The 57,671-nt window shown below is 41.3% G+C and carries 53 protein-coding genes (1 of these 53 running past the window's edge); 21 read left to right on the plus strand and 32 right to left on the minus strand.

Annotated features, from left to right (window positions below):
* A protein-coding gene (locus tag ABIC84_RS05355) for an efflux RND transporter periplasmic adaptor subunit (protein WP_091163814.1) crosses the window boundary here: on the minus strand, nt 1-150 show its 5' end (the start). The gene continues 1,107 nt to the left of window position 1, outside the view; 150 of the gene's 1,257 nt are visible here — the first part of the coding sequence; it begins with the start codon at nt 148-150; its stop codon lies off the left edge, out of view.
* A gap of 505 nt (nt 151-655) precedes the next feature.
* Between ABIC84_RS05355 and ABIC84_RS05360 the strand changes: the two genes are divergently transcribed.
* The 3 genes from ABIC84_RS05360 (at nt 656) to ABIC84_RS05370 (ending at nt 3,993) form a co-directional block, all read left to right on the plus strand.
* Entirely contained in the window at nt 656-2,014 is a 1,359-nt protein-coding gene (locus tag ABIC84_RS05360) for a sigma-54-dependent transcriptional regulator (protein ID WP_426588474.1), read from the plus strand.
* Nucleotides 2,004-3,350 (plus strand): sensor histidine kinase, encoded by a 1,347-nt coding sequence (locus tag ABIC84_RS05365; protein WP_090525332.1) that lies wholly within the window; start codon nt 2,004-2,006, stop codon nt 3,348-3,350. Before ABIC84_RS05360 ends, ABIC84_RS05365 begins: the two co-directional genes overlap by 11 nt.
* Nucleotides 3,351-3,462: 112 nt before the next feature.
* Nucleotides 3,463-3,993, plus strand: a complete 531-nt coding sequence (locus ABIC84_RS05370; protein ID WP_429262893.1) for an NADPH-dependent FMN reductase — start codon at nt 3,463-3,465, stop codon at nt 3,991-3,993.
* Nucleotides 3,994-4,115: 122 nt separating this feature from the next.
* Here the strand turns inward: ABIC84_RS05370 and ABIC84_RS05375 are convergent, their stop codons facing one another.
* A complete protein-coding gene (locus ABIC84_RS05375) occupies nt 4,116-4,775 on the minus strand; it encodes a YceH family protein (protein ID WP_429262894.1) in 660 nt (219 codons plus the stop codon).
* Between the two features lie 110 nt (nt 4,776-4,885).
* Between ABIC84_RS05375 and ABIC84_RS05380 the strand changes: the two genes are divergently transcribed.
* Nucleotides 4,886-5,695, plus strand: coding sequence for an MBL fold metallo-hydrolase (locus ABIC84_RS05380; RefSeq protein ID WP_429262895.1), 810 nt, complete (start codon nt 4,886-4,888; stop codon nt 5,693-5,695).
* Here the strand turns inward: ABIC84_RS05380 and ABIC84_RS05385 are convergent, their stop codons facing one another.
* Together ABIC84_RS05385 and ABIC84_RS05390 are read right to left on the minus strand one after the other, a co-directional pair.
* On the minus strand, nt 5,696-6,478 hold the full coding sequence (locus ABIC84_RS05385; protein ID WP_429262896.1) for a zinc-dependent peptidase: 783 nt from the start codon (nt 6,476-6,478) through the stop codon (nt 5,696-5,698).
* Between the two features lie 18 nt (nt 6,479-6,496).
* Nucleotides 6,497-7,204, minus strand: coding sequence for a DUF92 domain-containing protein (locus ABIC84_RS05390; protein ID WP_429262897.1), 708 nt, complete (start codon nt 7,202-7,204; stop codon nt 6,497-6,499).
* 60 nt (nt 7,205-7,264) lie between these two features.
* Here ABIC84_RS05390 and ABIC84_RS05395 point away from each other — a divergent pair, with 60 nt between their 5' ends.
* From ABIC84_RS05395 to ABIC84_RS05410, 4 genes are all read left to right on the plus strand, one after another.
* Entirely contained in the window at nt 7,265-7,954 is a 690-nt protein-coding gene (locus ABIC84_RS05395; protein WP_429262898.1) for a class I SAM-dependent methyltransferase, read from the plus strand.
* A 76-nt stretch (nt 7,955-8,030) separates the two neighbouring features.
* Nucleotides 8,031-8,885, plus strand: coding sequence for a pirin family protein (locus ABIC84_RS05400; protein ID WP_429262899.1), 855 nt, complete (start codon nt 8,031-8,033; stop codon nt 8,883-8,885).
* 92 nt (nt 8,886-8,977) lie between these two features.
* Entirely contained in the window at nt 8,978-9,952 is a 975-nt protein-coding gene (locus tag ABIC84_RS05405) for a YeiH family protein (protein ID WP_429262900.1), read from the plus strand.
* 266 nt (nt 9,953-10,218) lie between these two features.
* Nucleotides 10,219-13,140 carry a triple tyrosine motif-containing protein gene (locus tag ABIC84_RS05410; RefSeq protein ID WP_429262901.1) on the plus strand — a complete coding sequence of 974 codons (2,922 nt, stop codon included), beginning with the start codon at nt 10,219-10,221 and terminating at the stop codon, nt 13,138-13,140.
* Between the two features lie 117 nt (nt 13,141-13,257).
* Here the strand turns inward: ABIC84_RS05410 and ABIC84_RS05415 are convergent, their stop codons facing one another.
* The 5 genes from ABIC84_RS05415 to ABIC84_RS05435 form a co-directional block, all read right to left on the minus strand.
* A complete protein-coding gene (locus ABIC84_RS05415) occupies nt 13,258-14,016 on the minus strand; it encodes a ThuA domain-containing protein (RefSeq protein ID WP_429262902.1) in 759 nt (252 codons plus the stop codon).
* 24 nt (nt 14,017-14,040) lie between these two features.
* Nucleotides 14,041-15,174, minus strand: coding sequence for a redoxin family protein (locus tag ABIC84_RS05420; RefSeq protein WP_429262903.1), 1,134 nt, complete (start codon nt 15,172-15,174; stop codon nt 14,041-14,043).
* Between the two features lie 18 nt (nt 15,175-15,192).
* Nucleotides 15,193-17,037, minus strand: a complete 1,845-nt coding sequence (locus tag ABIC84_RS05425; RefSeq protein WP_429262904.1) for a glycoside hydrolase family 9 protein — start codon at nt 17,035-17,037, stop codon at nt 15,193-15,195.
* Nucleotides 17,038-17,788: 751 nt separating this feature from the next.
* The gene (locus tag ABIC84_RS05430; RefSeq protein ID WP_429262905.1) at nt 17,789-19,048 is read right to left on the minus strand and encodes a DUF5009 domain-containing protein; all 1,260 of its coding nucleotides are present in this window, start codon (nt 19,046-19,048) and stop codon (nt 17,789-17,791) included.
* Nucleotides 19,049-20,143: 1,095 nt separating this feature from the next.
* A complete protein-coding gene (locus ABIC84_RS05435; protein WP_429262906.1) occupies nt 20,144-21,637 on the minus strand; it encodes a PLP-dependent aminotransferase family protein in 1,494 nt (497 codons plus the stop codon).
* Nucleotides 21,638-21,720: 83 nt separating this feature from the next.
* Here ABIC84_RS05435 and ABIC84_RS05440 point away from each other — a divergent pair, with 83 nt between their 5' ends.
* The 5 genes from ABIC84_RS05440 to ABIC84_RS05460 all read left to right on the plus strand — a co-directional run bounded on the left by ABIC84_RS05440 (nt 21,721) and on the right by ABIC84_RS05460 (nt 26,814).
* Nucleotides 21,721-22,206: a TQO small subunit DoxD gene (locus tag ABIC84_RS05440; RefSeq protein ID WP_429262907.1), complete on the plus strand. Its 486-nt coding sequence runs from the start codon at nt 21,721-21,723 to the stop codon at nt 22,204-22,206.
* A 33-nt stretch (nt 22,207-22,239) separates the two neighbouring features.
* The gene (locus ABIC84_RS05445) at nt 22,240-23,283 is read left to right on the plus strand and encodes an EamA family transporter (protein WP_429262908.1); all 1,044 of its coding nucleotides are present in this window, start codon (nt 22,240-22,242) and stop codon (nt 23,281-23,283) included.
* Nucleotides 23,284-23,314: 31 nt separating this feature from the next.
* Nucleotides 23,315-24,118, plus strand: coding sequence for a hypothetical protein (locus ABIC84_RS05450; RefSeq protein ID WP_429262909.1), 804 nt, complete (start codon nt 23,315-23,317; stop codon nt 24,116-24,118).
* A gap of 211 nt (nt 24,119-24,329) precedes the next feature.
* A complete protein-coding gene (locus ABIC84_RS05455; protein WP_429262910.1) occupies nt 24,330-25,946 on the plus strand; it encodes a carboxylesterase/lipase family protein in 1,617 nt (538 codons plus the stop codon).
* 4 nt (nt 25,947-25,950) lie between these two features.
* Complete coding sequence (locus ABIC84_RS05460; RefSeq protein WP_429262911.1) at nt 25,951-26,814, plus strand: alpha/beta hydrolase; 864 nt, start codon at nt 25,951-25,953, stop codon at nt 26,812-26,814.
* Between the two features lie 64 nt (nt 26,815-26,878).
* On the opposite strand, the gene ABIC84_RS05465 is transcribed toward ABIC84_RS05460, so the two are convergent.
* From ABIC84_RS05465 to ABIC84_RS05490, 6 genes are all read right to left on the minus strand, one after another.
* Nucleotides 26,879-27,646, minus strand: coding sequence for a hypothetical protein (locus tag ABIC84_RS05465; RefSeq protein WP_429262912.1), 768 nt, complete (start codon nt 27,644-27,646; stop codon nt 26,879-26,881).
* Nucleotides 27,647-28,154: 508 nt separating this feature from the next.
* Nucleotides 28,155-29,531 carry an OmpA family protein gene (locus tag ABIC84_RS05470; RefSeq protein WP_188831848.1) on the minus strand — a complete coding sequence of 459 codons (1,377 nt, stop codon included), beginning with the start codon at nt 29,529-29,531 and terminating at the stop codon, nt 28,155-28,157.
* A gap of 310 nt (nt 29,532-29,841) precedes the next feature.
* Complete coding sequence (locus ABIC84_RS05475) at nt 29,842-30,681, minus strand: maleylpyruvate isomerase N-terminal domain-containing protein (protein WP_426588518.1); 840 nt, start codon at nt 30,679-30,681, stop codon at nt 29,842-29,844.
* Nucleotides 30,682-30,710: 29 nt separating this feature from the next.
* Nucleotides 30,711-31,139 (minus strand): OsmC family protein, encoded by a 429-nt coding sequence (locus ABIC84_RS05480; RefSeq protein WP_426588520.1) that lies wholly within the window; start codon nt 31,137-31,139, stop codon nt 30,711-30,713.
* 80 nt (nt 31,140-31,219) lie between these two features.
* Complete coding sequence (locus tag ABIC84_RS05485) at nt 31,220-31,636, minus strand: DUF3052 domain-containing protein (RefSeq protein WP_426588522.1); 417 nt, start codon at nt 31,634-31,636, stop codon at nt 31,220-31,222.
* A complete protein-coding gene (locus ABIC84_RS05490) occupies nt 31,636-32,070 on the minus strand; it encodes a DinB family protein (protein WP_429262913.1) in 435 nt (144 codons plus the stop codon). Before ABIC84_RS05490 ends, ABIC84_RS05485 begins: the two co-directional genes overlap by 1 nt.
* An 84-nt stretch (nt 32,071-32,154) precedes the next feature.
* Here ABIC84_RS05490 and ABIC84_RS05495 point away from each other — a divergent pair, with 84 nt between their 5' ends.
* The 3 genes from ABIC84_RS05495 (at nt 32,155) to ABIC84_RS05505 (ending at nt 34,430) form a co-directional block, all read left to right on the plus strand.
* Nucleotides 32,155-33,402, plus strand: a complete 1,248-nt coding sequence (locus tag ABIC84_RS05495; RefSeq protein WP_429262914.1) for a nucleoside recognition domain-containing protein — start codon at nt 32,155-32,157, stop codon at nt 33,400-33,402.
* A 117-nt stretch (nt 33,403-33,519) separates the two neighbouring features.
* Nucleotides 33,520-33,891, plus strand: a complete 372-nt coding sequence (locus tag ABIC84_RS05500) for a hypothetical protein (protein ID WP_429262915.1) — start codon at nt 33,520-33,522, stop codon at nt 33,889-33,891.
* A 125-nt stretch (nt 33,892-34,016) separates the two neighbouring features.
* On the plus strand, nt 34,017-34,430 hold the full coding sequence (locus ABIC84_RS05505; RefSeq protein WP_429262916.1) for an OsmC family protein: 414 nt from the start codon (nt 34,017-34,019) through the stop codon (nt 34,428-34,430).
* A 220-nt stretch (nt 34,431-34,650) separates the two neighbouring features.
* Here ABIC84_RS05505 and ABIC84_RS05510 read toward each other — a convergent pair whose 3' ends face one another.
* Entirely contained in the window at nt 34,651-35,268 is a 618-nt protein-coding gene (locus ABIC84_RS05510) for a TetR/AcrR family transcriptional regulator (RefSeq protein ID WP_429262917.1), read from the minus strand.
* A gap of 176 nt (nt 35,269-35,444) precedes the next feature.
* Here ABIC84_RS05510 and ABIC84_RS05515 point away from each other — a divergent pair, with 176 nt between their 5' ends.
* On the plus strand, nt 35,445-36,572 hold the full coding sequence (locus ABIC84_RS05515) for a mechanosensitive ion channel family protein (RefSeq protein ID WP_426588533.1): 1,128 nt from the start codon (nt 35,445-35,447) through the stop codon (nt 36,570-36,572).
* Here the strand turns inward: ABIC84_RS05515 and ABIC84_RS05520 are convergent.
* The 5 genes from ABIC84_RS05520 to ABIC84_RS05540 all read right to left on the minus strand — a co-directional run bounded on the left by ABIC84_RS05520 (nt 36,551) and on the right by ABIC84_RS05540 (nt 43,811).
* Nucleotides 36,551-37,054 carry a DUF4126 family protein gene (locus tag ABIC84_RS05520; protein ID WP_429262918.1) on the minus strand — a complete coding sequence of 168 codons (504 nt, stop codon included), beginning with the start codon at nt 37,052-37,054 and terminating at the stop codon, nt 36,551-36,553. The genes ABIC84_RS05515 and ABIC84_RS05520 overlap by 22 nt on opposite strands.
* A 127-nt stretch (nt 37,055-37,181) precedes the next feature.
* A complete protein-coding gene (locus ABIC84_RS05525; protein WP_429262919.1) occupies nt 37,182-40,604 on the minus strand; it encodes an efflux RND transporter permease subunit in 3,423 nt (1,140 codons plus the stop codon).
* A 25-nt stretch (nt 40,605-40,629) separates the two neighbouring features.
* Nucleotides 40,630-41,733: an efflux RND transporter periplasmic adaptor subunit gene (locus ABIC84_RS05530; RefSeq protein WP_429262920.1), complete on the minus strand. Its 1,104-nt coding sequence runs from the start codon at nt 41,731-41,733 to the stop codon at nt 40,630-40,632.
* A 33-nt stretch (nt 41,734-41,766) separates the two neighbouring features.
* On the minus strand, nt 41,767-43,116 hold the full coding sequence (locus ABIC84_RS05535) for a TolC family protein (RefSeq protein ID WP_426588540.1): 1,350 nt from the start codon (nt 43,114-43,116) through the stop codon (nt 41,767-41,769).
* A gap of 83 nt (nt 43,117-43,199) precedes the next feature.
* Nucleotides 43,200-43,811, minus strand: coding sequence for a TetR/AcrR family transcriptional regulator (locus ABIC84_RS05540; RefSeq protein ID WP_426588542.1), 612 nt, complete (start codon nt 43,809-43,811; stop codon nt 43,200-43,202).
* 211 nt (nt 43,812-44,022) lie between these two features.
* On the opposite strand from ABIC84_RS05540, the gene purB reads away from it, so the two are divergent.
* Both purB and ABIC84_RS05550 read left to right on the plus strand, forming a co-directional pair.
* Entirely contained in the window at nt 44,023-45,366 is a 1,344-nt protein-coding gene (gene purB / locus ABIC84_RS05545) for an adenylosuccinate lyase (RefSeq protein WP_429263052.1), read from the plus strand.
* Between the two features lie 207 nt (nt 45,367-45,573).
* Nucleotides 45,574-46,125, plus strand: coding sequence for a NifU family protein (locus ABIC84_RS05550; RefSeq protein WP_426588546.1), 552 nt, complete (start codon nt 45,574-45,576; stop codon nt 46,123-46,125).
* 148 nt (nt 46,126-46,273) lie between these two features.
* Here the strand turns inward: ABIC84_RS05550 and ABIC84_RS05555 are convergent, their stop codons facing one another.
* The 5 genes from ABIC84_RS05555 to mtaB all read right to left on the minus strand — a co-directional run bounded on the left by ABIC84_RS05555 (nt 46,274) and on the right by mtaB (nt 50,766).
* Nucleotides 46,274-46,897, minus strand: coding sequence for a hypothetical protein (locus ABIC84_RS05555; RefSeq protein ID WP_426588548.1), 624 nt, complete (start codon nt 46,895-46,897; stop codon nt 46,274-46,276).
* 113 nt (nt 46,898-47,010) lie between these two features.
* Complete coding sequence (locus ABIC84_RS05560) at nt 47,011-47,802, minus strand: inositol monophosphatase family protein (RefSeq protein ID WP_426588550.1); 792 nt, start codon at nt 47,800-47,802, stop codon at nt 47,011-47,013.
* The gene (locus tag ABIC84_RS05565; protein WP_426588552.1) at nt 47,768-48,256 is read right to left on the minus strand and encodes a GtrA family protein; all 489 of its coding nucleotides are present in this window, start codon (nt 48,254-48,256) and stop codon (nt 47,768-47,770) included. The genes ABIC84_RS05560 and ABIC84_RS05565 overlap by 35 nt, the downstream gene beginning before the upstream one ends.
* Entirely contained in the window at nt 48,249-49,418 is a 1,170-nt protein-coding gene (locus ABIC84_RS05570) for a prolipoprotein diacylglyceryl transferase (protein ID WP_429262921.1), read from the minus strand. Before ABIC84_RS05570 ends, ABIC84_RS05565 begins: the two co-directional genes overlap by 8 nt.
* A 28-nt stretch (nt 49,419-49,446) precedes the next feature.
* On the minus strand, nt 49,447-50,766 hold the full coding sequence (mtaB, locus tag ABIC84_RS05575) for a tRNA (N(6)-L-threonylcarbamoyladenosine(37)-C(2))-methylthiotransferase MtaB (protein WP_429262922.1): 1,320 nt from the start codon (nt 50,764-50,766) through the stop codon (nt 49,447-49,449).
* 491 nt (nt 50,767-51,257) lie between these two features.
* Here mtaB and ABIC84_RS05580 point away from each other — a divergent pair, with 491 nt between their 5' ends.
* Complete coding sequence (locus ABIC84_RS05580; RefSeq protein WP_429262923.1) at nt 51,258-51,866, plus strand: hypothetical protein; 609 nt, start codon at nt 51,258-51,260, stop codon at nt 51,864-51,866.
* A gap of 237 nt (nt 51,867-52,103) precedes the next feature.
* Here the strand turns inward: ABIC84_RS05580 and ABIC84_RS05585 are convergent, their stop codons facing one another.
* The 6 genes from ABIC84_RS05585 to ABIC84_RS05610 form a co-directional block, all read right to left on the minus strand.
* The gene (locus ABIC84_RS05585) at nt 52,104-52,832 is read right to left on the minus strand and encodes a (Fe-S)-binding protein (protein ID WP_090525250.1); all 729 of its coding nucleotides are present in this window, start codon (nt 52,830-52,832) and stop codon (nt 52,104-52,106) included.
* A gap of 13 nt (nt 52,833-52,845) precedes the next feature.
* The gene (locus ABIC84_RS05590; protein ID WP_373613950.1) at nt 52,846-54,168 is read right to left on the minus strand and encodes an MFS transporter; all 1,323 of its coding nucleotides are present in this window, start codon (nt 54,166-54,168) and stop codon (nt 52,846-52,848) included.
* Nucleotides 54,169-54,228: 60 nt separating this feature from the next.
* Complete coding sequence (locus ABIC84_RS05595; RefSeq protein WP_373613951.1) at nt 54,229-54,561, minus strand: YnfA family protein; 333 nt, start codon at nt 54,559-54,561, stop codon at nt 54,229-54,231.
* 118 nt (nt 54,562-54,679) lie between these two features.
* Nucleotides 54,680-55,204, minus strand: coding sequence for a DinB family protein (locus tag ABIC84_RS05600; RefSeq protein WP_429262924.1), 525 nt, complete (start codon nt 55,202-55,204; stop codon nt 54,680-54,682).
* Nucleotides 55,205-55,290: 86 nt separating this feature from the next.
* Nucleotides 55,291-55,635, minus strand: coding sequence for a hypothetical protein (locus ABIC84_RS05605; protein ID WP_090525244.1), 345 nt, complete (start codon nt 55,633-55,635; stop codon nt 55,291-55,293).
* A gap of 47 nt (nt 55,636-55,682) precedes the next feature.
* Complete coding sequence (locus ABIC84_RS05610) at nt 55,683-57,011, minus strand: MFS transporter (RefSeq protein WP_429262925.1); 1,329 nt, start codon at nt 57,009-57,011, stop codon at nt 55,683-55,685.
* Between the two features lie 94 nt (nt 57,012-57,105).
* Here ABIC84_RS05610 and ABIC84_RS05615 point away from each other — a divergent pair, with 94 nt between their 5' ends.
* Entirely contained in the window at nt 57,106-57,600 is a 495-nt protein-coding gene (locus ABIC84_RS05615) for a hypothetical protein (protein WP_429262926.1), read from the plus strand.
* The last annotated feature ends 71 nt before the right edge of the window (nt 57,601-57,671 follow it).

Genomic DNA, 57,671 nt, shown 5'->3' on the forward strand with positions numbered 1-57,671 from the left:
TATAGTTAAGCGTTCAGTATCAACATCAAGCTTGCTTTTACCCGATGTAAGATAAATACTGCCGCCTATTAGTAAAATAATGCCTGTAATACCTGCAATGGTAAGTATCTTTTTGCTGTTCCAGGTCTTTTTCTCAATTTTTCTGTCCACTGTATTTCTATAATATTTTGAATGTTATAACAAAAAGATATGCCACAAATTAAGATACTGTTTTTCAATAACTTAAACACAAAACACCATATTTGAGCGTACGCTTATGTTACATCAGGTGTACGGTATTGATACAGTGTTTTTTCACGTATTAATGGCCTGTTATATGCAAATACAGGTTAGCACTTCATTGTGAAGCATTTATGTGATCTATTGCATAAAATGCGGGCATTTAGCACAAAAATTGTAACATGTGGTATCATTAGCGAGTCTTTATTTTATTGTTCATAGTTAAATGGTTTTAGCGTATAGTTCATGGCGACAATGCTAAAAGTTTATTTAGGTAGCTTCGATAAAGAGATACAATTTAATTTAAATTTATAACTTTTATTAAATTGACATCCTCAATAAAATAAGATGCTATTTTTATTTTGAACTTGAATAATCATGTGTCATCATTTTAAAGACCATGAACAATTATCTATGAACTATTAACTAAAAATAAATGATACTTAAAAAAGCCAACGTTTTAATTGTTGATGACGATCCGGACGTACTTACCGCGGTTAAACTCTTGCTAAAACCCGAAGCCCGTGAAGTCATCACCGAAAAGAACCCCGAAAACCTGAACTGGCTGCTGCAACGTAACGAGGTTGATCTGATTTTGCTTGACATGAACTTCAACAGCGCTATTAACACGGGCAATGAGGGGCTTTACTGGCTGCGCAAGGTAAAAGAATGGAAGCCTGATGTTTGTATTATTATGATAACGGCTTATGGTGATATTGATCTTGCAGTCCGTTCGCTTAAGGAAGGGGCAAATGACTTTGTGGTAAAGCCATGGCACAACGAAAAGCTCATAAACACGATAAAAGATCTTTTGGATAAAAAAGAAGGTGGAACAAAAACCACCAAAACCCCGGTAAAAAGTACTGCCGGCGATACTTCTATCCTTGGTGAATCGGACGTGATGCAAGATATTTTTTATAAGGTGAATAAGATAGCCCCTACCGATGCCAATATCCTGATCCTTGGAGAGAACGGTACTGGTAAAGATCTTATGGCAAAGGCCATCCACGAACGCTCGCTCCGCGCTGATAAACCTTTTATTAAAGTAGATGTCGGCGCATTAACAGATACTCTGTTTGAAAGTGAGCTCTTCGGCCACAAAAAAGGGGCCTTTACCGATGCCCGAGAGGACCGCATAGGGCGTTTTGAAGAGGCCCAGGGCGGTACTTTATTTTTGGATGAGATAGGCAACATCAGTCTGCAGCAGCAAGCCAAGCTGCTTACCATTTTACAAAACCGCCAGGTAACCCGTTTGGGCACTAACAAACCAGTTGATGTGGATATCAGGCTCATCTGCGCTACAAACGTACCTTTGAGTGAACTGGCCAACGAAAACAAGTTCCGCAAGGATTTAATTTATCGTATCAATACTGTCGAGATCAATATGCCACCACTGCGCCGCCGTAATGAGGATATTGTAATATTGGCCCGCCATTTCGCGAAATTGTACTCAAGTAAATATCTTAAGCCATCAATGGACTTTGATACGGCAGCTATTAACAAGCTTAAATCATACAATTTTCCGGGAAATGTGCGTGAATTACAATATACTATTGAACGCGCAGTGATCATGGCTGATGATAACACCTTAAGGCCCGACGACCTGATCTTTTCAATACTGGAAACATCGACAGAAAGCGTGATTGATGCCGACAATATTCCGTTAAGCGCCCTTGAAAAGAACGCTATATTACGGGTTATTGAAAAGCACAATGGTAACATTACCCGCGCCGCCAAAGAACTTGGCCTCACCCGCACCGCCTTATACCGAAGACTAAGCAAATATGATATTTAACCGTTATGAGTGGCGGCTTTTGCTGCGTGTATTTTTATTGCTGATTGTACTTACCGTCACAGCTTTTGTTATAGTAAGCCTTAATCAGCTGTTGTATCTCGTGATCTTGTTGCCATTGGTTGCTTACTCGGTGGTGGATATGATCCGTTTTCAGAAAAAGGCACAGGACGAAGTAAATCAATTTGTAGAGTCGATCCATTACCGTGATTTTTCCCGCCATTTTGATGTACGCAAGGCACCCAATGAGCTTAAGCCCCTGCGTAAAGGCTTTAACGATATCAATACCACATTTAAACTGATAAGCCGCGAACGCGAAACACAATATCACTACCTGCAAAAGATCCTTGAACTGGTTGATACCGGCATTTTATCTTACGAAGAGGAAACCGGCGAAACCGGCTGGATTAATGAAGCTTTTAAAACCATTATAGGCGTACCTTATCTTAAGACTGTACACTCACTTGAAAAGCGTGAGCCATCATTGTATGCCGAACTGATTAAACTTAAGCCGGGCGATAGTAAGATCATCACGGTAACCCGTAACCAACAACAGGTTAAAATACTGGTGAACGCCAGCCTGATGCGCAGCGATGATAAACTATACAAACTCATTGCTTTTCAAAACGTAAACGAAGCTTTGGATGAAACGGAGTCGAAAGCGTGGTCGAAATTGCTTAATGTAATGACGCATGAGATCATGAACTCCGTAGCTCCTATTTCTTCCCTCGCGGATACGCTCAAGAACCGCCTGCAAAGCCCTGATATTGCCGAAAGCCTACCTCATAGTGATTTGGAAGACATTGAGCTTGGTATCGATACCATCAAGCGCCGCAGCGAAGGCCTGCTTAAGTTTACCGAAAGCTACCGCAGCCTCAATAAGATCACCAAACTTGATCTGAACAAGATCATGGTGCGTAATATCTTTGAAAACCTCAACAGCTTGATGACGCCTACACTGGAGAAAAAGAAGATAGAACTGGAGATCATTCTACGTGATCCGACACTTGCCATTGAAGCCGATATTAACCTCATTGAACAGGTCATGATCAATTTGCTGGTTAACGCTATTGAAGCTGTAAAAGACCGCGAAACACCGCGCATCACGCTTACAGCGGAGATTCAGGGTGGAAAAACCTTTGTAAAAGTTATAGACAATGGATTAGGCATGCCACCCGAACTACTGGATAAGATTTTCATTCCTTTCTTCAGTACCCGAAAAACCGGCAGTGGTATTGGCTTAAGCCTTTGTAAACAGATCATGTTATTGCACAAAGGCAATATCCAGGTACAATCAACTGAAGGCAAAGGATCGGCATTTATATTATCTTTCGTATAGATCGCTCCCCGGCTCTCCTAAGGGGGGAGTTTTTGATTTGCATCTTTAAGACTTTTGAAAAACTTACGAAGTTTTGGAAACTTCGTAAGTTTGGTTAGATAATATCTTTCCCATGACTTACAAAAGCAACATTCTTGCTATTTCCGGCAGCTTAAGATCGGGCTCGTCCAATCATAATATTTTGAAATTTTTAGGTGGATTAACTCCGGCTGATGTCCGTTATTCAGTTTACAAAAGATTGGCAGATATCCCGCCATTTGATCCGGGATTGAATCATGAACACCCACCAGAAGCAGTTGCAGAATTGCGAGAATTAATTAAAAATGCATCAAGCATTATCATTTGTACACCTGAGTATGCATTTGGAGTTCCCGGTCAGCTTAAAAACATGTTGGATTGGATGGTTTCGAGCGGTTCGTTGGTTGATAAACCAGTAGCTTTAGTTACCGCGTCATCAGTTGGCAGTCATGCGCATGAGGCATTGCTCCTGACACTTGGTGCGCTTTCGGCAAAAGTAACAGAAGGAGCAACTTTGCTTATTCCTTTTATCAGGAGTAAAATAGATGCTAATGGAAATATTACAGATGAGCAAACGGAGAGGGCTTTGCGGGATGTAATGGAAGTATTTTTAAAAGAACTATAGCCATGAAAAAACTGCACCGCATGCTGAATTTATTTCAGCACCCCACAGGACAGGTATACGCCCAGATTAGCAGACGGCTTAGCAAATGAGGGGTTGAAACAAGTTCAACATGACCATAATTTTTACTCCACTCCCAATTCCCTCATCAACCTGCCCACGGTTTCTTTCAATTCGGCAATTTCCTGTTCGGCTTTGGTTAAACGAGTCTCCATTGCTGATGAAGATGGGCGACCACTTGGCTCATCTGCAAAATCATCATCATTAATTTCGGGCGTTCCGCCTAATAGATGCGCGTATCTAACTTCCTTTTGGCCGGGGCGTTTGGGTAGCTGTACAATGTAAGGCGTCTCGCCGCCAGCAAGTTTATCCAGGATCTCCTGCACATCTTCTATCGAATCAAATTCGTACATGCGACCGCTGTTGGTATTCAATTCACCTGGCGTTTGAGGCCCACGAAGGATCAAAAGGCAAATCAGCGCTACTTCCGAAGGTATTACCGGGAAAACTATGGCGAAATTGTGTTTGTATTTAATATTACGAATAGAACCACCGGTAGCGGTAGAGATCAAACCGCGCCTTTTCAAGGAATTTAGAGCATTGATAACCCTATCATCATCATAATTAACAACAGGTTTGCGCGATGTTTTCTGGTTACAGGCGGCCACCAATCCGTTAAGAGTCATAGGATAATAATCGGGTGTGGTTTTGGCTTTTTCCATTAAAGTACCAAGCACACGTAATTCTTCGGCATCAAGTACGGGTAAAGTTTGCGGTGAATCCATGGCTAAATATAAGCAGGTTTTTATAGCGTCAAAAAAAATTGCTAATTTTCTGATTGCTAAAATCATTAGGATTAAAATAATAACATCAAAATGGTTTACTTTGCATTTCAATGTCTTTATTCATTACATCATTAAATTCGGGAAGTAATGGCAATTGCTATTACGTGGGGAACGATCAGGAGGCTATATTGGTTGATGTGGGCATTTCATGCCGCGAGACTGAAAAACGCATGACCCGGCTGGGCTTATCCATGCAAAAGGTAAAAGCCATTTTTGTATCGCATGAACATTCTGACCATATTCGTGGCATACCGGTATTGGCTAAAAAATATCAGCTACCGGTGTATATTACCCCCGGCACACTGATGCACCTTAGCGGTGTTGATCATTTTAAAGTCCATCATCTTAGCGCATTTCAAACAGTTATTATTGGTGACCTCGAAGTAACATCCTTCCCCAAAATACATGATGCATCTGAGCCGCATAGCTTTATTGTAAGCTGCCGCGATGTTAAGGTAGGCGTGTTTACTGACCTGGGAATAGTGTGCGACCAACTCATCCGCTACTTTAGCCAGTGCCATGCTGCTTTTCTGGAAGCCAATTATGATGATGATATGCTGGATAAAGGCGGTTACCCTTATTATTTAAAACAACGCATCCGCGGGGGAAAAGGGCATTTATCAAACAAACAAGCTTTGGGTTTATTCACTACGCACCGCCCGCCGCACATGACCCACTTGCTGCTTTCGCATCTTTCCAAAAACAACAACGATCCCAAGCTGGTAGAGGATTTGTTTACCAATTGTGCCAATGGGATCAATATTATTGTGGCGTCAAGACATGAAGAAACTCCGGTTTACTATATCAGCAGTACGGTTGTTCAACATGAGCCGTTAGGGCAGCTTGGCCTTAGCTTTTGATCAGGTAACATCATTATCAGCCAGGTCCTGCAAGAAGATGGTGCTTAACATATCATAAAGTTCGGGATGTTTATGTTTCAACTCGTTCGGCTTTTGAAAAAAGTACTCGGCTACAACAGCTAAAAACTCAGCTTCATTGGTTATAGCGTAGGGATTAATATCGGAACGGCCAGCTTCAATTTTATGAATCTCCTGGTGTATCATTTTGAGCCAGGGCATTACATATTCGTGAGCGAGAAGGTTTTCCGGCACACCATCCGTGGCGCCGTCCGATTTATCGAGCAGGTGCACAAACTCATGAATAGCAGTGTTCTCCTTCCCTGCCGACTTGCTGAAGCCTTTTGTTAACGCCGCTCTTGATAGGATCATTTGCCCGTTCATATATCCTGAGCCTACCATTCCTAAAATACTCCTGTTTTCGCCTTCAAACTGAAACTCGCTATCAAATGTATCCGGGTAAAGGATCACATTGGTGAGGTTACGGTATTTCCAGTCGGTGAAGCCAAATATCGGGATTACAGCACTTGCGGCAATCATGATCCTATCCTTATCGTTCACAGTTGTGCCAACGCCCTCTATAGTAATATCTGCCAAAAAGCCCTCCACTTTTTGTTCAAATAACAGTTTTCGATCAGCATCGAGATGCTCATAATAAGGGATATACTGTTCTAAAATCGCTTTGTAATTCAATGTGTTAGCAGGCGTTTCATTTACCACTTTTGTTTTATTAAGGAAAACAAATACCACCAATGCAACAGCTATCAATATAAGGACAGGAACCATTTTTATTTACAGATTAAATTATAAAACAAAGTACAACAACAGCATAAACAAAGCGGCTATCAGGGTATTTAAAAAATTAACGGTATTGTTGTTGATTGCCCCCTTTCTCTCCAATACAGCACCTAAAACAGAATCAGTTAGATTACCAAGTGTACCCGCAACAATAATCCAGATGAGATTTGTTGTCCAACCCATTCCTATGGCATAAACAACAGCAATGATAACCGAGCCAATTACTCCAATTAAAGTACCCTCTAAGCTGATTACCCCATCAAACCCGCGTAAATCCGGCTTTAGGGTTATAATATTGAAGAAACGTTTTCCGTAAACCGTCCCTAACTCCGATGACAATGTATCGGCTGTTGCCGAAGCGAAGATGGCGGCAATCATCAATTGTAAAACTTGAGTGTGGGCCGGAAAAACGAAGATCAAAATTCCGCATAAGGCAGCAGTACCTGCATTGGCCAAAACCTGCCCGGTTGTCCTTCCGCCCTTTTCAGCCGCATTTAAATCCTGCTTAACTTTGCTTTGCAATGAGGTAGCCGCCGAGCCTAAGATAAAAAAGGTGGTCATCATGGCTAAACCTGTAAAGCCGGCACCGGCAAATACCAGGATGGCAACAGCGGCACCGGTTAATGCTGCTATAATAGTTAGCTTACGGGCCGATATACTGTATGTTACACCAGCTACTAAAATAAGTGCCAGCAAACCATAACTTAACCACATAGTCGATCAAAGGGATTAATGTGGCGCTAAATTAAACTTTCAATTCATACTTTTGGGCACATGAAAGATATACTGGGACAGGCCATACATGATTATTATCATAAATCAGCTAACCATAAACTTTGGATCAATAATCAATATGGCCCTAAAGAGGAAATGCCCATTGATGTTTACTTCAGGGATGAGGATGACATGCCGGATATTGAATGGCTGGCTATGAACGAATGCCGCGGAACAGTATTAGACATCGGTGCCGGTGCGGGCAGCCATGCATTGGTATTGCAGGAACGCGGTTTTGATTGCGTTGCGCTGGATATATCACCATTGGCATGTGAAGTAATGAAAGAGCGCGGCGTAAACAATGTGGTCAAAGGTGACATTTTTGCTTACGATGAGCAAAAATACGATACCCTGCTCCTGCTCATGAATGGGATCGGCCTCACTGGCACACTTGGAAACCTGAAAGTATTTTTACAGCATATTAAACTGCTGCTTAATCCTGGCGGGCAGATCCTGTTTGACTCATCGGATATTGCTTATTTATACGAAGATGGCGTGCCCGAGAAAGGCTATTACGGAGAACTGCTTTACCAATATCAATACAACCATCAAAAAACCGACTGGTTTCATTGGCTGTATATTGACGAGAAAACACTTGAGCCTATTGTTAATGAAGCAGGCTTTGATATGGAGGTGTTACTGGAGGACGAGTTTAAACAGTATTTGGTACGGTTAACACTGAGCAAGTAAAATCACAGTAATTTTCTTATTGACCGGCTTTATTCTGTACTGAATAAGCTATTTTTATTCTGATAACATCATCCCAATGAAAAAAGCCATTACACATATCCTTGCCGGTCGTGAAAAGAAAATTACCGCCGAAGAAACCGTGCGTCAACCATTGCCCCATAAAGATTTTAGGTTTGCAAACCCGTTCATTGTATTGCATCACATGGGGCCGGAGATAATAACGCCCGGTCAAACCTTGCGGATCCATCCACATCCGCATCGAGGCTTTAGCCCTTATACTATTATGCTGCAGGGCGAAGGTTACCATAAAGACAATGCGGGTAATGATGAGATCATCAAAGCCGGCGATGTACAATGGATGTTTGCAGGCAAAGGTATTATGCACAGCGAGGGCCCCACTGCCGAATTACTGCAGAAAGGTGGCGTTCAGGAACTTATTCAACTTTGGATCAATGCGCCCAAAACTAAAAAGTGGAATGAGCCTTTTTACCAGTCGGCCAGTGCCAACCAGTTACCCAAAGTACTCATTGGCGAAGGCCTCGGTTTTAACCTTGCCAGCGGAAATTATGAAGGCAAAACCGGCCCTATCAAAAACTTCACCCCGGTTATTTCAATTGTTGGCAAAATTGCAGCAGGTAAAGAGGCAAACTTTAAAGCAATACCTGGCTATTGGACATTACTTTATATTATAAAAGGTAGCGTTGAGGTAAATAGTGAAACCATCAGCCAATACAATCTCGTTGTGTTTGAAAAAGATAATGACGAGATCTCAGTAAAGTCACCCGAAGATTCGCAGGTATTATTCCTCTCTGCCGAGCCTATTGATGAACCGATATCAGCTAAAGATAATTTTGTAATGAATACGCCCGCAGAAATTGAGCAAGCACTTGCCGATTACCGAAACGGCGTGTTCGGTACCTTGAACTATTAAATCTACATAACTTTTGGTTATCACAGATTGCTCTTTATGATAAGAACCCGGCGGTAATTTCATACACCTTTGCATCATCAAAACAAAGGAAAATGAATACCCCACATCAATTAAACAACACAGGCGGTCTGCTATTGAATATCAATGAAAATGCCCGCAAAATTATATTCGCAGTTTGTATTATATTATGCCTGATGCCTTTTATGAGCCCGGCAGTAGCATTGTTTTTGGGTTTGGTAGTAGCGCAATGTTCCGGTCATCCCTATCTGCACCTTAATCACAGGGCAACCCATATTTTATTACAGGTGTCAGTAGTAGGCTTAGGTTTCGGCATGAATGTACACAGCGCATTGCAAGCCGGCAAAGAAGGGATTCTTTTTACCATCGCTTCCATAACCGGAACTTTACTCTTTGGTACACTAATGGGCAGATGGCTAAACATCGAAAAAAAGACATCATTTTTAATTTCATCAGGAACCGCTATTTGCGGCGGGAGTGCCATCGCAGCCATTTCGCCCGTTATTAAAGCCGAAGAAAAGCAGATTTCTGTAGCATTAGGTTGCGTATTCATCCTCAACTCAATAGCCTTGTTTGTTTTCCCGCTGATAGGTCATTATCTTAATTTATCACAAACGCAGTTTGGTTTATGGTGCGCGATTGCCATACATGATACAAGCTCAGTAGTGGGTGCAGCAAGTAAATACGGAGCTCACGCGCTTGAAGTAGCCACTACTGTTAAACTGGCCCGGGCTCTGTGGATCATCCCGGTGGCATTTCTATCTACCTTTCTGTTCAGGAACCGATCGAAAAAAGTAAGCATTCCTTATTTTATTGGCTTGTTCATATTGGCTATGATAGCTAATACTTATGTGCCCGTTATAAAGTTGGTAAGCCCGTTTATAGTCAACATAGCAAAAGCTGGTTTAACGCTTACCTTATTTTTAATAGGTGCAGGCCTTTCACGCAGGGTATTAGCATCGGTTGGGTTGAAGCCGCTTCTGCAGGGAGTAGCGCTTTGGATTGCAATATCAGGGGCAGCATTGTATGCAATTATGCATTTAGCTTAGGTCATGCTATTCAATGCCGCTGCAGATATTTGACAGCTACACAATGGAGCATTGCTATTTTGGTTTTATAAATAGTCTCTGCCCCTACAATACCACTACGCAATCTATTGCAGGTTTACCACATATGCGTTTTTTTCGCTTAGCAATATTAGCGAACTACATACTATATGTAAAATGTTGATTAATTTACGGCTCTTAATTAGGCCCACATTTGCCGGGTAATACTAATTATCAATGGGTTTTAAACCCTTGCCAGGAAATCGTTAATGAAAAAAAACATTCTATTTATTATTGTTCTGCGCATATTGATATGCACATCTTCGGCTCAAACTACCATTGGGACACCCGCTATTAAAAACTACACACATAATGAATATAATGCAGGGAGCGAGATTTGGAATATTAAACAAGATAAGAATGGGATCCTTTATTTTGCCAATGACGAAGGCCTGCTGACATTCGACGGGAGTTATTGGAAAACATATCCGCTTCCTAACAAAAGTGCCATAAAATCTGTAGCTATTGATGCCTGGGGGCGTATTTATGTTGGCGGACAGGATGAAGTAGGTTACTTTTTTCCGAACAATTCAGGCATCCTCAAATTCCATTCTCTTAAACAACTCTTGCCCAAAAAAGCAAGGCAGTTCGCCGATATCTGGGATATTGTTATCCATAATAATGAGGTACTCTTCAGGACCATAGAGTGTATATTTCAGCTGAAGAACAATACCATGCACACCTTTGATGCACCCGGGGGCTGGATGCTGCTAAGCGAGGCCGGCGGTAAATTGTTTGCTTATGATAAAGCCATTGGACTGGTTGTTTTTAAAGATTCCCGCTGGCAAGCCTCCGTTCAACAACCCACAACAGCGCTGAGTGTCACCGGCATTACTGAGTTTAATAAAGACACCTTATTGGTAAGCACCCGCAAAAATGGCCTCTTTATCATGACTGGCTCGTCACTGATTAAAAAAAACACGGCTCTTGATGGAATCCTGCTTACTGATCTTATAAACTTCATTCAAAAAATTGGCATCGACAGATACGCCATCGGTACATCAGCAAAAGGGCTGATTATTATTGATGGTAAAGGCAAGCTGATAGACCAGTTTTCCAACAATCAGGGGTTACAAAACAATAATGTGCATGGCATATTGTTAGACAGAGATCGTAATTTATGGCTCGGACTGGAAAACGGGCTCGATTTTATCAATTATAACACTTCCGTTAAAAACATTTATCCCAATCGCGAAAACCTGGTAAAAAGCAATGCGGTAAGTATCTTCAACAATAAACTGTTCATCGGAACATCAAACGGCTTATATGCTGTACCGATAGGTGCGCAGCAAAAAGATATCAGCGCGACCACAGGTACTTTTACAGAAGTGCCAAGCACTAAAGGACAGGTTTTAAGTCTTACGCAAATTAACGGGCATTTATTGGCTGGCCATCAGGATGGTGTTTTACAGGTAGATGATGACCAGGCTAAACTGATAACCCCGGGTCCGGGGGCGTGGATGATGAAAGCTTTCCCTGCTTCGCAGGATGTGATAGCGGGGACCTACACCGGCTTTCAACTCTTAAAATACAATGGTGCCGGATTTAGCTTTGAAGGAAAAATAAATGGTATTTATGAATCGTTAGGGAACCTCGCGGTAGATAAGAGCAACTTTGTGTGGGCAACACATCCTTACAGGGGTATTTTTAAAGTACAACTATCCGCCGACAGGAAAAAGATAGTTGGGTATACGCAATATACCGAAAAAAGCGGCTTACCATCGGCGCTGAATAATCATGTATATTTTATTAAAAACAAAGTAATAGCTGCCACCGAAAAAGGTGCTTATGAATATAATGTCACCGAGGGTGACTTTGCCCGGTCCGTTTTTTACAAACCTATATTTGGCAAAGCAAAAATCGAGTTCCTTACTGAAGATGGCCAAGGCAATATCTGGTTTATCAGCAACCAGCGGGTTGGCGTAATTGATTTTGGCAAAAGATCATCTAACGTATCTTATAAGGTGATCTATTTCCCTGAACTGGCCGGGCAAACGGTAAAGGGGGCAGAGTATATTTATCCGCACGACATGGAGAACATCTTTATCGGCTCAAACAATGGCGTATTCCATTTAAATTACCGACAGTATGTATCTTCCAACAACAAACTCAAGGTATTGCTTACTACAGTAAAAGCTATAGCTGAAAAAGACAGCCTTATTTTTGGAGGATATTTTGTTAAAAACAACCGGATCGAATCAGCACAAAACACGCAACTTATTGCCTCGCTGTCCAACCACTGGAATTCCTTTCATTTTGAATATACCTCCACCCTGTTCGCACAAAAAAGCAATCAGGAGTTTAGCTATAAATTGATAGGTTTTGATAAAGATTGGTCGCAATGGTCGGTTAAAACAGAGAAGGATTACACCAACCTTCCTTATGGCCAATACACATTTTCGGTAAAGGCCCGTAATAATTTGGGCACAGCATCTGCTCCCGTCAGTTATAGTTTTATTGTTGAGCCGGCATGGTATCAAACTATTTGGGCCTACCTGGCTTATTTCCTGATCATTGCCTGCACTGTGTATATCGGCATAAAGGCGCAGCAAAAACGTTTCAAACTGTATCAGCAACGCCACGCAGATGAACAAAAAAGGCTAAGCTACCTCCATAGTCTTGAACTTGACAGAAATGATAAAGAGATCATTGCCTTAAAAAACGAAAAGCTTGAAACCGAACTAAATTACAAGAACAAAGAACTGGCCACGCTAACAATGCAAATGGTTAACCGCAGTAAACTATTGCTCAATATCAAGGACGAACTAATGGTATTAATCAAAAAACTTAACATTCCTGATGCATCGTACCAATTCAGGAGCGTATTTAAATTATTGAGCGATACCGGGAAAAGTGACGATGACTGGGACAACTTTTCCATGTATTTTGACCAGGTGCATAATAACTTTTTAACCACAATGAAAGCCAAATTTCCCGGTTTAAGCTCAACCGATTTGAAGCTCTGTGCTTACCTACGGTTAAACCTTTCATCAAAGGAGATAGCGCAGTTACTTAATATTTCGCTGAAAGGCGTGGAGATCAGCCGTTATCGGGTGCGCAAAAAGCTGCAATTAGCTACCGAAACCAATCTATATGATTTTTTGATGGAGGTCACTAAACAATCCGGATAAAACTGCTTCCCGATTTTACTACTTCTCAGTTGCTGCCAAACGTCAAACAAAGCGTTGCCCCTCAAAGGCATCTCTTGTTTTAAAAATGCTTTTATTCAATCCCGGCTACCTTCATATTTATCTTCCAGCGGCCCAGAATATAGCATTACTGAAAAGCCTTGTATAATCCTTACTATCAAAAAGCACTGGCGAGTGTCCCATAAAGATGTAAACGTTCCGGGCTTTTTTTCCGGGGTTAATCCATACTACAGGATGGTCACCCATAGTAATGCCGTCTTTAGGTTCATAGGTTGATTCATCTACCGAGGCCAGCACATGTACATTAGGCCTTGGATCTTTGTCATAAATGTACCACTCTTCCTTCTGAATCAGGAAGGATGGTGAAACGCCTTGCATTACCGGATGGCTTTGATCTTCGATATTGACAGTACCTTTGGCAAATGTAGCTATGTAGTTTTTGTAGCGGATGCCCCCCATAAAATTCCAGAACCAGTTCCACATCGGGTAACCATCAAACTTGCCCAGCAGAGTTGCGTGGTGAAAACCTATCCAGCCTCCTTTACCCTCATCAATATATTTTTCAAACGCTTTTACGGCTTTTTCTTTCCAGGCATACGGTGGGTAGTCCAACTGGATAAATAATTGATAATTAGACAATAAAGCATCATTAATTCTATCAGTACTTTGAATATAATCGACAGAAAAATTACTGTCAGCAGCCAGCTTATCCAGCCATACTTTTGCCACTTTTGAATACTCAATATGATGGCCCCCGTTTTCATACAGGGCTATTACTTTAAAACGCGGGGCCTTTTGTGCCCAAGCGCTGATAATGGTTAACAGGCAAAAATTGAAGATCAGGGCTATTTTTTTCATATCGATGATTTTTGGGTTGATGATTTATTTGTAGATCCTGCCCATCATCGGGTTATTCCAGATCACTTTCTTAACTTCCTCCAGGTCAATGGCGCCCTGGTGGCTGTATACGACCTTCCCATCCGGGTCAATCAGCATGGTATAAGGTAAAGCTCCATTCCATTTAGGATCTACTGCCTCTATCATTTTATATTTGTCATCGCCTGTATAAATGTAGTTGATACCTGATGACTGCTTGCGTTGTAAAAACTTCAAAGCTTTATCTTTATTAGCCGGGTCATCAGCGCTGATGCTTACAAATTCAAGGCCCCTGTCGCGGTAAAGCCTGTTTAGGGTAACCAGATCGTCAAACTCCGCAACGCAAGGGCCGCACCAGGTAGCCCAAAGGTTGATAAGCCTTAACCTGTCCGAATGATTTTTTACCACTGTTGCAATTACGCTGGCGTTAATGGTATCAAGTTTTACCGGCTCCTTTGCCCATTGAATTTGCGCCTTATCTATCCAATCCTTTTTTTCGGCCCATTTAACCGAGCAGCTAAAAGTTTTGGTAACGGGTACTGCTATTTCTTTGCCTCCAAGTACCGCATCAATAGCATTACGAGCATCCAATGATTTGGGTGTTTTGGCAGGGTTTTCCATATCATCTATCCGGCCATTGTAACGCAGCTTCCTGTCTTTATCAAAAACAAAAATATGAGGGGTAGCAACCGGGCCATATTTATTGGAAGCTGATTCGGTTTCGCCATCATACAGGTATGGGAAGTTAAAGCCTTTATCTTTCGCACGTATTTTCATCTCTTCAAATGAATCGCCTAAATCACTGTAGCCCAATTCATCATAGCGCAGTGAGGCGGGGTTATTGGGATTGATTGCTACCACAGCAACTCCCTTTGATGCATAGTCGCTGGTCAGTTTGATCACCCTGCTTTCATAAGCCTGCGAGGTAGGGCAATGGTTGCAGATAAAAACCACAACTAACACTTTAGCATTTCTGAATGATTGCAAAGTGTAAGTTTTGCCATCAATACCGGGCAGACTAAAATCAGGCGCCGATGCTCCTATGGCCAGTGTTCTATGTTCATCAAAGGCAAAAGAAAACATCGGCAAAACCCATAGCAGCCCGAAGATGAAACACAAACTGATCTTAAACTCCTTCATGATAGATATGGTTTACAATTAATCACTCGTTGATACTGCCAGCAGGTACCAGGCTGTATGTGGAAGCCATTGCTCGGCCCAGCGCCAGTCAGAATCTTTACCTGACACTACATAAGGGATATTAAAATCAATATCATCCTCATTATCAAACCCTGAAGTAATGCCATTTACAATACCGCCCGGTGCGTTGGTATATTCAAACGTACCAAAAAAGCCATACGCCGGATTGTTATGTCCTGTACCCTGCAGCATACTGGCATCAAAGGGGTTCAGGCCCAGGATCCAGTTCAACTGATCTATCGCAAAGCCGGAGAGCTGGTCATGAAAAATCTTATCATCTTTAAACAGGCTGGCAGCCATTCGTGCAGCAGTGGCTACTGAACCTAATCTCGCGTTTTCGCCCTGCCACCAGGGTGAAGCATCACTGCCATGCGGGAAAAAGAAAGCGCTGTGCCGGTTGCCCAATGTATCCTGCACCAGTTCGCGGCTGTAACCAAAGGGATTGTTTACTTCGTGGGTAATAGCCAATTCAAATTCCATTGACTTTCTTACTGCTGTTTTGATCTTTGCCTGCAAATCTTTGGACGTATAAGGATAGTAATACAGCAGGCTTACTACAGGCAAGCCGCCATCTGATGGATGAAAAAAAGGCCTGTCCTTATCATCGGCGCGCCAAAAATTTTGGTACTTTTTCCACAAGCTTAGGCGGTTAAGCAAGTTGTTAGCACGCATTTCGGCAGCAGCTTTATATATATCCTTGTGAGTTGCTTTGTATAATTCGGTAGCGGCACTCAGGGCACAGTAGTCATCAAGGATATTCTCTTTTTTATCATAGTCCATTTGCGGGTTTTCCTTTTCCAGAAAAGCAAAGGCATTTTCGGCAGCTTTCAGGTAATCCGCATTACTAAACTCACCCGATGTTTGATAAGCCGAAGCCATAGCCAGCGCCGCAATAGCAATCCCTCCACCCGATCGGTAACTGGTCTGGTAAGTACGCCAGTTTTTGCCTGAGGTGGTTTTGGTAAATGACTGGTCTTTGGTTTGTTTAATCCGGTAATTGCCTTCGTTTGCCTGGATCACTCTATCCTTAGGCAATTTCCCGGGGCCGGGCGATGATACAGAGCGATAAAATGAGCCATTTTTAGCCTGCATCCGCACTAAATAATCAGCTCCATACATGGCTTCATCCAAAATCCTGCGGTTAAACTGGCGAAAATCAGTTCCCGGGCGAGCGTTTAGCAGCTCATATGTTTTAAACAGGCTAAACGCTGTTAAACAGATCTGCTGCGGGTTAAAATAATTGGAAAATGATAAATGCGACAAATGCTTGCCATAATCGCCGGTGGCGTCATACCAGCCGCCGTGCGCGTCAACAGTATCCATTGTGCCGGGTAATACCAGATGATGATCGGCCTTATCCAGTAGGCCCGAACTGCGCTGCCCTTTAAAGTAATATATTACATCGGATATAGTAGCTTTTTCAAGCACATTTTTGCCAATGATAAAAGGGTATGATGAAATTATTCCTTTAGGTGAAGTGAATTGAATTTTATAAGTCCCCGGCACAGTAAAACTGCTGAAATCAAGCGTCCAAAACTCAAAATTTTTCCATTTGTCAACCGGGCCGCTGTAAGAGACATTTCCGGTAAATACGATTTTACCCTTATCTGCATCAACGAGGTTAAATGATGTAAATGTAAGACGGTTGTCGGCAACTATAACGGCATGTTTTGCCTTGTTATCTTCATAACCAACGTGATTGGTTACCACTTTGATATTTTGTGCCTGTACAAAAAACGGCAGACCGAACCAAAACAAGGCAGTGGCCTTAAACAGGATATTGATGTGTTTTTTCCGACTCATATAAAGTTAAGGAATTGCCCTGCGGTTTAAGCATGATGGTTTTGCAATGCAGGTCAAAGCTAAAAGATTAATTTTCGGCCAGATATTTTTGTGCCACTACATTAGCTCTACCGTGATTAAACACCTCAATTTGTTACAAACTTACCTTCGCCGATTACCCGTCAAATGCTAAGTGAGGTGTACAAGGTCGTTTTTAATATTCTGTGCTTAGAAACTACGACTTGGGGCTAATGACCACGTAGCACTTTATCGATAACACGATAGTAGTGGTTTTGTAGTGGCTTTAAAATAGCAATTGAGTAAGGTTTGCCTGATAATTGCAGAATATAAAATTTCATCTCTTATATAAATCCAACATGAAATATAGTCTACCGGACTGCCGTAAAATTAAAATTGTTAAACAGGCTATTCCCGGCCGTGTAAGTACGGACATCCCTACATCATTAGTATAGCTGCAGCGTAATTGCGAGGTTTCGCCTGACGCCAATGCAGGTGCATTGACTGCTGATTATGCCAAAGAACGCAATTATAATTAGTAGCTTTTATTATAATCAACCTAAACCTAAAAGAGGCCGCTTGATAAACCAGGGGGCCTCTTTTGAAGATGCTTTTAAGGTTCTTTTAATCCAAGTGCCTGATAGCCGTATCAAGTAAGTATTCATTTTATCACCAACATCTACTGACATATTCACCAACCGGGGTTACAATAATGATGAAATTGTTGTCATGAGATTTTAGGTGTGTATAATAATTAAATTTTTAAGCGTAATCTTTTCTTTTCAAGTAATCCAACAAATAAAACGATGATCACAGCCGTCAGAAAAGAGCGCGATAGCCCTGGAAACCCGTTATTGATAACATCGGGATAGTTAATTTGGAACAGCTCCAGTGTAAACACCTGGAAATACGGGATCAGGTAGCAGGTTAGTGTGCTGGTACCTGCCGGTTTGATCCAGTTAAAGGCATTTATTTTTCCTTTAACATCAACCATATATATCAGCATCAAAAAAGCTAACGTGGTAATTCCCGAACAAATGAATACCCAGGCGGGTGTTGAACGAATCTTGGAAATACCCTCGGTATAAGGCCTTAAAGCAAAACCTGCTATCAGGAATAAAATACCGACGACAGTCAGTGTGACCCAGATGCGTTGTGTTTTACCCTGTTCAACCAATTTGGCATAAATACCTGATATCACCACACCTCCCATGGTTAAAGTCATGGTCGATGCATCGTTGATTATCCAAAACGGTTTTAAAAAGATAATAGCATTGCCGAGAAAACTGCCCGTAACATCTTTTCCTGCGATGGTTACCATTGTTTCGTCGTGCAACACCTTTATCTTTAATAGTGAGTGCGCCAAAATATTAATGGCGGCAAGCATTATCCATGCTACGATAATGCTGTTCAATTTGCCTTTAACCGCGAAAAATATCAAAGCACAAACCAAATATGCCCATCCTATCAAACCCAATATCCCCCACCATGAAGGCTCCATACCCCGTACCTCGCCATCTTCGCCACCTTTATAAATCACCGCCATGCCTATCAGCATAGCAATTCCCAATGTCTGCAAGGCATATCTTTTAGCCTTTGCCGTAGATTCCGGATAGTCAAGCCAGATCAGGAAGAATGCCATAGTAATAACCAGTGCCCATGCAGCCTTCGGAACTAATGCCGCCGATGAATTATATTCTTCAAGGTTTACATGGTAAAAACCCATAATGAGCAGCGCCGCACTGCGCACCAGGATATAAAATAAGACCTGTCTGGCACTATGAATCTTTTTGATCCTGTTATTAATAGCAAATGGTAACGACAAGCCCACAATGAACAAAAACGCCGGAAAAATAGTATCAGCAAAACCCATCCTGTCTTCAAAACCTTTGGCGTGGTCTATCCATTCGGGAATATGCTGTACACCGCCCGCATCGTTAACAAATATCATCAGGAGCATAGTAATCGCACGCAATACATCTATTGATAAAAGGCGTTTGGGTAATTGCTGCATATTTTATATGAGGGTTTTCATTTAATTTTTACGGAAAATAGTGAATTATGGCTTGCGATAGATAAAATATTATCGCCGTACATGCCAATGCCAACCTCGTTTATAAGGCACTGGTATAAATCCAATGGATCATTTATGCACAAAACTATCCGATAGCATGATCTGATGCTTTTATTACGGCACTACATCACTACTACTATAGGTAATATTGTACATAAATAAAAATAGCAGCGAAGTGAGAAAGGAGGAGGTTTCGGAAGCGACGGAAAAAACCGGAAGGATTGGTTAGCAATGAGTACGACCGGTCACAAATGGTATAAAAACGAAAATGGGCAACCAAAGGCCGCCCATTCATTAACTGGTTTTAATGTCCAATTATTTTGCAGTTTTTCTTGCAGGGATTAATGGAACGATAATAACAGCTAAGAAAAGGGCAACTTCTAATACGGTTAACATAACTTTAATTTTTTTAATGTTTTAATTACTGAACTAACAATGTTTTGAGGAAATACAACCGTTCCTACAGGCATGCTGTGGCAGGGATGCAAGAACAATTGTATCATTCCTGCCACCAGTTAGGCTAAAAACATGCCATTAAAAAATACGCCCTATAAATCAATACTTTAAGCCTAAAAACGTCATTTTCAAAATTGATTTTTTCTTTGAAACGACCTTCAAAAACTGGCGTTTATTAAATTTAACCCAGAGTTTTGCGCTTAACGAAAAAGAAAGAGCTTAAATCGGGGCAAAAAAAGCCGAAAAATTGTTTTTTGCCGAATTATTTAAAAAAAAGCGAGGAAACAAGCACAAATTTATTTTTGGAGAAAAATATTTCGCTCATTAATTTCTTAGCCTGCTTTGCGGCTATAAAAACTCATCGCCAAACTTTTTTTTGTAAAAAAACTATTCCCTGATTTTTACATATTAGAGGTCTTAGCTTTTTTAAAAAAATTAACCGACAATTTGTCACCGGCATGACAAATGCAAATTTTGGCAGAAAATCTCTAACTTAAAAGCATGACAGTAACTGTCAAAGTATGACATCATATTAACAAATTCATCCTATTATGGCGTTTAATCCCCTATGCCAAACTTTTAAACTTTTGGAAGACATTTAAGAATAGCCTTTTTCCAGATATTTACTGCTTCATGCATTTCTTTTTCGTTTAATGAGGCAAAACCTATCCGTACAAAGCTGTGTTTAAATGTTTTATCATAATAATAATCATGTCCTGCACCTATAGACAGCCCCAGTTCATTAGCTTTTTCTGAAACAACGGCAGTGTCCAGATCATGGAGGTATTTAACCCATATGGCAAAACCGCCACATGGTATTTTAAAGGATATATAATCGCCCAATTGCTCCTGCAGTAATTTGCAAAGAATATCACGCCGTTCGTGATACAGCTTATTGGCTTTTTTCAGGTGCCTGCTAATGTCACCGTTCTTTAATAAACTTGCCATAGCTTCTTCTAACAGATGCTCCCCCTGGCGGTCAATCAGCCTGCGTAAGCGGGTGGCTTGTAATAAAAAATTAGCCGGCGCAACCATAAAGCCAATGCGAATGCCCGGCGCGATGGTTTTGCAAAATGAACCCACATATATTACATTGCCATAATAATCGGCACTGGCCAGCGGTAAAATAGGGCCGCTTGTATAATGAAAGTCAAAGTCGTAATCATCTTCAATAATGGCAAACTGGTATTTTGCTGCCAGTTCGAGTAAACGCATACGCCTCTCCGAACTCAGCGTTACTGTAGTAGGCTGATGATGATGCGGCACCACGTACAGCATACGTACCTTTTGTGCTTTACAAATAGTCTCAACGGCATTAATATCAATACCATGTTCATCTACAGGGACAAATTCCAACCTGGAGCCGGCTTGCTCAAACACCTCATTTGCCCCACTGTAGCCTGGATTACCTACAATTACAATATTATTTTTATTAATCAGTACCTGCGCGCACAGGTAAAGTGCCATTTGAACGCCTTTGGTTATTAAAATATCATTAGGTGTTACATGCAAGCCACGGGTTTCACCCAAAAAACGGGCAAGTTCGTTCCTTAAATTTTCGGAACCCTGCTCCAGCCCGTACATCAGGTATTTATGCGTAAAATGATAACCTGCCATCCGTCTGTATTCGCGCACCATCAGGTCGACAGGCGCAATGCGGGTATCGGGAAACCCTTCGGTAAACGTAATATTGCCATCAGGCATATCCACAAACATGCGCTGAGGGTTGATCCTGTTGTCATCAACGTTGAACGAGGTTTTATTTGGCAAGCTATGTTTCAGAACAGCTTTTTCAATAGGCCGGGGTGCAACATCGGGCAGGTTTTTAGCTACGTAAATCCCCTTACGCGCTATAACATCAACCCAGCTTTGCGCATAAAGTTCGTCATAAGCAGCTACTACTGTTTTACGATGTACGTTTAACGATACTGCCAACACACGACTGGCAGGAAGTGCAGAGCCTGGTTTTAAGGTCCCCTGCCTGATATAATTGATAATACCGTTGCTAATTTGCAAATACACGGGCACCTGGCTGCTTTTATCTACACTTAATAAACTTTCAATAAGCATCATTCTGGACTATCTTTAATATATTTCCTGGACTACAAGTATAGTCCAAAAGCATGGTATTTTTGATCATAAAAAAAATAAAACTTATGCAACTCAATCAAAAAATATCATCCATATACCTGAGGTTAGCCATTGGAGTAAGCTACCTGTGGGAAGTAGCCGACCGCCTCGGCTTATTTGGCCCAAACGGTCACGCACACGTTGGCTGGGGCGACTGGAAACATTTTATTGCCTATGCCAAACAGGTAATGAGTTTCCTACCCGATGGCATCATAAATCCGCTGGCAACTATTGCAACCATTGGCGAAGGGGGTTTTGGCTTATTACTCATCCTTGGCTTATTCACCCGCATGGCAGCTATCGGGAGCGGTATCCTTAGTTTATGTTTTGCTATCGCGATGGCAATTTCCTTCGGCATCGAATCGCCTTTGGGTTATTCAGTTTTTACTTTGAGCGCCGCAAGCTTTCTGCTGGCCGGGATGTCCCAATATTCATGGAGCTTCGATAAATGGCTCGCCTCACGTATTGTGAACAAAAAGCTTACGGCTTACCAATCATTGCAAACCAATTAAAATCAGCAAACATCTTTAACCTATAAAATAATCATGGCAACTACAGCAAATACAAAAGCATCCCCCCTTTTAGTGATCATAGCCTTTGCTACCGTTTATATAGTATGGGGTTCAACTTATTTCTTTATACAAATGGCTATTCTGGGCTTCCCTCCTATGCTGATGGGTGCATTGCGTTTTTTCAGCGCGGGTATTTTATTACTTGGCTGGTGCTATATTAAGGGCGACAACATATTTGTTAAGCGCGATATCATCACCTCTGGTATCTGCGGGCTGCTTACCTTATTCGTAGCTACAGGTATAGTGATCTGGGTCGAGCGCAATATCCCCAGTGCCATGGTTGCCATTATGGTTTCTGTGAACCCGATATGGTTCATCATATTAGATAAAGCTAACTGGCGGGTAAACCTCAAAAATAAATCGACCATATTCGGCCTCATCATCGGCTTTGCAGGAATCCTGCTCCTTTTTGGCGAAGCTTTCCTAAAATCGGTTACCGGTACTATGGGGCATGCTAAATTAACAGGATTACTATTGCTGCTGGCAGGCCCTGTCGCATGGTCGGCAGGATCATTATACTCAAAAAAGCGGGGTGGTACAGCTCCGGCGAGGGTAAATACATCCTGGCAAATGATCATTGCCGGTTTGGCTTTTGTACCGGCTGCCATTATTCACCAGGAGTTTAACGGATTTGACCTCGCTACCGTTCCGGCTCAGTCGTGGATGGCCATCGTTTACCTTATCATATTCGGATCAATTGGGGCATTCAGCGCTTATGTATGGCTGCTGCAGGTAAGGCCTGCAACGCAGGTGAGCACTCATTCGTATGTAAATCCGGTTATCGCCGTATTACTTGGGGTTTGCTTTGCACATGAAAGTATTTCGTTAATGCAGCTTTTGGGGTTAATTGTGATCTTGCTCAGCGTATTGCTTGTAAATCTTTCAAAGTATGGGAAGCTTAAGTTAAAAAAGCCTGTGACCGAAACAATTGAACATGCGGGTAACTGCAACCATCTCAACCCGGCTTCCGATTTGAGACAGATCAAAGCATTGGCAAAAATTGCTTACCGAATCTAAAACCATCTCCCTAAATAAACTTTATAAAACTATGAACAAAACCATCATATGCAGCACATGCGGCACCCTGTTTTTAGCCGATCCCGCCGTGCCGGAGTTTTGCCCGATCTGTACAGATGATCGACAATACATTCCGGAGAGTGGACAGCAATGGAATACGGCAGCCGAACTTAAGAACCGCACCATCAAAATAACACAGTTAAGTGAACATCTGTATGCACTCAAAATACAACCAGAGTTTGCAATTGCCCAAAGGGCCCTACTCCTTATCTCTCCGGGAGGTAACATTTTGTGGGATTGTATTCCGTACCTGGATGATGCTACAATTGAATTTATCCGGGCTAAAGGCGGATTAAAAGCTATCGCGTTTTCACATCCGCATTATTATAGTAATATGAATGACTGGGCCGCCGAATTTGGCTGCCCAATCTATATCCACCAAAATGACGCCGAATGGGTACCTTTTAATTCTCCGTATATCTACTTATGGGGTGGTAACACCACACAACTTTGGGACGGCATAAGCGTAGTACATATCGGCGGTCATTTTGCGGGCAGCTGTGTGTTGCACATTGCAGGCTTTACACCCAACGGAACTATGCTTTGTGGTGATACCTTTAATATAGCCAGAAGCAAACGGCATATGGCTATTATGTACAGCTATCCTAATATTATATTACTCGCCAAGGAAGAATTTGTCAAAGCATATCAAAAAGCATCCATGCTTAATTTTGATACTGTGTATGGAGCATTTGAAAACCAGGATATCGAGGGCAACGCGATGGAAATATTTGAAACTTCGATGCAGCGATATAAGGATAGCTATGGATTATAATTATATTAAATTAACTACGTTTTCAGCTGAAATTTTTTTAAAGTAAAAAGTATGATATAGTTGTATTTGGTTAATTCATTGTGTTATATTTACACAATAGCTATTGCCATTGGATAAACATCCTCTCCAATTAATCGGTAATTAACTATCTTTCAATTCCGGAAGCCAGTTTCGGATCGCGAAGTGTAAACCAATTTAACCAAATACAATTATGAAAAAAAACAGTACCCTCATGCTGCTTTTACTCATTTGCTTTTTACCTGTAACGGCGTTTTGCCAAAGCAGCAACGAACCAGTTGTTGCCGGGAACGATGTGGCTGTAACATCAACCGAAAGCGGAAAAGTAAAAGGCTATCTTCACAATGGCATTTTTACATTTAAAGGTATCCCCTACGCCAAAGCCGACCGCTTTATGGCGCCCGAAAAACCTGCGCCATGGGCAGATGTACGCAGTTCAAAAACTTACGGTCCCGTTTGTCCTACCGATCCAACCACAACTGTTAACGACGAATTTGAATTTGCCTTTCAGCATGATTTGGGTTATTCAAATGAACACTGCCAGTCGCTCAATGTATGGACACAGAAACTGAACGATGGCAAAAAGCGCCCGGTAATGGTTTGGCTGCATGGTGGCGGCTTTACTGCCGGTTCATCAATTGAACTTCCATCATATGACGGTGAAAACCTGGCTAAAAAGGGAGATGTGGTACTGGTATCGTTAAATCACCGGTTAAACATTTTGGGCTTTCTTGATCTTTCAGCCTATGGGGATAAATATAAGGGGTCTGCAAACGCGGGCCTGCTCGATTTGAAATTGGCCCTGGAATGGGTAAAACAAAATATAACCCAGTTTGGCGGCGATCCGGATAATGTGACCATCTTCGGTCAATCAGGCGGAGGCGGTAAGGTTACTTCTTTAATGAATGCTCCGTCAGTAAAAGGTCTGTTTAAAAATGCCATTGTTGAAAGTGGCAGCTATATTACCAGCTTCAACGAAAAGCCTGTTACCCAAAAGATTGCGGCTGCACTACTGGAAGAACTTCACCTGCAGCCTTCACAGGTTGATTCTCTTCAAAAACTACCTTATGATGTACTGAACGAAGCGGGTAAAAAAGCCATGCGCAAGGTTTCGGCCGAGTTGAAAAAAGAGGGCAAAACCATGAACGGCTGGGGACCCGCTTTAGACGGCGATTTTCTTCCTTACCAACCATCGGATCCGGCAGCTAAAGAGCTATCGAAAAATGTTCCGCTGCTGGTAGGTACAACCAAAAACGAGTTCGCTCCATTTATCCCCGGCCCTAAAAGCCAAACTATGGATGAATTAAAAGCCAGTTTTCAAAAAAAGTATGGCGATAAAACCGACGCTTATATCGCTGCTGCTCAAAAAGCGTATCCGACTATCTCAAAACCATCAGAATATACTGACATCGAATTTAACTTCCGCTCATTAGCCATTAAACAAGCCAATGAAAAGGCTGTTAGTGGCGCGGCCCCGGTGTATATGTACCTGTTTACCTGGCAATCGCCCGTAAATGGAGGCATGTATAAAGCCATGCACTGTATGGATATAGCTTTCCAGTTTAACAACATTGCACGCTGCCAGGAAATGACCGGCGGTGGTAAGGAAGCATATGCCCTTGCTGATAAAATAAGCAGCGCATGGATAAATTTTGCCAAAACAGGTAACCCTAATACATCGTCGTTACCTAAATGGCCTGCATACACTGCCGAAAATGGTGCAACTATGATACTGGATAACCAATGCATAGTTAAAAACCACCCTGACGATGAATTATTAAAAATAGTAGCCGCTGCACCAAAACCATAAGTAAATGAGAAGAGTAGCTTTAATATTTGCCCTGCTGTTTAGCAGCATATGGGTTTTTGCAGCCAAAGTCGATACGGTGCAGATCCCAAGCGCGGCAATGAACAAAACTTATAAAGCGGCTATTGCATTTCCGAAGGCATATGCAAAAAGCAAAGCCAATTTTCCGGTGTTGTACCTGCTGCATGGAGGTTATGGCCATTTTGACGACTGGCTGCAAAAAACGCCTGATAAATCACTGGTAAAAGATCTTGCTGATCAATACAACATCATTATTGTAATGCCCGAAGGTGAAATCTTTAGTTATTATGTTGATAGCCCGATTGATCCTAACAGCAAGTTTGAAACTTATATTATTAAGGAAGTGATTCCTTTTATCGATAGCAAATACCGCACTGTTAATGATAAAAAAGGCAGGCTTATCACCGGTTTATCCATGGGAGGATTCGGTTCGCTGTATCTTTCAGCCAGGCATCCGGAACTTTTTGCAGCAGCAGGGAGTATGAGCGGAGCGCTCGACCCAAACATGACCACCTGGAAACTCCCTCCCGAGAGGTTTGAGATGCTTACCAAAATGCTTGATAAAATTTGGGGGCCTATGACACCGGATACTTACCTGCAATATTCTGTTGTGAACATGGCAGATCAGATCAGGAAAAACGGGCTGCCATTGGTTATTAATATAGGAGTTGATGACTTTTTGCTTGAGCCCAACCGTGAATTACACCGCAGATTAGTTTATAACCATACTCCACATGATTATTCCGAACAACCAGGAGGCCACACCTGGGAGTTTTGGCAAAACGCATTGCCCGAGCATTTGTTGTTTTTCAGTAAAGTACTGAAAACAAATGGTATTTATGTTTTATAAAAGGCAATTGAATATATAAAGGGAAGATCGATCACAGTATCTTCCCTTTATATTTACACTGTTTTCAGCATGGAAAGATAAGCGCCGGTAGGTGGGCATGTTCTTCATTCTCCATATTCTCCCAATCCCACAACCCGTTTAATTGTGAGCTGCGGTTACTCAATACAAAGAAATCAACCCCCATTATATTGGCCAACACATCAACGGTTTTCATGATATCCCGCTCCTTGATATTCACCAGGTTCAGCCTTGAACCGGCGAACATTTGATTGAACACAGCATCAGCATAATCATTATACATATGCGGTAATCCCGATTCAGTTATATTAAAAAGCGAGGCCTTTACACCCATAGCTTCACTCATTTTACTTAAAAAATTTACAATATCCTTTTTGGCATAACGAAGATCGGCAAGGTATCCCATATTGGTAATATTGAATGAGGCACCTTCCGGAACAGCCAGTAAGGGGCAGCACGAATGATTTAAAACAGGCACAAGCTGTTCATTAATTTCTTTCGCTGTTCCGCTAACCCCTTTGATAATTAAACCTATATCATATTTAGCTATAATTGCGTGGAGCGACATCCCCAAAGTATCCAGATAGTTAAGGAAAACTATCTTTTCGGTGCCTTTATTTTGATCTTTAAAACTAAAATCCTCATCATCAAATATATCCTGTGTGGTAGTATCTGATTGCTGAACACTCATCGGCTCGGGTACAGTGTTCATAACAATTACTTTGGTTTTTAATTTATCACCTAAATTACCGGCGTAAGTAAGTGCATAATTGCTTTCTTTTTTGAGATTGTGAACTACCAGGATTGCTTTCATAGCCAATTTATATAATAATGAGATGTATGATTTGAACAAGTGATAACAAGAGCTGTTTCTTAATTTGTAATTAAAAAAGTCATAAAAAAGTCAGTTTGATATGCTCATGAGTGCTGGCAGTGTATAAACTTTAACCTTTAGCTGAAAAGCGGATATTATTCACCACCTGTTGCAATAAACGGTTATGTTAGGTAATCTTTAAAATGGCTTTGTTTTAATTTACACTGATATTAAATAACGTTGCTTATTGATGTCACGGATGAATAAAAACAGATCAATTTGCAATAAAAATGACCGCTCATGCTAAACACTTGATCACTGTTAACGATCCCCTGGTATCACAACCGTTACACGCTCCTGCTACAAGAAATTAGACGGGATGATGGTATTGGCGAATCGATTAAAATCCTGCCTATTCAAACAATCCCTGGTTTGGTTGCTAAATATGAAAGCAAAAAAGCCACTCAATTGAGCAGCTTTTTACTTATTTAAGGTTTAACAACCTTTGTTAATACAAGGTAAATTCAACCCTACGGTTAGCCTGACGGCCTGCAGCTGTTTTGTTTGTAGCTATTGGCTGTGTTTGACCATAGCCGGTTGCTTCAATACGCGATGGATTTGCACCTTTGCTTGCGAGGTATGATTTAACCGATTCAGCACGATCTTTTGATAAACGCATGTTTAAATCAGCCGAACCTGTATTGTCAGTATGGCCAGCAAGTTTCAGGCTAAAGTTTTTATCAACTAATAACTGTGCTACCCTATCCAAACTTGGATATGAATGCGCACGAATGGTAGCTTTACCCAAATCAAACTCAAGGTTTTTGATAGCGTCTTTAACCACTTTCTTATCTTCTTCAGTAACATACACTACCGGTTTAGCCAAAGGACAACCTGAGCCATCAACTTTTTGGCCGGCTGGTGTGTTAGGGCATTTATCGTTTACGTCCACAACACCGTCTCCGTCGCTGTCGGTAGTTAACTTGGCAAGATTGGCATTGGTTGTTGCAAGATCGCTGGCCAGCTGCGCGTTTTTAGCTTTTTCAGCGTCAATCTGTTGCTGTAGTTCGGCGCGTGTACGCTGGTTTTCCCATTGGTACTCTGTACGCATTGACGATACGGGATTATGAGTTGCCATCTGATGTTTTTTCTTATTACCAAGGGCAAACTCTAAACCAATATGTGCGTATGAAAACCTGTCATCACCTGCACCATATTTGTATCCGTCAAGGTTATCGGCCTGTACAAAGTTAACCTGGTAACCTAAATCAAGGTTTATACCTGGTGCAAGGTCAAATTTCAAACCTAAGCCAACCGGGATAAACAATTCGTTGATATGGCCATTATCGGTTTTCTTAAAGTTTTCCTGTTGACCGCCAACAGGGGTAATCCTCGGCGTATAGTTCAAATTACCAACACCCGCGGTTAAATAAGGCTGAATAAATGGCTTTTCATGGCGCCAGTTGATATTAGCCAGCGTAATGTTAGCACTTAAAGCTGCCGACCAGTTTAATTTAGTAGAGTATGAATCATAGGGAGAAGTACCTGCTGCGTTAGGCTGACTGTTTGATGAAGTTAATTTACCGCGAAGGAAGTCGGCCTGTAAGCCTAAAGATGGCAATATTTGTTTTTTAATGTATCCGCCGTAACCAAACTGTTCAGTTGGGCTGGTAAAATCCTGCCTGTTATTGCGTCCAAATATGGTAAAAGGGGTTAACAAACCACCATGTACACCTATTGACCAGGTACGCAGTTCACCACCGCCCGAAAAGGGCCTCACGTAATCTTTTGCTGTAGCTGAGGTATCTGTTGACTGAGCGAATAATTTACTGCCAATCATAACTCCTGTAAGAAGCAATGAGGCTTTTTTTAAATTTGTTTTCATATCTATATATTTAATTATACGTTTAACATTCAAGTAAAACGTACACCGGGTAATCCAACATTGATGCCATCAATATTTATTAAACCAGAAAGCCCATGGCCAAAAGGCAGGCTAATCAAACAAAAAAAGCATATGAAATTTGAGATAAAATGCTGATTAACTAAGTCAAGTGCTTATGTTTTTATAACGCGATTAAGGTTGCTTTAAACAGGCAATCACAACCAAATTCTTAACTTTTTGTATAAATTGGTTAATGAGTTAAAAAGAATACAGTTTTGTACAGTTAAAGAGTAATTAAACAAAATGGTTGTTAAGCCATCACAGCAACCATATTAAACAAGTTTTCGCCCAGGTTAATATTACCGCTAATATTGGATGCCTCCAATGCCGTTTGCGGATCGATGCCTTTGGTGAAAACCTTCCAGGCAATATCAGGCGATAAAGTTACTATAGTATCCGGCACAGATCCGGCATTTTTGGTGAGTGTCCAGCCATCAGCCATTTTAAGCAGATACCAGTTACCTCCGGCTTCGCCAGTTACAGTAATTCGAATTAGCATACCAGTGTTTGCGCTGACCGTACGATATGCATGCGGCAGTCCGCACATAAAGGTATCGATGCAGGGATAAAACAATTCGGCAGTTAGAATACCTTGTTTGCCTACTGCTTCACGGATCTGTTGTTGGTGATGAAATTTTTCGGTGTATTCACGGGCTATATGAAACCAGTTAACAGATTTATCTTCACCTGCCCAGGCTACTGAAAATGGTGCAGACGCAAACAAATCAGCAGCAGCCATCATTTGGTTGTATTGTTTGCCTGTAGTTTCTAAAAGATCGGTAAGCAACTGCGGGCTTACACGCCTCATAGCTTTTACCCAGGTAGCGTTTAATCCATTCAAAAAATCAACTAAATCACTATAGTTATTAATGAGATTTGAAGGAGGATCGCCTGCGAATTGATGAGACGAAGAAATGACGCGTATGTTACTATCAAGCAAATGAGCGGCAATATCTTTTACTGTCCAAAGTTTTGCTAATGTAGGCCTGTTCCAGTCGTCGGTTGATAAGGATCTAAGCAGTTCTATTAGCTTTTTATCCAAAAGGGGGAACAGGTGAACTATTTTAATAGGTATTTCCTGTTCCGCCATTTTATATTTTTAATGCGTAATAAAATATATTATTCAGCAGGGTGAACAATTACTTTCCACTTAATTTCGGCACCGGCTTTTGCAAGTGTTGCAGCAACCGAGCAATATTTATTGATAGAAAGTTCGGCCGCGCGTACGGCTTTATCTTCTTCAACATTACCGTAGATATGAAATTCGATATCCACATCTTCCCACAATGAAGGTTCTTTACCTGCTTCACGTTCGCCGTTAACCACCATTTTATAATCGGTTATTTCCTGGCGCTGTTTTTTCAGGATACTGATCACGTCAATCGCCGAGCAGCCGGCAAGGCCCATTAAAAGCATCTGCATTGGGCGGATGCCAAAATCCTGGCCGCCACTTTCCGGACTGCTGTCCATTTTTACGGTGTGCCCGTTGGCGTCAACAGCTTCAAAGCCAAAATCGCCATGTACACGTTTTAATTCAATCTGAGCCATATTATCAGGTATTATTGCGCTAAGTTATACAATTAAGCGCTTATGCTAAAACTCGCTACCGTTGTTTAACCAAAAATGACCTATGCTGTATATTTTCGGTCCTTAACAGGTATAACCAATTTTAACCCCGACCAAATTTCATCAACCGCGCAAACCTTGATATCAACTAAACCAATCTGCAAAGCGAAGTTCCTGATCAGATCCTCCGTAATATCAGTAACTACTTTTGAAGCTTTTTTGGGCCATGATATCCAGATCATGCCATCCTGTTTTATTTGATTCATCAGTTCGGGCAGCTTAGCCCGGTATTCATCAACACGTTTACTAAATAAATGAATTATATCATTCTCAAACGAACCTTCATCTGCAAAATAAACATCAGGAGGCATGTCTGTAAACAGATCAAGGTAATAGGCGGGTGCATTTATCAGCATAAGCTTTGCCCCAGCCTTTATACCCAGCTTTTTTTCCAATGGAGTGCCCGAATAACCTGCCATTACAGTATATCTTTGAGGTGATGCAACATATGGTCAACATAATCGGCCGCAAGCCATTCAACGGTTTGTAGGTTAGGTTCCTGTTTGCTGTTGTCACAACGTGCGCTTAACCTGCCGGGCGGGTAATTTGTTAATACCCGTACAATTTGCAGGTTTAATAATGCCCAAAGATCTATTAATTCGTTAATATCAGCATCTTGATAACGTGCAGCGGCAACCCACTCTACCTGCTCATAGGTAAGCCTGAAGTTTTCTTCATAGGTGCAGCGCACAAAACGCTGCAGGTTAATTTGAGCGCTGTCTTTCAAATGACCGATCACCTCTTTTTTTGACCATTTAGCCGGAGATGCTTTGTAAGCCCAGTCAATATTCCGGCCTTTAAGTTGTTTTACGTTATTTATAATTCCGTTGAGTTTATTAACTGTATCGTTCATTTATTTATTTTATGGGTAGGATAAAAATATCAGCATTTCATATTAAACTACAAAAGCGCTAACTTCAAAGCCTTAAACATTACTATGGCGCTTAACTATATCTGGATAGCTTTTTTTGTAATTGCATTTGTAGTTTCACTCATAAAATTAGTTTTTTTTGGCGATACGGAAGCTTTCAAATTATTGGTTGAAGGATTATTTAATTCGTCCAAGTCGTCGGTAATGGATATTGCTCTCCCGCTGATAGGTTCAATGGCATTTTGGCTCGGCATTTTAAATATTGGTGAAAAAGCAGGTGCTATTAACTTTTTATCGCGGATAGTAAGACCATTTTTTAGCCGGTTATTCCCGGATGTACCTAAAGATCATCCGGCTACGGGCCAAATGATGATGAACTTTTCGGCTAACTTAATGGGGCTTGATAATGCCGCTACCCCGCTCGGTTTAAAAGCTATGGGCAGCCTGCAGGAACTTAATCCTGATAAAGAAACTGCCTCAAATGCCCAGATCATGTTCCTGGTACTGCACACATCGGGCCTGCAATTATTGCCGGTTACCATTATCGCGCAAAGGGCAATACTCAACTCGAAAGATCCCGCCGAAGTGTTTTTACCCTGCATCATTGCCACCTATGTAGCCACAGTAGTTGGCCTCATTGCGGTAGCTATCAAACAGAAGATCAACCTTTTTGACAGGGTTATTATTGCCTGGCTCGGCGGTGTAACTGCTTTTATCACGTTGGTGGTATGGTATTTTACCACCCAGCTAACCAAAGAGCAGATCAGTACGGTATCATCTGTTATCAGTAATGTGATGCTGTTTACTATACCGGTAATATTTATTGTGGGCGGCCTTATAAAAAAGGTAAACGTATTTGAAGTTTTTGTAGAGGGCGCTAAAGGCGGCTTTGAAACCTCAGTAAAGATAATTCCCTATCTGGTAGCTATGCTGGTTGGGATCAGCGTGTTCAGGAATTGCGGCGCGTTAGATTATATGAATGAAGGCTTACGCTGGGTTTGTGTTCAGTTTAATTTAGATACACGCTTTGTAGATGCTATGCCCGTGGCTTACTTAAAACCACTTAGCGGTTCGGGCTCAAAAGGTATGATGATAACGGTAATGCAAAATTTTGGTGTCGATAAATTTGCGGGGCGGCTTGCCGGGATCTTTAACGGTTCGGCCGATACTACTTTTTACATCGTTGCTTTATACTTTGGTTCGGTGGGTATTAAAAAATCGCGTTATGCTATTCCGGCAGGACTTATTGCCGATTTGGCCGGCGTTATTGCGGCTATTTTTATTGCTTATTTGTTCTTCGGCCATCAGCCATAATTACCGCTTAACAAAGGGGTGTTTATTCATCAAATTAATTGCTAATTTTATCGCACCCTTTATAAACTAATGACTCAAACTTATCTTAAAGAAAAGCAGCTAAAAAAAAAGCGCGCTATGAAAGGCGTATACGCCATTATCATCGCTGGTGTAGTATTTATTTTTATTATGGTAAAGTTTGCCATATCTGGCGGGGTTACGGAGGTGCTTTCATTTAGCAAAATGCCTAATGCCGATGATGCTTATAAAATTGCGAAGGAATTTGTAATCCCAACCATACGTTCGGGAAATATCTCTTTTCCTGATGACAGATATCAATTTGGCAAAAAGGCCGACTCAGTTTTTATTATCAAATCGTATGTTCTTTCAACAGAGAGCCAGGGTGAAACAAACCGTACCAATTTTGAAGTGATCCTGAAATATAACGGCGGCCCCAAATTTCTGAAAAAGAACTGGAACCTGGTTGATATTAACGAAACATCCGAATAAAGAAAGGTAAGTCGATAGTATAGAGTCGGAAGTCGCCAATCTGTTTTTTTGCTTTTCTATACTTAGAACTCATGCCTTAGGACTAAGCTTAATTTATTAATAACGATACTCTATTTAAACGCCTTATGGAAGAAACCGGAAATGAGTTGATAGAAACAGCTACTGCGCTTATAGGGCGCTCCCAATATCAAACAGTAGTTAACAGCGGTGGGCATGGCCTTATAACCGATGAACCCCTTGAAGCCGAAGGCAGTAATACAGGCATGAACCCGTTTAGCTTGTTACTGGCGAGCCTTGCAAGCTGCACTGTGATCACCCTACGTATGTACATCAACCGCAAAACGTGGCCTATAGAAGAAATTAAAGCCGATGTTGAAATGTTTAAGACTTTAACTGGTACACGTATTGAAACTAAAATAAGCTTTAGAGGCGAAGTAAATAGTGAACAAAGAGATCGGTTATTAAAAATAGCAAATGCATGCCCGGTACATAAAATATTGACCGGCAATATAGCTGTCAGTACAAATATCAACGCATAAAAAAGCCCGCACAGCAAAAGCTATGCAGGCTAAATCACTCTAAAACAATCACCTCTTAAAAAAGAAGTATTTTATAAATAACCCAAACGGACAGGTAATTACCTGGCTATTAAATTATTTGTAAGTACAAATGTACCTATAAATGATAGCCGCAGTGCTCAACAGATGGTTCATTTGACGGCTAACTGACAGTACAGCCTATTTATACTTTCAAATGACTTTAAGCCGTCAACCCTTTGATAAAAATATCAAGCAGGAGCAGTTTCTTGGTATGGATCTCTTCAAGATGCTCTTTACGGGGGAAGTTAGTTTTCTTTTGAGATATGGCACCAACCCTGATGCCATGTAAAGCGTCTATCAACACATCAACAACTTCTTCAGGGTTTTCCACAGGCTTTATAACGCCTTTTTCAACCTCTGTTTTAATAGCATTGCTTAACAGGCCCAGTTCGGCGCTGTGTACCTCGCCAACTATCTGCCAGATGGCCTCGGGAAGATTTTGCTCATTGAGCCTGAAAAAATCAAAAAAATTGTAATTATTAACAATAAACTCGTGATGGGTATTTACCTGGAAAGTAAAAGCATCTTTTAAATTGGCAAAACTATTTAGCCTGTTTTCGAGCGTTTTAAGATAATCGGTGGCGAGTTTACGCATTACAGCGATATACAGCTGGCTTTTGTCGGGAAAATAGTAATACAACAGGGCTTTCGACATGGAAAGATCACCTGCTATTTCATTCATCGTAGTTTTAGAATAACCGTAATGTAAAAAGCGCTGGTGCGAGGCCTCTAAAATTTTCTCCCTTTTAATATCCTGCTGGTCATTCGCTGCTGCCATGTGAAAAATTTTGCTTAAAAACAGGTAAACAAACAAGTCAATACAATCGATTTCCTGACTTTTTTAACAAAACTATCAAAAATTCATTAAATAAATGTAGCAACACCCGCCCACAGGTCATTTGCTAAAACAATTTTACATTCCAACTATTTTATACGGGAAAGAAGCATGTGATTATGGATATAGAAACCAGACTGCCGCCCGATTTGCTTGAGTTTTCACAACAGATCCCCTCTGTTGCCTGGAATCTAATCATTATCGTTTCGGCGATACTCATAGGCCTTTTTACCAAATTTATCATAACCAGGTTATTTAAAGTGTATGCCCGGCGAAAGGATACTGATTATTCTATCCTGCGATCAATAATCGTAAACCTTGGACCGGCAGTGGCTTATTTTATACCCTTATTCATACTCAACCTGTTTTCGCCGCTGATGAGGATGAACAAACTCTATTATCAGCCCTTCGATAAAACTATCGAGATTTTGCTTACCATATCATTTGCAGGCTTGCTTGTACGTTCTGTACGGATCCTGGAAGATTATATTTATCACGCTTATGATCTTAATAAAGTAGATAACCTTAAAGAACGTAAGGTGCGGACACAGATCCAGTTTATTCGTAAGATCATTGTAGTAACCATCATCTTTTTAACTATAGCCATTATCCTGCTTAGTTTTGAAAGTATGCGCAAGATAGGTACGGGTTTGCTTACCGGCGTTGGCATTGGTGGTATCATAGTTGGTTTTGCCGCGCAAACCTCATTGGGTAATTTACTCGCAGGCTTCCAGATCGCTTTTACACAGCCAATCCGTATTGATGATGTTTTGGTTGTGGAGGGCGAATGGGGGCGCGTGGAAGAGATCACCCTCACTTACGTGGTTTTAAAGATCTGGGACGAGCGGAGGTTGATACTGCCCATTAATTATTTTATTCAAAAGCCCTTCCAAAATTGGACACGTACGTCGGCAGATATCCTGGGTACCGTGTTTTTGTACATGGACCACACAGTCCCGGTTGATGCTATACGCGAAGAATTTGAACGCCTGATAGTTAAATCAAACTTATGGGATAAACGGGTTAAAGTAGTACAGGTAACTGATGTTAAAGAACATACTATCGAGATCAGGGTACTAATGAGTTCCCGAACCTCATCAGATGCATTTGACCTCCGCTGCTATATCCGCGAAAACCTGGTAACCTTTATTCAAAAGAATTATCCCGACAGCCTGCCCCGCTCGCGTAACGAGATCAGTAACCTGGGAGAACTTGAAAAATATGTTCAGCCTGCAACCGGGGCATAAATCAGCTTGCTTAAGCCAAAACCCGATCCTATTACCAAAGCATCTTCAATCGCGCCAATTAATGGGTCGGCAATATGATTTGCCTTAACTGTGTTTTTTCGCAGGAAGTAGCTTCCGTAGGTGGCTGCTATTGCTACTGCCCCTCCTATCAGTGCTCCGGTTAATGCTTCACCGCCAACAGCTTTATAAATACTTGCACCGGCCAAAGCACCTGATAGCCCCCTTGCCGCTAACCCGGTGGGTTCTATACGGTTTGGAGTTGAAGGTAATTTATCCGCAATAACTTCAGTAACCGATAAGATCTTTAAAACAGCAGCCACGGTTGTTGATTGCATGAACCTTAGCGGTGATTTTTCAAGTTGCTTTGATGGATGATGACTTAATACATGCGTTGTTACAACAGGGGCAGATAAGGTACGCATACCGGCTAATGTACCAAGGCCTATTACCGGCCAAAGCGGTTTTGATATTTCAAGTTTCATGGCTGTGATAAACGTTTGCATAAAGAACCATAAATACATTATTATGTTTTATTTAAAAAACTGTCATAAAACAAAACAGCCGCAATCTTTCGACCGCGGCTGTTTGTGTTACTAATGGCTCTTTATTTTAAACTGTTTCTGTTTCCAATACCTCCACATGTTTAGTTTCAACCGATTTTTTACCGAACAGCCTTGCTTTAAGATTATAGCGGATGAGGTATAAACAAGGTACAAGGATCAACGTAATGATGGTAGCGAAACCTAAACCAAAGATCATTGTCCAGGCTAATGGGCCCCAGAAAGCAACGTTATCACCACCAAAATGGATATGCGGTGCAAAATGGGTAAACAAGCCCACGAAATCAATATTAAAACCAACGGCCAAAGGTATCAAACCCAAAATAGCTGCAGTTGCAGTTAACAATACAGGCGTCATACGGGTATGGCCGGCTTCAACCACCGCATCGTGGATGCTTACCCCCTGCTCCAACAGCATATCGGTAAACTCAACCAATAAGATCCCGTTACGAACAACCACACCTGCCAGCGCAATGATACCGATACCTGTCATTACGATAGACATGGTCATGCCAAATACGCTAACCCCCAGCAATACACCAATAATACTAAAGAAGATCTCGCTGATAATAATAAGCGTTTTACCAATTGAGTTAAACTGGATCATTAAAATAACAAGAATAAGCCCAAATGATACACCAAGGGCGGAAAGCAGGAAATTCATGGCTTCCATTTGGTCTTCCTGGCCACCACCCTGGCGTATGATAACGTTATCCGGCTTTTTGAAGTTATTAATAGCTTTTAAAATATTGGCGTTAACATCATTAGGGTTGTTAGGCTTAATAACATTTGAGCCAAGTGTTAAAACCCTGCGTTGCTGTTTACGCCTGATATTGCTGTACGTAGTTGTATAACGTACGTCAGTGAAAGCTGATATTGGCACCTGGCGTATTGTTCCATTCATTGCCATATCGCGATAGGTTATTTTTAAGTTTTTGATCTCATCAATACTGCCTCGCTGATCTTCGAGCGCTCTTACTTTTATTTGATAATCATCCTCTTTAGTATTTCTAAAATCAGCTGCTTTTTTTCCAAAAATAGCGGTTGCCAAATTATCAGTAATCTGCCCGGACGATATTCCTTCCCTGTTGGCACGCTCACGGTCAACATCAAATACTATTTCAGGCTTATCACTTTGCACGTCGGCAATAAGATTTTCGATACCAGCAATATTCTGTTTTGCTAAATAATTTTTCAGTCGCGTGCCTGTCGCTACCAAAGTATCTAAATTATCACCAACAATTTCAATACTTATATCCTTTTGTACAGGCGGGCCACTATTTTCTTGGGTTACTGATATTTTAGCGCCAGGGACACCTTGTACAGCTTCACGTATACGTTTGAGTATTGCTTTAGTATCTTTTCCGTTTCGCTTACCAAACTCAACAAAAGCAACTGTTATTTTGCCTTTATTCTGGTAGTCACTTTGGTCTTCATCTGTTGGATCATTTACTCCCTTTGTAACATTTGAAATAACTGACGACACAATATCCTTATCAGGCTCAACAACTGTTGCAACCTTTTTTTCTATCTGCCTGGTTACTTCGTTAGTATAAGCTTGATCAGTACCGATAGGCAAAGTAATATAGACGTATGCAAAGTTAGGGTCGCCGGAAGGAAAAAACTCCGGAGTCTTTCCTCGTACTGCCATCAGGAAAATAGCAAAACCAAATAAGCCAATGGTTCCTACCAAAACGGTTACAGGTCTGCGAACAGCGCGTTCAAGCCATTTGGCATACCAATTTTGAAATTTGGGCCAGGCGTTTTTCTGAAATCTGTCAATAATCCGCAGCAGGAAGAAATGATTGATCAGATATAATACCATGATCAGCACCATCAGGTTGCCAAAACCAATATTGATCAAGTAACCGATTACCGCAGCGATGGCCAAAAATATCATAGCCCTTTTTGTAGGCCTGTCAAACTTAGGGTTATCATGCTCACCATCATGATGAGGTTTCATAAAATCAACCGCAAATACAGGGTTAAAGATATAGGCTACCACCAACGAGGCCAACAAAGTAATGATCAGTGTTATAGGCAAGAAAAACATGAAATGGCCAATCAAACTATTCCAGAATGCCAATGGTATAAATGGAGCCAAAGTGGTCATGGTCCCTGAAAACACTGGCAAGAAAACCTCGCCTGCAGCCATTTTTGCGGCCTCCTTAATCGGAACCTTTCCGTTAGCAAAAATACGGTGTGTATTTTCTATCACCACAATAGCATCATCTACCACGATACCCAGCGCCAGCAAAAACGAGAACAACACGATCATATTGAGCGTAAAGCCAATAGCAGGCATCACCAAAAAGGCTATGAAGCATGACAATGGAACCGAGAGCGCAACGAAAATAGCATTGGTTGTGCCCATGAAAAACATCAGGATAACGGTAACCAGCAAAAAACCAATAACAATCGTGTTGATTAAGTCGTTTAACGTTGTGCGGGTTTTGTCAGATTGATCCCCGGTTACTGTAATATCTAATCCTTTGGGAAATACTGTCTTCTGCTTAAGTTTGATCAGGTCGTTGATTTTGTCTGAGGCTTCTATCAAGTTTTCACCCGCCCTTTTACTTACATTAAGAGTAATTACATTTTTAAAATTAGGGTTGGCATTAGTTTTCAAACGAGCATAGCTTTCCTGCTCGAGAAATGAATCCTTCACTTCCGCAATATCCCTAAGATATATTGGCTGTCCTTTAGGGTTCCTGATTACCATTGCTTTTACTTCATCAGCATTTTTAAAATCCTGCTTGATATCAATGGTACGTCGTACTCCATCTGTTTTCACTGTGCCCGTAGAGGCTAATATATTTTCGTTTCCTACAGCTGTAGTAATATCATTAAAGGTAAGCTGCGCCGCAGCCATTTTATTGATATCGACATTTATTTGAATTTCTGGAGTCAATGCGCCCACCTCGTCTACTTTAGAGATTTCTTTAAATCCTTCTATTTCATCTTTTAACGCGTCTGCATATTCTTTAAGCTTTTTGAGGTCGTAATTACCCGATATATTTATATAAAGGATAGGGATATCAGCCACATTAATATCTGAAATGGTTGATTCCTTAAGATTTGGATCCCCCTGCGGAAGGTCCTGCTTCGCTTTATCAACAGCTTCCTTAACATCTGTTTTCGCATCTTTTATATCAATATCAGCATTGAACTCCGCAGTAATTACCGAAGCGTTTTGAATTGAATTAGATGTTACCTTTTTTAAACCTTTTAATGATTTCAGGCGTTTTTCGATTTGCCTGGTTACCAAATTTTCAATATTCTGCGGTGATTGCCCCAGAAACTGTGTTGTGACAAACACTTTTGATTGCGCTATATCCGGAAAGTTTTCCTTAGGCAGGCGATTATAACTTATCAGGCCAAGTGCAGTGATCAGGAACATGAGCACATAAATGGCTGTTTTGTTATCAATGGCCCAGCTTGAAGGGCCAAATTCTTTTTTTACATCTTTCATAATGAACAGATCAATTGGTTAATAACTAATTGGCCGACTGAACAACTTTGATCTTATCGCCGTCCTCTATTTCAGTTGCACCTTCAACAACCAGCTGGTCGCCGGCTTTTAAGCCTGATAATATCTCTGTTTGGCCACCATAGGTAACACCCGATTTTACATTTACCTGCTTGGCAATACCATTCTGATTTACAAAAACATGGTCGCCACTCTCTGATTTCTGTATAGCTTTAACCGGTACTGCTATGGTATTTGTTTTTGAATAATCAGCAATTTTTAAAATTGCAGTCATATTAGGGCGAAGTGTGCTGCGCTGAGGTAATTTGACCTCCACGCCAAAGCTGCGCGATGTTGGATCGATAGCTTTAGCTGCAAAAGTTACCTTGGTAACTAATGAATCCTTAGCATCCGGAATCAATATTTTAACATTGTTACCTGTGTTTACACTGCTTGCGTATGATTCAGGAACATCGGCCTTAACTTTTAACACATCGGCATTTACAATACGGATCCCCGTTTGGCCGGGTGTGGCAGCCTGCCCCAGTTTCAGATCCATTTGATCTACCGTACCAGAAATTGGCGATATAATGCGGTATAAGCCCGATTGTCTTTTTAAGGAAGCCAAAGCTTTCCGATTACTTTGTAATGCGGTTTGAGCTTGCAGATATTGCACTTCGGTACCAATTTTCTGATCCCAAAGGTTCTTTTGACGATCAAACAACTGTTGACTCAAGCTAACCTGTGCTTCAGCTTGTGCTATATTTTGTTGCATAACACTATTATCCAATTGTGCTAACACCTGCCCTTTACTTACATGCTGGCCGGGCTTTACATAAATAGCTGTAATAATTGCTTGTGCCTGCGGATAAGCCGTAACATTATCCTGCGCATCTATTTTACCCTGGATCTGTACATAGTTGGTAAAGCTGCCATTCTTCACTTCAGTAACACTAACATCCGTGGTTTTAGCCGAATCGGTAGTACCCATTTCAGCCTGCAGCTTCACAATCTTTGCATTGAGATCCGATTGTTGCTTTTGCAGATCAGCCAGTTCGGCCTTTTTATCTTTGGGTTTACCTGAGCATGCAGCCAGTAAAACCAGGAAAGGTATGTATATGAATTTTTTCATTTTCATTGTTATATAGTGAGTTTAGTGTTGTTGTTATTTAATTCGTCCGTAAGCTTTGTCAAGGTCAACTTTGCTAACCAGGGCATCATAAAGGCCCTGTATATATTTATTATCAGCATCTTCAAGGCTGGTTTGGGCCTGCGTAACTTCGATGCTTGAGCCTACGCCTTGCTGATATTTTATTTTTGAAACACGCAATACCTCTTGAGCAAGCTGCTGGTTACGTTTTTGATTATTAAGCGATTGTAAACCATTAATATACGATACGGTTGCCACCTTAGCATCAAGGTTTATGGTATTTTTAAGGTTAACCAGGTCGTTTGTTGACTTTTGCACTTCAATTTTTGCCTGCCTTACCTGGTTAAGCCTTTGCCCGCCACTGAAAATCGGAACGTTAAGCGTTAAACCGATATAACTTGAAGGAAAAACCTGGCTATAAAGTTTGCTGAAATTATTATCCTGGTACGACGCCGCATAGCTGCCATTAGCGCTTAATGTTGGCAAATAAGTTGACTTTTTGTTTTGCAGATCAAGCTCGTTCAGCTTTTTCTGAGTCTCCTGTAAAGAGTATTCTATGCGGTTATGGTAAAATCCTGTATCTACCGCTAACTCTGCAACATTGTTATCAAGACTAACATCACTTAGTTTATCTTTCAACACAAGGTTTTGATCAACAGGCATCCCCATCTGAAACTTCAGCATCTGATAGTTCAGTGCCAGTGAGCGGATTACATTTTCGCGGTTGGTTATCAGGTTATTATACTGTACCGTAATGCGGTCTACATCAATCTTTTCAACAAAACCCTGCTTATTTTGGGCTACAGTTTGGTCAACCTGCTGTTTCAACTGGGCAATATTGGCGTCGTACAACTTTATTTGTTCGTCACTTACTAAAACCTGGTAATATGCTTTAGTAACCGCAACATTGGCTTCAATCTTTGAGCGGGTATAATTGCGCTGTGAAAGCTCACGATACGTCCTTGAAGCCTTTAAACCAACAAGATAACTCCCGTTAAAAAGGATCTGGTTTAAACTAAGACCTAAGTTAGATTGGTATTTTACACCAAACTTAACCGGAACGAAGGTGCCCGGGGCACCAAAAAACTCGCCCGGTAATAAAGTGGTTGGTATTTTCAGATAATCCTGGAATGAAGCGGAACCACTGATTTGCGGCAAGCCGATCCCGGTAGTTTCCTTTACCTTATATTCAGCACTTTTGATATCGAGGGCCGAGTTTACAACTGTATTCTGATGCTCATAAGCATAATTAACACAGTCCTGAACCGTAAAATTATACGTTTGTGTGTTAGGCGCTGCTTCCTGCGCATAGCTTTTAAAGGCTATGGCACAAAACACAGTTGCCGTGTAAAATAAATATTTCATTATATATATTGTGGTTGAGTGATTTGATTTCATTTAAGCTGATACAAATTTCATGCAGTTAGTGACAACCCTGTGTCAGCATGTTATTCATTATTAATATTCTTATACTCATTAAGCAGCTTGTAGCCCTCAAGTGTACAAATGCCATAATTAAAATGATCTAAAAACTGAACTTGCACTTTCCAGGGACTAAACTCTGCTACAGGGAATATTGAAGTATTAAAGCCCAACTCTACCTGGTTAACCCGCATGCGTGCCATTATCTTTACGTCAATATCCTTACGAATGTAACCCTGTCCCATTCCTTTAATTAAAAGCTCTTCCATTTTTTGGATCAACACCCCGGCCTTGAACTGTTGAAAATCGTCCCAGGCTTCAGAATGATACTTTTGCAGGTCGTGGATTACAATAGGGTTGATCCTTGAAAATATTTCCTCCGAGCATTTAGTCATGTTGATCATCTCCTCAATTACATTGTTTGATCTGTTGATGATGTCATTCATCTGATCTTCGTCTTCCTTTAGTTTCTTTTTTGTAAGCGCGACAACTAACTCGTTCTTGTCCTTAAAAAATTGATAGATCGTTTTTTTTGACATACCAAGATGCCTGGCAATATCATCCATGGTGATACTTTTAATTCCCGCAGTTAAAAACAGCTCCTCGGCACCTTTTATAATTCTTTCTGTTTGACTCATTGACTTTCCGGGTCAAAACTAAGGAAACATTTTTTGAATAAAAAGTTTCCATTCATTTTTACTTTTCCATTACAAACACTTGTTTATTTTTAAAATCCATTTAATAAATGCTTATTATCCTGTGGTTTAATTGTGAAGCTTTTAATCTGCCGCTGGCACCTCAAAAATGATTACCTTTGCAAAAAATTATTACCCACTCTCTTTTTATTATATGACGCTTACTTCACTTTCAGCGATCTCGCCTATTGATGGCCGTTATAGAAACACCACCGCCGATCTTGCCGGATACTTTTCAGAATTTGCCCTTATCAAGTACCGTGTATTTGTTGAGATAGAATATTTCATAGCACTGGCCGAATACCCACTACCTCAGTTACAATCATTTGATAAAAATCTATCGGAAAAGTTACGCGACATTTACAGGAATTTTTCGGAAGATGAGGCTGAGAGTATCAAAGTGATTGAAAAAACCACAAATCACGATGTTAAAGCCGTTGAATATTTCATTAAAAAAGAGTTTGATAAATTAGGTTTGGAACCTTACAAAGAGTTTATTCACTTTGGCCTTACTTCTCAGGATATCAATAACACAGCTATCCCGTATACCTTTAAACTGGCATTAAATAACAGCTACTATCCTGCCATTAATGACCTGGTTAATATCCTGAAAGCATTTGCTGCCGAGTGGGAAAATGTTCCCTTATTGGCGCATACCCATGGCCAGCCGGCTTCGCCAACCCGTTTAGGCAAAGAGATCCTGGTTTTTGTTGAGCGTTTGGAAAACCAGCTTGAGCTGCTAAAACCTATTCCAAATTCGGCCAAATTTGGCGGCGCTACCGGTAACTTTAATGCGCATAATATTGCTTACCCGGCCATCGACTGGAAAGCATTCGGCAATAATTTCGTGAACAATATATTGGCATTAAAGCGTTCACAGTTTACCACGCAGATTGAGCACTATGATAACTTTGCTGCTCAGTGCGATGCATTGAAACGCGTTAACAATATCCTGATTGATCTCGACCGTGATATGTGGACCTACATATCCATGAACTACTTTAAACAAAAGATCAAAGCGGGCGAAGTTGGCTCATCGGCCATGCCGCATAAGGTTAACCCTATCGATTTTGAAAATTCGGAAGGTAACTTGGGCATCGCTAATGCTTTGTTTGAGCACCTTGCGGCCAAATTGCCAATTTCAAGGTTACAGCGCGACCTTACCGACTCGACCGTATTAAGGAACATCGGTGTACCTTTTGCACATACATTGATCGCCATTAAATCAACCGTAAGGGGATTAAACAAGCTGTTATTGAATACCGATGCCATTAATGCCGATCTGGAAGCTAACTGGCCGGTTGTTGCTGAAGCCATCCAAACCATATTAAGGCGTGAGGGCTACCCTAATCCATATGAAGCCCTGAAAGATCTTACCCGCACCAATCAGCAGATCAACGCCAGCACAATAGCCGAGTTTGTTGATACGTTAGATATAAGTGATGTTATTAAAGATGAGATCAAAAAGATAACGCCGTTGAACTATACTGGTATTTAATCTGCAGATTTCAAATGTGCAGATGTGCAAATTATATTATGATTTTTTGATGCTTATCAATTTGCACATCTGAAATCTGCACATTTGAAATTTACTCATCTGCACATCGGAAGTCACATCAAAGAAATGTCATAACAAAGTTTAGGGTAGCTTTTAATAAAAAAGGTAGTTAAATTTGTTAATTAGATTGAATAAAAACACGAGACGATGAACATCAACGTATATACCGAATTAACGCCGAACCCGGCAACTATGAAATTCATAGTTAATAAACTGCTTATTAATGGCAGTGTTGACTACCCTACTAAGGAAAGTGCCGAACATTCACCTTTTGCAAAGGAACTGTACAAGTTTTCGTTTGTAAATGGTGTTTTCTTTGCCAGCAATTTTGTTACCATTACCAAAACTGAAGGCAGCGACTGGGCGGATGTTGAGCCGATAATGAAAGAGTTTGTTAAAGGCGCCGTCGAATCAGAGTTAAAGATCCAGTTAGAGGAAGAAGCTGAAGCCGGAAACTTTGAAGGCACTGAAACCGAAGTGAAAATTCAGCAGATCCTGCATGATTACGTTCGCCCGGCTGTTGAGCAGGATGGCGGCGCTATTTCTTACCGCTCATTTAACGAGGGTGTTGTAACTGTTGAGCTTCGCGGTTCATGCAGCGGCTGCCCGTCATCAACCGTAACCCTTAAAGCCGGTATCGAAAACCTGCTTAAACGTATGGTTCCTGAAGTTACTGAAGTGGTTTCTGAAGCGTTATAATATTATTGATTGGGGGTTTCGAGCCCTGTTACTTACACGAAAGCCTTTCATGAAAATGAGAGGCTTTTTATTTTCAAATTGTTTGGATTCTATTTGATTATGTTTAACCATTGAGCTGCTAACTCTTCAACATAATCCACAAATGTGTCTATCCCCTTAAGGTATGGAATGTGTATTGCGGTTGCCTCTCCATAAATTCCACGCAATCAAAATCATGGTCATGTGAAAATAAAAAGACATTGCCGTTGTGGGGATTATACATGCTTAAAGAGCCATTTGCCTCTTCAGCAAATGCCACAAAATCAGAAAAGTTAATTGGGGTACAATTCTCATCATCACACATCGTTTCGTAATAGTCGTCATAGTCTCCTATTCCTCTTGACGATTCTGTACCCAAAAACATGAAATTCTGATTGTTGGTAAACGAATTCGCCGGCTGATTAAAAGCTTCCCTGATACCACCAATAATTCTTATAAGTAACTCATGCTCAGAAATCATTTCAACAAAATAAGTTTCAGGGTCTTCTATTTCATTTAGCCAGCCACAAATCAGGTTTTCTTTGGTATTCCACGCCAACAATAAATATCTTACATCCTCAATATCAACAAATGTAACTCTGGCCTTTTTTATTAATGAAGTAAGTTTGGGAAATGTGTCTTCAAATTCAACACTTAGTCTTACATCTCCTTTTTGTAACTGAACATTCGAATCTGGTTTCACAAACCACCTGACCTCGGTTTGAAACGCTTTAAAATCGTTGTTGTCTTCCATAACAATCGTGACTTGATCTTGTTATTTCCATGTAAAAAACAAGTTTAGATTTATATTACAAGTGATAAAGGAATGCTGGACGCATCGACGAATGCCGAAACGTGATTAGATGCCTATTTGAAATACTTCCCTATCACCTGCAACATCTCCTCTGTTATTTTCCCGTTAGTCGCCAGTAACTCCCGGGTATCCAATACCTCAAAGCCACCCTTAAAGTTCACTACTTCACCTCCTGCTTGTTTTACAATTACAATACCGGCGGCAACATCCCAGGCGTTGAGGTTGTACTCATAAAAAGCATCAAAACGACCGCAAGCTGTATAGGCCAGATCAACAGCGGCTGAACCTAAACGGCGTAAGCCATGGCTGCTGCGCATCAGTTCCGTAAACAATTCGATATAGGCGGTCTGCTTGGTAAAATCGTAATATGGGAACCCGGTTGCCAATAAGCTGGTGCCTATTGTGTTGTTTTTACTTACACTGATCTCTTTACCGTTCAGGTATGAAGGCGAATCTTTCCAGGCATAGAAACATTCATCAAGGTTTATTTCATATATCACACCTGCTATCAGCTCATCATATTCCTTTAAAGCGATACTTACGGAAAATGCAGGTACGCCATGAATAAAATTGGTAGTACCATCAAGCGGGTCGATGATCCAGTTGTAACGCTCGCCTATTTTAGTGGTTGTTTTTTCTTCGGTAATGAAACCGGCCTCAGGCAAAATTTTGCTCAGGCCTTTTACAATGGTTTCTTCGGCGGTTTTATCAACATATGATACCATATCGTTGAGGCCTTTATATTCTATTTTATCAGGATCAAACGCTTTACGCTCCTGCCTGATGAAATCACCTGCCTGTTTTGAAACTTCAATTACCTGGTTTAGGATGTTCGCTGTTTGCATGGTTATGTTTTAATGAAAGGCTAAATGAAAAAGCCTTATGGATAAAAAAACTTGCGAAGAACAGGCTTAGCGCCGCCGAGATCCGCGCTACCGTAGGGTTAAAACTGCAAGCCTGGATCAATATTTTCACAACAGATAAGTTGGCGAAAAAGCCGATGATAGCCACTGTTACAAAACGCGAAAACTGTTTGCGGGGCGCCGATTTCGATTCATTGAACACCATATAGCGCGTAATCAAAAAATTAACTACAACGCCCATAAAAAATGATAGAGCCAGCGAAACGGTATAGTTGCGAACTGTAAGTCCGAAAACCTGATAAGTATGCTGAATAAGCAGGTTATGATAAAAAAGGTAAAATGCGGAAACATCTACCAAAAAACCAGCCCCGGCCGAAAGTACAAATCTGAATACCTGGTTATTGATCAATCTGCCTTTTGATTTGCTATCAGCCATTTGTTGTGCCCGGTGCTTTCTTTTCTTTGTTTAATCCTGTTACGATAAGTGCAATGCCACCTAAAACCATGATCACAGAGATCATCTCGGCCTGAGTAAATGAAACACCGGCAACAACATATTTGGTATTAACCCTGATGAGTTCGATAAAAAAACGCTCAACGCCCGCTAATATCATATATACACCAAACAAAACACCCGGAGCTTTAAAATTGTGCCTTATTTTCCATAATACAAAGAACAGTAATAAACAAATTACACTCTCATAAAATGAGGTTGGATAAACCGGATATGGCAACTCATGGCAAAACTTGCCCACACAATTCACCATCTGTACACCTTCATCGTTCACGTTATGCGGAAATTTAAAACTCCACATCCAATCGGGCGCCCAGCTTAACCAATGTGGTTTCGGTGCCACGTTAACTATACCCCAATCGCCATCTCCACTCATCTGGCAGCCTATACGGCCTAAGGCATAAGCCAGCATCATGCCCGGGCCACCGATATCAAGCATATCCAGCGGTTTAATGCCGTGTTTGTTAGCAATATAGAGTACTGCCGCGCCGCCGCAAATCAGGCCACCGTAAAAGGTTAAACCACTAAAGCCTATCAGCATGCCAACCGGGTCTTTCATAAAGTCGCCCCAGTTTTCCAGTGCATTAAACAGTTTAGCACCAGCAAAGCCAAACACCGCAGCCCATAATAATATACTCCCCATCAATTCGTTTGGGTGCACATCAACATCTTTGGTTACCGGTTTGTCTAACTTTTGTTTTTGAGCCTCTTGCCACGCCCAGTACGCAAATGCTGCAGCCCCAAGGATCCCACCTATCCAGTTGCCTCGCAGGGATAACAAAAACTCCTGCGGGTTATCTATAAGAGCCTGATAATTGAGAATACAATCAACAATTTTATAGCCTAAAACAAAGCCAAATACAACATTACCTATCAATTCGGTATTTGAAGCGGGCAAACCTATAGTAACCCGTTTTTTAAAAGTATGGATTACGCCCAACGCTTCTTTGCGTTTAAACTCCTGGCCAAATGCCCAGTAAGCGCCAACAAAAGCTATCGCCACAAAAAAGCCGAAGGTTTGTATAGGCAAAGGAAGATTAAAACCAAAAAGGTATTTCAGTAACGATGTAAGCGTTGGAAACATAGGTTATATTTTAAGGCGAATATAGAATTTAATGCACTAATATTTCTTCGCCTTCTGTTATTTCAACATCACCATCAGGTGAAATATTTGTTAGATGCACCGTTTTTAACTCGTTAACCAGTACAGGATCATACTTGGTTCGTACCTTTACATAATTACGGGTAAAGCCATGCATAAAGCCATCTTTAATATCGCCCTCAAATAAAACTTCCTCATTTTTACCAAGCTGGCTTTCATAAAAAGCACGGCGCTTTTTATCCGACAGGATGTGCAACATTTTACTCCGTTCCCCACGTGCAGAACCGGGAACAGCACCAGTCATTTGGGCTGCCAGCGTATTTTCCCTTTCTGAATAAGTAAATACGTGCAGGTATGATATATTGAGTTCGTTGAGGAAGTTATAGGTATCGATAAAATCTTCCCTTGTTTCGCCCGGAAAACCAACGATAACGTCTACACCAATGCAGCAATCGGGCATCAGTTCTTTTATCTTGGCAACACGGTTAACGTAAAGATCGCGTTTATAACGGCGACGCATCAAGCCAAGGATCTTATCCGAACCTGATTGCAGCGGGATATGAAAATGCGGTACGAAACGTTTGGAAGCTGCAACAAAAGCGATGATCTCGTCGGTAAGCAGGTTAGGTTCGATAGATGAGATCCTGAAACGGTCAATACCTTCTACCTCATCAAGCGCCTTAACCAAATCAAAAAACTTATCTTCGCGTTTACCGTTCCGGATCCCGAAATCACCCAGGTTTACGCCGGTAAGTACAATTTCCTTTACGCCCGACTCAGCAATTTGCTTTGCCTGAGCAACAACGTTTTCAATGGTATCGCTCCTGCTTGCGCCGCGGGCCAGTGGAATGGTACAAAACGTACAGGAATAATCGCAGCCATCCTGCACTTTCAGGAAAGTACGGGTACGGTCGCCGAAGGAATAGGCCGGAACAAACTCATTAGCTTCAGAAACCGGCTGATTAAGCACCAATGCCTTTGGTCTTTTGGTTAAGTCGGTAATATGGTCAACTATCTGGAATTTTTCGGCGGCGCCAAGCACCATGTCTACGCCGGGGATTTCGGCAATTTCCTGTGGTTTTAGTTGCGCGTAACATCCTACTATAGTTACATAGGCGTTAGGCGAAATCTTAAGGGCCTCTTTAACAATCTTCTTACACTTTTTATCGGCATTATCAGTTACCGAGCAGGTATTGATCACAAAAACATCCGGTGTTTCGGTAAAATTCACCGTATCATAACCGGCCTGGTTAAACAGCCGACCAATAGATGAGGTCTCTGAATAATTCAGCTTGCAGCCTAAAGTGTAAAAAGCGACTTTCTTGTTCATTTCAATCGGCAAAGATAATGTTTTTTAAAGAAATGCCTATTTCAGCAATTTCACTTCAAGGTAAAAAGTAATTGTAAAATTATGGGTGTCCCAAAATCGCCATTCCCAAAATAAAATTGGTTTTGCTTTCGCCGCTTTTTTTAAATGTCCCATTTTTTGAGAGTGAAACGCAAAACATGATTTTTATGAAACACATTGATAATCAAAGCTTTAATATTTTACCCGAAACACCAATAAATACTTGATTATCAATAAATAAAACTTTAAGGAGTATAAATTCATCCCTCAAGGACGCACATTTATTTTTCGAATTTTTTGATGTTTTTTTGAAATTGCAGGGCCTATTGCCAATACCCGCTGACAAAACACTGCCACCATTGTTGCTTTAATTTTTCCATAAACCAACCTTCATTTTAAGCCTCGTTTTTATAATCCCGGTAATTTACCTATTTTCAATGCGGATAAAATATGCATCCTAAACCACCCATATCATGATTATATACGGTATCAAAGCCAAACTGTTAAAATCTGAAATAACTGCCGACCAATGCCCTAACTGCAATACTGCCAATAGTATACAGATGAATGTATTTCAACGCTGGGCGCATATTTTCTGGATCCCGTTTTTCCCGATAGGGAAAACAGGCGTATCCCAATGCCTCCATTGCAGGCAGGTTTTGAAGCTCAAGGAAATGCCCGCCTCGCTCAAATTAAGCTATGATAATATAAAGTCTCAAACTATAATACCGGTGTGGACATTTGCCGGCTGTTTCCTGATCGTTATCGGTTCGATATTTTTTTATATCAGCGAAAAGCAGAAAGCAAAAAAAGTAAACCAATGGGTTTTATCGCCACAAAAGAACGATGTATTTCATATCAAACTTAAAAACGATCACTATACCCTTTACAGGGTAAATAAGGTTTCCGGCGATTCTGTTTACCTGGCCTTGAACAAATACGAATCAGACCGTGAAGATGGCCTTGATGATATCGCGGCAAAGGGTGATACCGCCTATGATAACGCCCAGCAAGGTATTGCCAAACCCTTCCTTGTAGAAATGGCGAAAGAAGGAGCTATTCTGGATATTGAGCGGAAGTAAAATAGTATCTTTTTGGACACTATCTAAAAATATTTATTGCCGTTGATTTTAACCGACGGTAAAAAAGCTAAGAAGTCTTGGCTTTAGCCCAATTGTATTAGCGGATTTGGGCTGAAGCCCTCTTATCGCTACTCATTATCCCGTTGGTTAAAACCAACGGCAATGAAGCATTATCTATCTGTAAACGATATTCGTCAATTTTAAACGATGTCTAAATACGATTGATAAAAAACCTAACTACACATTCCCCCAGCCCAAAGCCAAAACATCGGCAATGTGCATGGTTTGGATAGGCAGGTTATTTTTATCGATGTACCCCTGCATGTGCATTAAACATGAGGCATCAGTAGATATGATGTATTCCGCACCAACATCAAGGGCATTATTAACCTTTTGCTGCGCCATCGCGGTTGAAATGCCATCAAACTTAACGGCAAATGTACCGCCGAAACCGCAGCAGGTTTCACCGTCTTTCAGGTCAAGCAGTTCGAGACCAAGTACCTTGGAGAGCAACTGGCGTGGCTCATCCTTTATTTTGCACTCGCGCAGACCGGCACAGCTATCATGATAAACGGCCTTGCCATCAAGTTCGGCGCCGAAATAATCAAACTCCAGGATATTTACCAAAAAGTCTGATAGCTCGTAGATATTCCCTTGAATAGCCCTGCATTTATTGTGTACAGCTGTGTTGGTAAACAGGTCGTTGTAATAATTCTTTACCATGCCCGTACATGAAGCTGAGGGCGAAACAATAACGCTATCCTCCGAAAAATCGCTTAAAAACTTGCTTCCCACCTCTTTGGCATCATCCCAAAAACCGGCATTAAAAGCCGGCTGACCGCAGCAGGTTTGCGCCGGGTTATAACTAACCTTACAGCCTGCTTTCTCCAACAATTTTACGGTATTAAAAGCAGTTGCCGGAAACAACTGATCTATAAAACACGGTATGAACAACTCAACCTTCATCGGCACAAATTAGTTAACGGGCGCTAAAATCCGAATTTTTATTAATGTTTTGTTCGGCCTTCAATAAAGAAAACAATAAAATTAGGCCGATAATGAAAAATACTCCCAATACTAAAACAGAATTGCGGGGGCTGCCGGTTATTTCTTCAAAAAAGCCAAAGCTAAATACCCCGCCTACTATGGCCAGCTTTTCGGTAACATCATAAAAACTGAAGAAAGATGCCGTATCGGGGATATTTTCGGGCAGATATTTTGAATACGTTGAGCGCGACATGGACTGGATACCGCCCATCACCAAACCAACAACCACTGCTATGATGTAAAACTGTGTTTGTGTATAGGTAAAGTAAGCAGCTATACAAACCGCGATCCACAGGATCACTACACTAATTAAAATCCTTACGTTACCATATTTACCCGACAGGCGTGACATCAGCGTAGCACCCAAAATAGCAACCAGTTGAATAATTAAAATGATAGTGATCAACTGCGGGGTTTCCATTTTAAGCTCTTTGGCAGCAAAACCGGTTGCCACCAGCATAATAGTTTGCACACCCATGGAATAAAAAAAGAACGATGGTAAAAACCTTTTTAACAACGGCATTTCCTTAACCTTTTTCCAAACGTGCCCTAATTCGATAAAACCGCCTTTTATAATATGATGATTGTGGCTTTGCGCATTTGGGCTGCCCTTAGGCAACACGCTGAACGGGATCATAGCAAAACCTATCCACCATAAGCCTACCAGCAAAAACGACAATCGGGGCGCGAAGGTTTTGTCAACAATACCAAACCACTCCCCTTTCAGCACAAATAAAAAACAAATAAGCTGAAGCAGTACACTGCCGATGTAGCCATAGGTGAAACCTTTGGCACTCACATTATCCTGCATATCAACAGTGGCGATTTCGGGCAGGTATGAATTATAAAACACAAAGCCACCACTATAACCTATAGCCGCCAGCGCAAAGCAAATGATACCTAACTCCAGGTGGTCTTTGTCAAAATTGAACAAAGCACAGCAGGCGGCCGAACCAAGCAGGGTAAAAAACATCATGAAGATCTTCTTATTGCCTTTATAGTCGGCTATTGATGACAATATAGGCAGCAGCAATACCATCACCAGGTAAGCAGCAGATAAGGCATAATCAGAAAGGGCAGTATTTACAAAGCTTTTACCAAAAAAGTTGACCCTATCGCCGTTGGCATGGTTAGTTGTGATGGCTACATAGTATGCCGGAAAAATGGTTGAAGTGATGACAAGGTTATACGCTGAGTTGGCCCAATCAAAGAAAGCCCAGGCGCGGATGGTTTTTTTGTTGTTTTTATTTTCCATTTGCTCACTAAATGTATGCAAATTTTACAAACTGCAAAAAAGTCCAACAATAGTACTTTATCAATGCCCGCGCGGTGCATAAACAATGATACAAGCGCCTATCAATGCAATCAAAGCACCGATAATATCATAACGGTCGGGCTTAAATCCATCCACCTTCCAGGCCCAGATTAATGCCATTACAATAAAAATACCGCCATAAGCCGCATACACCCTGCCGAAATTGGCGGTTTGCCACGTTGCTACTATACCATAAAGCGCCAGGATCACCCCGCCCGCTATACCAAACCAAAGCGGCTTACCTTCTTTTAACCAAAGCCAAACCAAATAGCCGCCGCCTATTTCAAATAAACCGGCCAGCAAAAAAAGAGCAAAAGAGCGGATAATTGCCATTATTAAAATTTGAAGTAACCACTTCGTTAAAGATATAAAAACGCCAATATTGGCCCGGGGCAATTATAAAAAAAGGCCTCCCTTTCGGAAAGCCTTGATTATTTTTTATAAAACGGGTTTAGCTCCTGTCATAAAACGCGGGTGGCTCAATACCCAAAGTGCGAAGGTAAACATAGCCCTGGCCGCGGTGATGGATCTCGTTATCAATAACGTACTGTAAAATATAATTGACCAATCCTTCATATTGGCCAAATGCCAGTACTGTTTCCTGGAAACGCTCGGGCGTAATCTGGGGCCAATAGGTTTTGATTTCCTCAGTGGCCTCATCCCAAAGTTGCAGCAGTTCGGCCTTTGTAGTCGCTGCTATTTTACCTGTATGGTGATCCAGGCCTGCAATTGGTGTCCAGTTATTGGTTACAACGCCTCTTACACAAGGCCCGCCCATACTAATAAACTCTTTGACCATATCGGCAAAGGGGCGCATACCACCTATCGAATAATTAAATAAGGCTTCCTCCGGAAAAGCGTCGATAACCCTGCGGGTTACCCGGCGCTGGCCAAGCCAGCTTTGTAAAAGTTGATCGGATGTATAAACAGATGCTGCTGCGGTTTCTGTTGGCGATTGATTTGTGTTAGTTTCCATTGCTTTGATGTTTTGTTTTTGATTACAATACAAAGTAACCACACCATGGTGACAGCCCTATGTCAGCAGGAAAAAAGAAAAACTAACTAATTTGTATTTTGGATAAACTCTACCACCTGTTGCTGCTCATAATTCGATAAAGTGCCTTCCGAATAGTGCCATTTAGAAGTAACATCACCCTCAAAGCGGATCTGTCCTAAATAATCCGGGTTCTTGTTATCATCCAGCAGCGGCTTGCTTTCACCAATTTCGGGAGCTATCTCCTGAATTTCAAAAAGTGTAGCTTCCCCATCGGCCCCACCTTTATAAAGTTTATACAAGCCCGTGGCATTTAATTCATGATTTGTTGATTGATGCAGCACCGGCTCAATAATGATATTTCTCTGTGTGCCGTTATCGCCGGTGACGTTGTGGTTAACTGTGTGGATCATGGCTTATGTTTTTATTTATTGATAGTACAAGCCTGCCGCCAAATTGTTTAAGCCTCTACTTCAACATGCTGTTTGCGAAGTTTATTTTCTTTAAACATCAGCACGATGAGCATAATAAGCCCCAACACAAAAAAACAATCAAGGGCAAGTGTCGAGTCGCGCATCTCATTAGTCACAGCTTCCACAAAGCCAAAACAAAACAGGCCCACCACAATCGATATCTTTTCGGTAACATCATAAAAACTGAAATATGAAGCCGTATCCGGGATGTTTTCGGGCAAATATTTAGAATAGGTTGAGCGTGACAAGGATTGTACCCCTCCCATTACAATGCCAATGATCACCGCGGCAACATAAAACTGGGTAGAATTGGTGATAAAGTAAGCATACAAACAAATGGCCGACCAGATTGCCACCAAACCTACCAGCGTACGCACATTCCCGAATTTTTCCGATGATTTGGATGCAATTAATGCCCCCGGCACAGCAACCACCTGGATAATAAGCACAATAGAGATCAGGGCAGCATCGGGCATATGTAATTCCTTGGCAGCAAAGTTAGCCGCAGCCAGCATAATGGTTTGTACACCAACCGAGTAAAGGAAAAACGACACCAGGAAGCGTTTGAGTAGCGGCATTTTGCGCACTTTGCCAAAAACCTTTGCCAGTTCTTTAAAGCCGCCGGTAAGCACGTTATAACTATGCTTGCCCGCATTGGGCTGCCCTTTCGGCAACATGCGGAACGGGATAATGGAAAAACCTATCCACCATACAAAAACCATCAGGAATGAGATCCGGGCCGGCAGCCAGTCGTCGGTAATGCCGAACCAATTAGGTTCAAGCACTACGATAAAGCAAAGTACCTGCACTACAATACTGCCTACATAACCATAAATAAACCCTTTGGCGCTTACAGCGTCCTGCTTATCGGGCGTGGCTATTTGGGGGAGATAAGAATTATAAAATACAAAGCCGCCGCAATAACCTATAGAAGCGAGGCCAAAGCAAAGCATCGGGATTTCCAACCCTGTGCCGGGCTTAAAGAAAAACAACCCCGCACAGGCCAGGCTACCCAACCAGGTAAATAATTGCAGGTATGATTTTTTATTGCCCCGGTAATCGGCTATGGAAGTAAGGATAGGCAGGATGGCGGCCACCACAAGATATGACAAACCCAATATATAATTTGATAAAACCGTATTAACATACCTGTGCCCCAGGAAAGTTACCATCTGAGTATTCTTCGAGTTAAACTTGGTAACCTCTACAAAATACGCCGGGAAAATAGTAGAGGTGATAACGATATTATATGACTGATTGGCCCAGTCAAACATGCACCAGGCCCAAATGGTTTTCTTGTTATTTTTTGCTTCCATTACGGGCTTAAAAGTAGGGAAATTTGGTTGAGTTGCATATCAGGGAAACATCATTATAAAATTTATTGTAGCTTTAAGAACAGAAGATTATAGCATGTTCACCTATCTCCATTTTACAAATCAATTCGGCTCCTATCTTTATGATGACAATTTCCAGGCATTTTTAGCGGATACATTTACTGATCTTAGCTCATACAATATTTTAAAAAGCGATTACATGCGATCTGAAATATTGGGTATCGATTTGGGGTTCACCAATGAGGATGCTGTTATTGATGAAGATGAGTTGATCATTTTAGAACCTGGCCGGCCGATATTCTCTCATCTGAATATTTACCCTAAACCGGGTATGCAAGTTGTACTCCCATTTGAGATTTCATTTGACGATACCCGTGAAGAAGTCTTCAAAAAAGCAGGAGAACCTACGCAAACCAAACACGGAGATTCGCCGATACTGGATAAGCCCTTCCTGGTAGACCATTACAAAATAGATAACCTCGTTTTAAGTATCGATTACGATCCGGCTGATGAGCATATTAATTTTATGCAGATCAGGGACAATAACATTGTTGCGCATTTGAAATTGTAAGTCAACACTTTTTATTCATATATACCGCCTTGAAACCTTATCCTTTCTTCAACATCAAAACCCGTCCCCAG

Origin of the sequence: Mucilaginibacter sp. 3215, from assembly GCF_050433785.1 — a bacterium.
Classification (GTDB): domain Bacteria; phylum Bacteroidota; class Bacteroidia; order Sphingobacteriales; family Sphingobacteriaceae; genus Mucilaginibacter.

Coding starts and splice junctions, on each gene's coding strand:
- ABIC84_RS05360 (WP_426588474.1), top strand. CDS start 656: ATGATACTTAAAAAAGCCAACGTTTTAATTGTTGATGACGATCCGGAC.
- ABIC84_RS05365 (WP_090525332.1), top strand. CDS start 2,004: ATGATATTTAACCGTTATGAGTGGCGGCTTTTGCTGCGTGTATTTTTA.
- ABIC84_RS05370 (WP_429262893.1), top strand. CDS start 3,463: ATGACTTACAAAAGCAACATTCTTGCTATTTCCGGCAGCTTAAGATCG.
- ABIC84_RS05375 (WP_429262894.1), bottom strand. CDS start 4,775: ATGGATTCACCGCAAACTTTACCCGTACTTGATGCCGAAGAATTACGT.
- ABIC84_RS05380 (WP_429262895.1), top strand. CDS start 4,886: ATGTCTTTATTCATTACATCATTAAATTCGGGAAGTAATGGCAATTGC.
- ABIC84_RS05385 (WP_429262896.1), bottom strand. CDS start 6,478: ATGGTTCCTGTCCTTATATTGATAGCTGTTGCATTGGTGGTATTTGTT.
- ABIC84_RS05390 (WP_429262897.1), bottom strand. CDS start 7,204: ATGTGGTTAAGTTATGGTTTGCTGGCACTTATTTTAGTAGCTGGTGTA.
- ABIC84_RS05395 (WP_429262898.1), top strand. CDS start 7,265: ATGAAAGATATACTGGGACAGGCCATACATGATTATTATCATAAATCA.
- ABIC84_RS05400 (WP_429262899.1), top strand. CDS start 8,031: ATGAAAAAAGCCATTACACATATCCTTGCCGGTCGTGAAAAGAAAATT.
- ABIC84_RS05405 (WP_429262900.1), top strand. CDS start 8,978: ATGAATACCCCACATCAATTAAACAACACAGGCGGTCTGCTATTGAAT.
- ABIC84_RS05410 (WP_429262901.1), top strand. CDS start 10,219: ATGAAAAAAAACATTCTATTTATTATTGTTCTGCGCATATTGATATGC.
- ABIC84_RS05415 (WP_429262902.1), bottom strand. CDS start 14,016: ATGAAAAAAATAGCCCTGATCTTCAATTTTTGCCTGTTAACCATTATC.
- ABIC84_RS05420 (WP_429262903.1), bottom strand. CDS start 15,174: ATGAAGGAGTTTAAGATCAGTTTGTGTTTCATCTTCGGGCTGCTATGG.
- ABIC84_RS05425 (WP_429262904.1), bottom strand. CDS start 17,037: ATGAGTCGGAAAAAACACATCAATATCCTGTTTAAGGCCACTGCCTTG.
- ABIC84_RS05430 (WP_429262905.1), bottom strand. CDS start 19,048: ATGCAGCAATTACCCAAACGCCTTTTATCAATAGATGTATTGCGTGCG.
- ABIC84_RS05435 (WP_429262906.1), bottom strand. CDS start 21,637: ATGATGCTTATTGAAAGTTTATTAAGTGTAGATAAAAGCAGCCAGGTG.
- ABIC84_RS05440 (WP_429262907.1), top strand. CDS start 21,721: ATGCAACTCAATCAAAAAATATCATCCATATACCTGAGGTTAGCCATT.
- ABIC84_RS05445 (WP_429262908.1), top strand. CDS start 22,240: ATGGCAACTACAGCAAATACAAAAGCATCCCCCCTTTTAGTGATCATA.
- ABIC84_RS05450 (WP_429262909.1), top strand. CDS start 23,315: ATGAACAAAACCATCATATGCAGCACATGCGGCACCCTGTTTTTAGCC.
- ABIC84_RS05455 (WP_429262910.1), top strand. CDS start 24,330: ATGAAAAAAAACAGTACCCTCATGCTGCTTTTACTCATTTGCTTTTTA.
- ABIC84_RS05460 (WP_429262911.1), top strand. CDS start 25,951: ATGAGAAGAGTAGCTTTAATATTTGCCCTGCTGTTTAGCAGCATATGG.
- ABIC84_RS05465 (WP_429262912.1), bottom strand. CDS start 27,646: ATGAAAGCAATCCTGGTAGTTCACAATCTCAAAAAAGAAAGCAATTAT.
- ABIC84_RS05470 (WP_188831848.1), bottom strand. CDS start 29,531: ATGAAAACAAATTTAAAAAAAGCCTCATTGCTTCTTACAGGAGTTATG.
- ABIC84_RS05475 (WP_426588518.1), bottom strand. CDS start 30,681: ATGGCGGAACAGGAAATACCTATTAAAATAGTTCACCTGTTCCCCCTT.
- ABIC84_RS05480 (WP_426588520.1), bottom strand. CDS start 31,139: ATGGCTCAGATTGAATTAAAACGTGTACATGGCGATTTTGGCTTTGAA.
- ABIC84_RS05485 (WP_426588522.1), bottom strand. CDS start 31,636: ATGGCAGGTTATTCGGGCACTCCATTGGAAAAAAAGCTGGGTATAAAG.
- ABIC84_RS05490 (WP_429262913.1), bottom strand. CDS start 32,070: ATGAACGATACAGTTAATAAACTCAACGGAATTATAAATAACGTAAAA.
- ABIC84_RS05495 (WP_429262914.1), top strand. CDS start 32,155: ATGGCGCTTAACTATATCTGGATAGCTTTTTTTGTAATTGCATTTGTA.
- ABIC84_RS05500 (WP_429262915.1), top strand. CDS start 33,520: ATGAAAGGCGTATACGCCATTATCATCGCTGGTGTAGTATTTATTTTT.
- ABIC84_RS05505 (WP_429262916.1), top strand. CDS start 34,017: ATGGAAGAAACCGGAAATGAGTTGATAGAAACAGCTACTGCGCTTATA.
- ABIC84_RS05510 (WP_429262917.1), bottom strand. CDS start 35,268: ATGGCAGCAGCGAATGACCAGCAGGATATTAAAAGGGAGAAAATTTTA.
- ABIC84_RS05515 (WP_426588533.1), top strand. CDS start 35,445: ATGGATATAGAAACCAGACTGCCGCCCGATTTGCTTGAGTTTTCACAA.
- ABIC84_RS05520 (WP_429262918.1), bottom strand. CDS start 37,054: ATGAAACTTGAAATATCAAAACCGCTTTGGCCGGTAATAGGCCTTGGT.
- ABIC84_RS05525 (WP_429262919.1), bottom strand. CDS start 40,604: ATGAAAGATGTAAAAAAAGAATTTGGCCCTTCAAGCTGGGCCATTGAT.
- ABIC84_RS05530 (WP_429262920.1), bottom strand. CDS start 41,733: ATGAAAAAATTCATATACATACCTTTCCTGGTTTTACTGGCTGCATGC.
- ABIC84_RS05535 (WP_426588540.1), bottom strand. CDS start 43,116: ATGAAATATTTATTTTACACGGCAACTGTGTTTTGTGCCATAGCCTTT.
- ABIC84_RS05540 (WP_426588542.1), bottom strand. CDS start 43,811: ATGAGTCAAACAGAAAGAATTATAAAAGGTGCCGAGGAGCTGTTTTTA.
- purB (WP_429263052.1), top strand. CDS start 44,023: ATGACGCTTACTTCACTTTCAGCGATCTCGCCTATTGATGGCCGTTAT.
- ABIC84_RS05550 (WP_426588546.1), top strand. CDS start 45,574: ATGAACATCAACGTATATACCGAATTAACGCCGAACCCGGCAACTATG.
- ABIC84_RS05555 (WP_426588548.1), bottom strand. CDS start 46,897: ATGGAAGACAACAACGATTTTAAAGCGTTTCAAACCGAGGTCAGGTGG.
- ABIC84_RS05560 (WP_426588550.1), bottom strand. CDS start 47,802: ATGCAAACAGCGAACATCCTAAACCAGGTAATTGAAGTTTCAAAACAG.
- ABIC84_RS05565 (WP_426588552.1), bottom strand. CDS start 48,256: ATGGCTGATAGCAAATCAAAAGGCAGATTGATCAATAACCAGGTATTC.
- ABIC84_RS05570 (WP_429262921.1), bottom strand. CDS start 49,418: ATGTTTCCAACGCTTACATCGTTACTGAAATACCTTTTTGGTTTTAAT.
- mtaB (WP_429262922.1), bottom strand. CDS start 50,766: ATGAACAAGAAAGTCGCTTTTTACACTTTAGGCTGCAAGCTGAATTAT.
- ABIC84_RS05580 (WP_429262923.1), top strand. CDS start 51,258: ATGATTATATACGGTATCAAAGCCAAACTGTTAAAATCTGAAATAACT.
- ABIC84_RS05585 (WP_090525250.1), bottom strand. CDS start 52,832: ATGAAGGTTGAGTTGTTCATACCGTGTTTTATAGATCAGTTGTTTCCG.
- ABIC84_RS05590 (WP_373613950.1), bottom strand. CDS start 54,168: ATGGAAAATAAAAACAACAAAAAAACCATCCGCGCCTGGGCTTTCTTT.
- ABIC84_RS05595 (WP_373613951.1), bottom strand. CDS start 54,561: ATGGCAATTATCCGCTCTTTTGCTCTTTTTTTGCTGGCCGGTTTATTT.
- ABIC84_RS05600 (WP_429262924.1), bottom strand. CDS start 55,204: ATGGAAACTAACACAAATCAATCGCCAACAGAAACCGCAGCAGCATCT.
- ABIC84_RS05605 (WP_090525244.1), bottom strand. CDS start 55,635: ATGATCCACACAGTTAACCACAACGTCACCGGCGATAACGGCACACAG.
- ABIC84_RS05610 (WP_429262925.1), bottom strand. CDS start 57,011: ATGGAAGCAAAAAATAACAAGAAAACCATTTGGGCCTGGTGCATGTTT.
- ABIC84_RS05615 (WP_429262926.1), top strand. CDS start 57,106: ATGTTCACCTATCTCCATTTTACAAATCAATTCGGCTCCTATCTTTAT.